The following is a 57671-nucleotide window of genomic DNA, read 5'->3' on the forward strand; positions in this document are numbered from 1 at the left end:
ATTTCCTCATATGAATGTTTATGAAAATATTGCTTTTGGGCTTAAAATAAAAAAACTTTCTAAAGCTGAAATTGATAGCAAGGTAAAAAATATTCTTAAACTTGTTTCTTTAGAAGGCTTTGAAAAGAGAAATATCGAATCCCTAAGTGGTGGACAGCAGCAAAGAATTGCTATAGCAAGAGCTCTCGTTAATGAGCCAAAGGTATTGCTTCTTGATGAACCTCTTGGAGCATTAGACTTAAAACTTAGAAAAGAAATGCAATTAGAATTAAAGAAAATTCAAAAAAGACTTGGAATTACTTTTATTTTTGTAACCCATGATCAAGAAGAAGCTTTAACTATGTCAGATAAAATAGTTGTTATGAATAAAGGTAAAATACAACAAATGGGCACTCCAGAAGATATTTATAATGAACCTGCTAATGCTTTTGTTGCTGGATTTATTGGTGAAAGCAACATATTTGACGGTATTATGCTGGAAGATTATAAAGTTAAATTTTCTAACAAAATATTTGAATGTGTTGATAAAGGCTTTTCTCAAAACGAGAATGTTGATATCGTAATAAGACCTGAGGATATTAAAATTGTTTCAGCTGATAAAGGTATGTTAAAAGGAATTGTTAAATCAGTTATTTTTAAAGGTGTTCATTATGAAATTGAAGTTGAAGAAGGAAATAATAAATGGATATTACACAATACAAAATCTGCAGAAGTAGATTCCATTATTGGACTAGATATTTATCCTGAAGATATCCATATAATGAGAAAGGCTGCTGAAAATGAGTAAAATAAAGAAAAATAAAACTAACTTTTTAGCATATCCTTTTATCATTTGGAGCACAATCTTTATTGTAGTACCTTTATTAATAGTTTTATTCTTTGCCTTTACAATCAAAAATCCTAATGGCAACTATGTGTTTTCCTTTGAAAACTTTAATAAACTATTTAACGCTGAATACATGAAGGTTTTTCAAAGAAGTTTATGGTTAGCCTTTTTATCAACAATTTGGTGTTTAATTTTAGGATATCCTGTAGCATATTTTATTTCTAAAATGAAACCTTCTAAAGGAAGTATAATGATAATGTTATTTATAGTTCCTATGTGGATGAATTTCTTACTTAGAACTTATGCTTGGATGCCCATCCTTGGTAAAAATGGTTTTATAAATAATATCCTTGGTTTCTTTAATTTAGGACCTTATCAATTTTTATATAATGACGGTACTGTTATTTTAGGTATGATTTATAATTTCTTACCTTTTATGATACTACCAATATATACTGTCCTAACAAAAATGGATAATAATCTTCTAAACGCTGCAGCAGATCTAGGAGCAAATAGATTTCAAGTATTTCAAAAAATTGTCCTTCCCCTTAGTATGCCAGGGGTAATATCAGGAATAACAATGGTATTTATGCCTGCTGTTTCAACCTTTGTTATTTCAAGATTATTAGGCGGTGGACAATATACCCTTCTAGGTAACTTAATAGAACAACAATTTACAAATGTAGGAAATTGGAACTTCGGTTCTGCCATATCAGTATTTATGATGATAATAATATTAATATCCATGGCTATAATGAGTAAATTTGATAGCGCCGATTCAAAAGAAGGGGGAGGGCAATTATGGTAAAAAAATTAGAAAATTTCATAAAAAGATTTTATCTTTTATTGATATTTATTTTCTTATATACTCCGATAGTTTCGCTGATGGTTTTCTCCTTTAACGAATCAAAAACCATGGGTAAATGGACTGGTTTTACTTTGAAATGGTACAAAGAATTATTTGATAACAGTCGAATAATGGAAGCATTATTTTATACAGTACTAATTGCTATAATTTCTTCAATAATTGCTACAATAATAGGTACTTTTGCTGCAATTGGAATTAATAAAATGAAAGGTTCTAAAAAAACCCTTTTATTAAATATAAATTATCTACCAGTTTTAAACCCTGATATAGTAACAGGAATATCTTTAATGAGTTTATTTATATTTATTAGACCATTAATAAATGTAGAATTTGGTTTTGCTACAATGCTTCTAGCTCATATAACTTTTGATATACCTTATGTTGTATTAGCAGTATTACCAAAGCTAAGACAATTACCTGATAATATTGAAGAAGCTGCTTTAGATTTAGGCGCTACTCCAGGTTATACTTTAAGAAAAATAATATTACCACAAATAAAACCAGGAATTATTTCAGGTATGCTTATTGCCTTTACTATGTCTATTGATGATTTTGTTATTAGTTTCTTCACTACTGGTCCAGGAGTTACTAATCTTTCTATAGAAATCTACTCCATGGCTAGAAGAGGTATTAAGCCAGAAATTAATGCATTATCTACGTTAATGTTTATTACTGTTTTATGTCTTCTATTAATTGCAAATAGAAAAGAATTTATAACAAGAGGTGATAAAATTGAAAAAAATTAAACAAGTTGTTGCACTATGTACATCATTACTACTACTATCATCATCTTTAGTATCATGCTCATCTAAAGGTAATGGAAATAATAAAGAGGAAAGAGTTTTAAATGTATTTAATTATGGAGATTATATCGATGAGGATCTTATAGACAAATTTGAAAAAGAAACTGGAATAAAAGTTATTTATGATACTTATGAAACAAATGAAATAATGTATCAAAAAGTAAAAAGTAATCCAGGAGCATATGATATATTATTCCCATCTGACTATATGATAGAAAAAATGATTAAAGAAGATATGCTGGAAAAACTAGATTTTAATAACATTCCTAACTATGAATATATTGGTGAGCAATATAAAAATTTAGTTTATGACCCAAATAATGAGTATTCTGTTCCATATATGTGGGGAACTATTGGTATAATATACAATGCTGATAATATTAAAGATAATATTGATAGCTGGAATAATCTTTGGAATGAAAAATACTCTGGAGATATCTTAATGTTTGATTCTATCAGAGATACTCTTGCAATTTCATTAGCAAGAAAAGGATATTCTATTAACTCTACAAATCCAAAAGAAATAGAAGAAGCTGCTAATGAATTAATCAAACAAAAACCTTTAGTTCAAGCTTATGTTATGGATGAAGTAAAAGAAAAAATGGTTAATGGTGAAGCTAACTTTGCAACTGTTTATTCTGGCGATGCAATATATATTCAACAAGATGCACCTGATATCAACTTTAAATACGTTGTTCCTAAAGAAGGTTCTAATATTTGGTTTGATGCTATGGTTATTCCAAAAGGTGCTGTAAATAAAGATGAAGCTGAAGAATTTATAAATTTCTTAAGCAATCCTGAGAACGCAAAACAAAATGTTGAATATATAGGATACTCTACTCCAAATGTAGCTGCTTACGAACTATTAGATAAAGAAATTCAAAATAACGAAACAGCATATCCTTCAGAAGAACTTCTTAAAAAATGTGAAATATATAGAGACTTAGGTGAAAATATTAAACTTTATGATGATGCATGGCTAAATGTAAAAATGAAATAAATTACAAAGGGAACTTTATGTAAACTACTAAGTTATACAAAGTTCCCTTTTGGATTCTCATTCAATTTAGTTAATAAATTTTATCGACTAAATTATCTACTATCACCTATTACTTTTTAATTATTATTAAACCATAATTCAATTTCATTCATAGCACTTTCCATGCTATCAGAAGCATGCACACAATTTTCTCTTATACTAGTGCCAAATAATTTCCTTATTGTGCCTTCTTCTGCCTTTGTAGGATCAGTGCTTCCATTAATTTTTCTAATTCTTTCAATAGCATTTTCTCCTTCTAAAACCATTGCACATAATGGTCCTTTAGTAATAAATTCTATTAAAGGTTCATAAAAACTTTTTCCTATATGATCTTTATAATGTTTAGCTGCAAAACTTCTACTTATAGTTTCCATTTTTAATTTTACAACCTTTAATCCATTTTCCTCATACATATTAATAATTTTTCCTACTAAGTTTCTTTCCACCGCATCTGGTTTAATTAGTACTAATGACCTCTCCATAATTCTCCTCCCGTTTATTAAATTTTGTTATATATTATTTTTCCCTCAATTATATTATATATGATATAATTTTTTTATAAAGAGTTAGGGAGGTATTTTATGGTTAGATTTCATATTTTAGCACAAGGTAGAGTTCAAGGAGTAGGCTTTAGATTCTTTTGCCAAATGAATGCAACATCCCTAGGCTTAACAGGATGGGTAAAAAACTTATATAATGGTGATGTTGAAATGGAAGTTCAAGGTGATTTGGATAAGATTAATAAATTTATTGATCTTGTTAAGGAAGGTAATAGATTTATACGTGTAGATAATTTAAATGTTAAAGAAATTGATATAAAAGATAAAGAGAAGAAATTTACAGCAAAATATTAAAAGATTGTGAAGCAATCTTTTAGTTTACAGTTTATAAGGTGCAGTTCTCAGTTAAGTAAGAAACTACTACGTAGTTTCTAAAATTATATTTCTATAATCTCTTTTGGAGATTATAAATATTATAATTCAGCTTAAGCTGAATTATTTCCTAAACTGTACACTGTGAACTGTACACTGCACACTAATAAAGATTGCTTCACAATCTTTTATAATTGTTCATCTATTTCATATAGTTTATACTCTTCAATTATTCCTATTAATATATCTGCATATATTAATTCTCCATTTTCGTCTGTTACAGTTGCATAACCTGCTCTTTCTAAAGCTTCTGCTTGACCTATATAATCATTACTATCAAATAAACCATTTTCAGAATATCTAGAATTTTCATATAAAAATCTTCCATGATCTTTAATTGAAGCTTTATAGCTATCATATGTTCTAAAGTTAGCAGTAATTTTATCTTGATAATTTTCCATAGTTTCAAAAGTAACTACTTCTCCAGTATAACTTTCATCAGCCTTTATTCCAAATAAATTATGATATTCCTTTGCCAATGTTGATTCCCCAAAATCAGATTCTACTACTGCTTGCGCAATTGTTATAGAGGGCAGTATTCCATACTTTTTATAATTCTCTAATGCACCCTCTTTAACCATTTCTATAAACTCTATTTTTGAAGAATAAGTTTCATTATTTCTACTTTTCGATAGAATATTGAAACTTATAATAAAACTTGCAGCAAACAATATTGATAATAGTATTAATTTATTTTTAAAATTTTTTCTTTTATTAAAGATTTTATAATTTTCTATCCCTCTATATGTTCCTAATCCCCTCATATTCCCCCTCACAATCCTATTAAAATATAACCGTATAAATCACTAATTTCATTGGAATAGTAATTTATACGGTATAATTAAAATATTTTTCTATTTATGAACTTAATTTATTAAATTTAATATTTCTAATGGATGACTAACAAAATAGTCTGGATTAGCTTCCTTTAATTTTTCTTTATTAATATAGCTATATTCAACTGCACAGGTTTTACAGCCCGCATTTTTTCCACATAAAATATCATAATTACTATCACCTACAATAATGGCTTCTTTAGGAGCAATTGAAAGTTCTAGACAAGCCTTTAAAGCTGGTTCTGCGTAAGGTTTATGTAATTCTGTTAATTCAGGAGTAACAATAACATCTATAAATTCAAGAATTCCTGCTATTTTCATTCCTCTTATTGCAATTTTTCCTCTTTTTGAAGTAACTATTGCTATCTTTATTCCTTTAGCTTTAAGCTGTGTTAATAACTCTTTTACACCATCAAAAGCAAAACACATTTTATCATGCATTTCTTCATTATTACTTCTATAATAATTTATTAAATCTTCTAAAATATCTTTATTAAATTTATCTATTTTTTTTAAATGATATTCAAAGGCATCCTTCAGAGGAATTCCAAAAAAGCTTACTATTTCATTTCTTTCTAAAATAATACCTAACTTGTCCTTAAAAGTCCTATCAAAAGAATTATATATTAACTCATTTGTATCTAATAATGTTCCATCTAAATCAAATAATACTGCTTTTATCATCTATTACTCCTATTTCTTCTTTATATTATAGCTGGGTAAGCATTTTTAATTCTATACACATTATAGAATTTTTTTCAATAAAACACAAGCTAAAGCACAATAACTTCCATATTATAATACATATTCCATGTTATACTAAATATATATATTAATAATATAGTAATAAATATTTATTAATTTTTTAAAGTATATTTTTTATAATATATAAAAAATATAAATTACTTTTTGGAGGTTAGACTATGAATTTCCAATTGTATGAATTGTTATTATTATTTTTCATATATTCTTTTTTAGGTTGGTGTTTAGAAGTTTCCTATGCAGCTATTAACACAGGTAAATTTGTTAATAGAGGCTTTTTATACGGAGTGATTTGTCCAATATACGGAATAGGAGCAGTAATTGTAATTATTTCTCTTACACCATTAATAAATAATATTTTAATTTTATTTTTAGGTTCAGTTTTCCTCACTAGCTTTTTAGAATTCATTACTGGTTTTATTTTAGAAAAAGTCTTTCAAAATAAATGGTGGGACTACTCCAATCTCCCTTTTAATATTAAAGGGTATATATGCCTCAGATTTTCTATTTATTGGGGAATTGGATGTGTATTTATTATGAAAATTATACAGCCTTTTATTTATACATTTATAAAAGCTCTTCCTATTATTCTAGGTAAGTTTATCATTACACTCATGATATTACTTATACTCATAGACATTATAGCTACAATAATAACAGTATTAAATCTTAATAAAAGATTAAAATTAATAGATGAAATTTCAAGAAATATTAAAAAACTTTCAGATGAGATTGGACAGACAATTTCAGACACAAGTTTAAAGGTTTCAGAAAAGATTTCTCCTATTAAAGAAGATTTAAATAACCGTAAATTAATACTTGATGAATTGAAAGTAAAATACAAAGAAATGTTTGAAAAAAATATACGTAGCCATAATAGAATATTAAAAGCCTTCCCAAGTTTAAGATCTAAAAAATACAACTTAATCTTAGAAAAGCTTAAAAATTACCATATAAAAAAATAAATATTTGGTGCAGATGGCGGGACTTGAACCCGCACGAGGATTCCCTCGTCACCCCCTCAAGATGATGCGTCTGCCATTCCGCCACATCTGCATATTTTGTATAATTTATTTTAAGATATTTTAATAAAACTTTCAAGAGAAATAATAATCCAATTTATCCTTTTATAAATTTAAAATAAGGAGATATATAATTATATTAATATATCTCCTTATTTTTAGATTTTAGAAGCTAAAATAACTAATTTTTAATCTATAAATTGTTAATTGATATAACAATTGATCCATATGGTCCTAAAAACGCCTTATTTCCTTCAATTCTATTTTCCTTAGAATTAGTTAAAAGAACTTTATCAATATTCTTTAATTCATCCCAATCAACAAAGGTACTTTTTTCATAGAAATTGCATAGCACAACAATTTTTTTATTGTCTTTTTCTCTTATATAAGCTAATACTTGTGGATGATCTTCTAAAACAGGTATAAACTTTCCTTCTGAAATTATGTCACTTTCTTCTCTTAGTTTTATAAGCTTTCTGTAATAATTTAAAATTGAATTTCCATTTCTATCTTCTAATTTAACATTTATTTCAGTATAATTTTTAGCTGCATTTATCCAAGGAGTTCCTTTTGTGAAGCCTCCATTCTTTTCACTATTCCATTGCATAGGTGTTCTTGAGGTATCTCTTGATCTATTATTTAATATATCTAATACTTCTTTTTCATCTACTCCATCTTTTAATAGGATCTCATATGCGTTTAAGGATTCAACATCCCTAAACTCTTCTATACTTTCAAAATTTGGATTCGTCATACCTATTTCTTCACCTTGATATATATAAGGAGTTCCTCTCATTAAATGAATTACTGTCCCTAACATTTTAGCAGATTCTTCCCTATAAACAGTATCATTTCCAAACCTTGATACTATTCTTGGTTGATCGTGATTACACCAAAATAATGCATTCCATCCATTTCCCTTTTCCATTTGAACTTGCCATGTAAATAGCAAATCTTTTAATGCTTTAAAATCAAAAGGCATTAGCTCCCACTTTTTATTATTCTTATAATCCACCTTTAAATGGTGAAAGTTAAATACCATATCTAATTCCTTATTATCAGGATTAGTATATTTAATACAATTTTCTATATTAGTGGATGACATTTCTCCAACAGTCATTATATTTTCATATTTTGAAAATACTTCTTTATTCATAAGATTTAAATACTCATGAATTCTAGGTCCATCTGTATAAAATCTTCTTCCATCTCTTGTTGCATCGCTATAATCATCATCTAAAAATCTTTGATCCTTCGATAATAAATTTACAACATCTAACCTAAAACCATCTACACCCATATCCAGCCAATATCTCATCATCTTAAATATTTCTTCCCTAACCCTTGGATTCTCCCAATTCAAATCAGCTTGAGTTACATCAAATAAATGTAAATAATATTTATTCAAACTCTCTACATATTCCCATGCTGATCCTCCAAATTTTGAACTCCAATTATTAGGTTTATCTCTCCAAATATAGAAATCATGATATGGATTATCTTCCCCTTTTAAAGCTTCTTTAAACCAATAATTCTCTGTTGATGTATGGTTAACAACCATATCCATTATTAGTTTCATACCTCTTTTATGAGTTTCATTTAAAAGCCTCTTAAAATCGTCAATGGTCCCAAACATTTCATCAATGTTATAGTAGTCAGCTATGTCATATCCATTATCATTCTGAGGTGACACATAAATAGGTGTTAGCCATATAACCTTTACCCCTAGACTATTTAGATAATCTAATTCTTCTATTATTCCTACTATATCTCCAATTCCATCTCCATTACTATCCTTAAAACTCTTTGGATAAATTTGATATACTACTGATGATTTCCACCAATTTTTCTTGTCCATAACTTCACCTCTTACAAATAATAGGTGGTTGCAGCGAAGCTACAACCACTTTAATTTAATTCATTGTTGCAGATTCTTTTGCTTCAACTAACTCTTGATAATCTTTTGAATATTTTTTATCAAATACAAATGTTAATGCTGCAGGAACGATTACTGCTACTAACATAGCAATTATAAATTGTACCCAATATTGAGGTTGAATTGCTAAGAAACCTGGTAATCCTCCTATACCGATTGAGTTAGCTAAAACTCCAGTAAGTATTGATACAACAGCTGCTGATGCTGATCCTATTAATGCTGCATAGAATGGATATTTATATTTTAAGTTAACACCAAACATTGCTGGTTCAGTAACTCCAAGCCATGCTGAAATACCAGCTGATGCTGCTACAGATTTAAGTTTTGCATTCTTTTTATAAATAATTAACATTGCAACCGCTGCTGAACCTTGAGCTATATTGCTTAGAGCTATTAGAGGCCATATCATTGTTCCTCCATTATTTGCGATAAGTTGTAAGTCTACAGCTATAAATGTATGATGTAATCCTGTAATAACTAATGGTGCATATAATAATCCAAAAATTATTGCTCCAAGTAATTTAATCGGTCCAGTTAATAAATAGTTAAATACAAGTGCTATATTATCTCCAAGTACTCTTGATACTGGTCCTATAACAATATAAGATAATAATAAAGTTACTAGTAATGCTACAAATGGTATAATAATCATTTTTAATACATCTGGTATATACTTACGTAATGAAAGTTCTAATTTGCTTAGTAAAATACCTGATAACATAGCTGGTATTACTTGTGCTTGATAACCAACCTTATCAATTGTAAATAGTCCAAAATCCCAGAATGGAACTGTTCCTTCTTGTACAGCTGCCGCATAACCGTAAGCATTTAAAAGTTGTGGTGATACTAAAGTAATACCTAAAACAATACCTAAAATTTCTGAACCACCAAACTTTTTAACTGTTGACCAAGTTATTGCGACTGGTAAGAAATGGAATATAGCTTCTCCTAATATCCATAAGAAACTATGAATTTCTGCTAATACTGGATATAGATCTGTAAGAGCTTGAGTTCCATCTCCAAAAACCTTCATATCTCCTATAATATTTCTAAATCCTAGTATTAAACCACCTGTTATAATTGCTGGTAATATTGGTACGAATATTTCAGCTAGTCCACTTATTATTCTTTGTAAAAGTGACATATTTTGTTGAGCTGCTTTTTTAGCCTCTTCTTTTGATACCCCTTTTACCCCTGATACTTTTACAAAATCATCAAAGAATGTTTTTACTTCATTACCAATGATAACTTGGAATTGTCCAGCATTTGTAAAAGTCCCCTTTACTGTTGGTAATTTTTCAATTTCTTTTACGTTTGCTTTTCCTTCATCTTTTAGTACAAACCTTAACCTAGTCACACAGTGACTTAAACTTGCAATATTTTCTTTTCCCCCTACAAGTTCTAATAGGTCTAAGGCTTCTTGTTTAAATTTACCCATTCTCCTCACCTCATATATAAAATTAATATTTTTGATTACGATTACATTATATCTTGTTTAAACATGCTTGTCAATAGTTGTTTAAACATGTTTTTTTTATTTTTTGCAGTTATTCAATTTTTATTTTTATTTTTAAGTGATATAATATACATAGATTATTTATCAAAGGAGAACTGTCATGCTATGAAACAAGTTAAATACACAGAAATATATGAATACTTAAAAAATAAAATTATATCAAATGACTATAAAGCTGGAGAAAAAATCCCTTCCGAAAATGAATTAACAGCATTATTTAATGTCAGTAGAAATACAGTAAGAAGGGCCATAGATAAACTTTCCTTTGAAGGCTTTGTAACAAGTGTTCATGGAAAAGGAGTATTTGTTATAGAAAAACATCAACTTAAATTCCTAGTTGGAGGGCTTCAAAGCTTTAGGGAAGCATCTGAAACAAATGAAGTTTTATATTTTACTAATTTACATACTTTCGAAGAAATAATAATAGATGAAAAACTTTCAAAAATTACAGGTTTTCCTTTAGGCTCTAAAGTTATTCACATTATTAGATCAAGAAATATAGACGGTGAAGAAACAATCCTTGATATTAACTATTTCCTAAAAGATGTTGTAAATGGGATTACAAAAGATATTGCTATACATTCCATTTATGATTACTTAGAAAATGATCTTTCATTAAAAATAGCTGGGGCACAAAAAATAGTTTCTGTTGAACCTGCATCTAAGCTAGATAAGAAATACTTAGAACTTAAAAAATATAATTTAGTAGCAATTATTAAAAACTATGTAAATTTAGATGATGGAACATTATTTGAATATACAGAATCTAGACATAGACCTGATAAATTTATTTTTTCTACATACGCAAAAAGACTATAATAAAAAAACAGACTGCCTAAGCAGTCTATTTTTTATTATGTTTTAATCTTTTTAAAGTATAATATATATCTTCTAAATCTTTGTCGCTTAAATCATCAATATTATCTAAATTATATTTTATTAAATCAATTGCATTTTCTCTATAACCTTTCTTTTGTTTTTTATAACCTTCTTTATTTATTATATATACAGCCATCGTACTTGTTGTAACACTGATAAAACCTACCCCTAATATCATTAATAAAATAGCTACAATTTTTCCTAAGGGACTTTCTATTAATACATCTCCATATCCAACAGTAGTAAAGGTTACAAAGCTCCACCAAATAGCATCTATAAAGGGCATTTCTTCTAAAAGCGAAATGACAACAGCTCCTAATACAATTATTATAGTTGTTAAAATTAATAAATAATTAAATTTATTTTCTTTTACCAAATATTTTATATTATTCTTAAACTTTAATATTAGTATAATCAAAATAATCAAATTAAAAATCAGATTTATATTGTGTCCTATAATAGTAAAATTTGATAAACTATCAATGTATTTAAGCGGAATTAATGATATTAAATCTACCTTATTATTTAATATAAATTGAAATTTATTTTTACTTCTAACTATTCTAAAGAAATAATCAGCAGAAAAAACAATACAAATTATCAAATTTATATATAATAAAGTCTCTTGCACAATGTAGGGCATAGTATACATTAATTTTATAATTATTATTATAGAATTCATTAAAGACAACAAACCAATAAAGGTTCTATGTAAATTAACTTTATTCACAACTATTCCTCTCTTAATATTGTTCTCTATATATTTTATAATTCTATTATTAATAAAATGATATAAGTAATGAAAAGTTAACTTACAATATCAATAGAAATTATATCAAGTTAAATTTCTGATATAAAAATACCGTATACTTAACATTGAATATACGGTATTTTACTTTATATTATTTTTCATTTAGTATTGAGAACTTATAAATAGTTTCTTTTGAATACTCTTCTCCTTTTCTTAATATAGAATATTTTGTAAATATATTATCTTCTCCAATTGGAGGATTTTGAGTTTCAATTGCAATAGCATCTCTTCTGTTAGGTTTTCTTCCACAATCTAATACCTTATCATCTGGGAAATTTAATGTATATAAAACTACAGACTTTTGATTTGTATATACATCCATTACTCTACCAGATTCTTTATGAACTAATCTTAATTTTAAATCACCTTCATTATTTAACATCCACGGATGATCATAACCTTGTCCAATTGCTAATTGCGGATCATCTCTATCTATATCTCTTCCAATTTTCTTTGCTATATTAAAATCAAAAGGAGTATTTTCTACATATAATAATCTTCCTGTAGGAACTTGATTATTATTTAATTCAATTAAAAAATCACTATTTACATATAGATAATGATTTAATATATCTTCTTTACAATTTCCACTTAAATTAAAATAAGAATGATTAGTTAAATTTACTAAAGTATCTTTATCACTTACCGCTTTATAAGTTATTTTAAACTCATTATTTTCATTTATAGTATATATTATATTAACTTTTAAATTTCCTGGATAACCCTCTTCTCCATCCTTACTAAAATAAGATAATAAAGCACTAACTTCATTTTCATTCTCATGAACTTCTACATTAAATATTTTAAAAGTAAATCCATTTGGTCCCCCGTGCCCTTGATTAACTCCATAATTTTTATTAAAGGTTAAAACTTCATCATTTAACTTCGTAGTTCCATTTGCAATCCTGCCTGCAGTTCTTCCAACTATTGCTCCATAATAAGATGGATTAGTAACATAAGTCTCTAAATCCTCATATTTTAAAACTACATTTTCAATATTACCTTTCTTATCAGGTACTAGTATATCCGTAATTACTCCTCCCAAATTTAAAAAATCAATTCCAAATCCCTTAGAATTTCTTAAACTAAAACTAATTATTTCACTATTTTCTCTCATATTTATAAAAACCTTTTCAATACACATAGCACTCTACCTTTCATTAACATTTATAATTTAAATATAATCTTTTTTCCTATTTAAAGTCAATAAAATAAATAAAAATAAAAGAGATTCCCTAACTTCCCTTAGGCAATCTCCTTAACTTATAAATATTATTAAATTATTTCATTTATATTTTAAGTCTTTTAATGAGGCTTTTTATATTTATAACTGATGCAACTGCCATGCATATTAAACAATCAATTAATATAAAGGAACCATTATATATAAAAGAATAGACTATCGGTGTCAAATTATAATCTGCAGCATAACTTCCCCAGAATATTACACCAGCAGTAAAGTTAAATACAAACATTCCAAAGAATCCTACTGCTATGGCAATAAATTTATTATTTTTAAAGAAACCAGATAATCCCACTGCCATGAAAGGAAGAATATAATCAAATATCACCTGAATAGGATGTAAAATATATGCAGGTCCAATAATGAAATTTAAAATACCATATAAAAAGCCTGTAAACATACCTATAATAGGACCATAAATTAATGAAATTAATATTATTGGAAGCATTCCCGCGATTGATGCACTTCCACCAAAAGGTAATTGAAATACCTTTATCATCTCTAAAACAACTGTCATAGCCAAAGTTATGGCAATATGAGCAATTAATCTTGAAGTGAATTCAACTTTTTTCACTTTAATAAACACAAAAAATATAATTAGCATACCTATTATTGTAGCTATGCTTGTCCAGTTGGACATAATTCCTTTAATATTTTCTAAAATTTCCATAAAAAATCCTCCTTCTACTGTGCTAAGGAGTAATATACCTTGATTATTAATAGAAAAAGCCGTGTTCGCGGGAACACGGCAAAATAAGCAATAAACATTTATTAACTTATTTATGGCTTCCCTACGATAGTATTATCTATATCAGGTATAAGGGTTAATGATTGAAAAATCATTTCTCAGCCGAAGCACCCCTAGCACATAATTATATTTTACTTTTACATAAGATATAATATCACATTTATTAATCTATTTCAAATGAATATTTTTATTGATTTTATATAAAAAACTCATAAACCATTAAAAAGTTTATGAGTTTTAAACTAAAGGAATTTTATTTTAAAAAGATTTTCCTGGAATAACAGCATCTATAATTCCAATAACTAAAGCTGCTAATAATGCTCCTATCATTGAAACTCTCATATTTGGAACTATGAATTGAGCAACATATATTATTATTGCTGATATTACAAATCCTTTTAATCCTCTTCCTAATGGAGAAATTTCATCTCCCATCATTCTTTCCACTAAATAATCAAGAACAGTAATTACAACTGCTGCAATTAAAAATGACCACAAACCATTTATGCTAAATCCTGGGGTAAAAAAAGATGCAATAGCTAAAATCACTGCTACCATTACAAGCCTTATTATCCATGACATTGCTCCACTTTCTACTTTATTATGTTCCATAAATATTCCTCCTATGTTTTTATAATTTAATGTTTTTAAACAATTATATTATTTGCATAAATGCAGAAAAATATTTATGTCTAATTTTTCTTAGTAATATTATTAGTTAATTTAACTATTAAATCGTGTACAAAATTTGAACCCCTGCTCACCAATATTCCTGTTAATATTATTCCAAGATAAGGTATTTTATTATTTATTTTTAATAATTCAAAAATATCTAAATCAGTAGAAATAGTTATAATTATCGAAATAACCAAAGCCCCTACCTTATCTACACATAACTTTCCATCTTGCCAAACCATTTTTAATGTTTCCCATATACTTTCTGCAAGCACAGAAATAATTATAATAATAAATAAATTTTGCATTTAAACTCTCCTTTATTTTTAGAATTTATTAAAATTTATTCAGAAAAGGCTGCTTAAATGCTAAACTTAATATTATTTTTATAAATAAAAAAAGCACCTCTTATTTTACATAAAAGGTGCTTTTATATAATTTCTATAATTAAATTTTCATTAAGCATATTAAGTCTTTTAAATTAATATATAATTAGGCAAATACTTGGGCGAGTTTCCCCTAAGTATAGCCCTTATAAACACATTGTTGCAAGCAAGCCGTAAGCGGAGTTCTGTATTAAGCAATCATCTATCTAGGCTTATTGTTACCAATAAGCTCAAGCGGCACACCCGGAGACGGAGCGGGCCACCCCATAATGTCTCCCTATTCGGCCTTGCTCCAGGTGGGGTTTACATAGCCATCATGTCACCATGATGCTGGTGAGCTCTTACCTCACCTTTCCACCCTTACCTTAATCATTAACTAAGAAAATATTTAACTAATGTTAAGGCGGTATATCTCTGTTGCACTATCCTTCAAGTCGCCTTGACTGGACGTTATCCAGCACCCTGCCCTATGGAGCTCCGACTTTCCTCTCCTAGATCAAGTCTAGCAGCGATTGCATGTCTTACTTGCAAAAAGTATCTTACCATAAATAATTATATTTTGCAAATGCAATTTTTAGTTTACAAAAATTGAAAAATAACAATTAGCATAATTAAAATAACCCAGGAATAAAAACTAATTCCTGAAAACAACAAGGTTAACACTATAAGAACAATTACACATATCTTTGCAGCTGTATTTTCCGATTTGCTTGTGCACTTACTTGTAATAATTCTTTTATTTATACCATGAACTAATTCTTTAAATGTATCTTGAAGAACTTTTGTCCAAGGACTCTTCTTCTTTCTATAATAATATTTACTCACAATAATCCCCATAACAAATACTACTCTTATTATTTATATTATAAATTTAAAGATATTATGTGAAAATTATAAAAATATATATGGATCTATAGATTTATTTGATATTAGCACTTCAACTTCACCAAAGTTTTCTTGTATTTCTTTCATGACTTCTTGGAACACTATCCATTCTGAAGAAAAATGACCTATATCAATAATTGAAATCCCCATTTCCTTATAATCGGAGGCATAATGATAAGTTGTATCCCCTGTTATGATGCAATCTGCTCCTTTGTTATGGGCAATGTAAAAAAATGATGAGCCGCTGCCATTTATTATTGCAATTTTTCTTATTTTTTCTTTTCCAATAACAACTTTTACTGCTTCTATATTCAATTTTTCTTTTATGTGACTTATTAATTCTTCTATCCTGATATCTTCCTCAAGGGTTACTAATCTTCCAAGCCCTTCTGATTTATCATTCCTAGAATTTTTATTTATCTCTAATAATTCACCCTTTTCAAAACCAAGAATTTTGACAATGGTTTCATTTAGTCCTCTTTCTGCTGAATCTAAATTAGTATGACTGGAATAAAGACTAATATCATTTTTTATTAATTCTATTATTTTTTTTCCTAATAAACTATCTGTTGTTATGCTACTTGGCTTTTTAAAAATAAGAGGATGGTGAGTTATTATCAAATCAATATTTTTTCTTTTTGCTTCTTCTATAACTTCTAAAGTACAATCTAAGGCTAATAATATCTTTTTTACTACTGCTTCTTTATTTCCCACCATTAATCCTACATTATCAAAATCTTCTTTTAAATTAGCTGGAGCAAAGTCCTCCATTATTTTAATAATATCTTTAACTTTTTTCATAAATCATCACCCTTATAAATAATTTATCATTTTTGAAATTAAATCTATCTTATTATTAATTGTTTCTTTTCTTATTTTAGCATTCTCTGTTTCTTCATTTATATAACCTAAAATTCGATTATAATTTTCTATCTTTAGCTTTAAATAATCTTTTAATAGTGGATGTTTTTCCATCAATAATTTAGGACTTACTTCATAATATATAGGATCTAATTGGGTGATTTCGCCTTTTTTTCTTTTCACCTTAAAAAGTTCATAATATATATTTTCATCTAAACAAAGATCTTCTTTAATTATTTCATAATTATTATTATATAAATATTCCCTTAAAACTTCTGGATTTTGAGCTGGTTGCAAAATAAGGTAATCTAATTCATTTACTTTATCTATACTATCTTCTAAAATATTTACTATTAAATTACCACCCATGCCAGCAATTATTATAATATTAGCTTCATTATTATTTAATGGTTTAAGTCCATTTCCTAATCTAAATTCTAATTTATCATCTGCTCCCTCTAGAATTGCATTCAACCTTGCCTTATCTAAAGGAAACTTATTTACATCTGTAGCAATAGCCTTTTGACAAAGATTATTTTTTACAGCATAAATAGGTATATAACCATGATCTGTTCCTATATCTGCTAAAACTCCTGTTGGGTCGATATTGTTTATAATAAGTTTTAATCTTTTGCTTAGTTCCATTTTTCTACTCCTTGCTAAATAAAATTAGCACCTTTTGGTGCTAATCTAAATAATCCTTTAATTTTTTACTTCTTGAAGGGTGTCTTAATTTTCTAAGAGCCTTTGCTTCAATTTGTCTTATTCTTTCTCTTGTTACATTAAACTCTTTTCCTACTTCTTCAAGAGTTCTTGCTCTACCATCATCTAGACCGAATCTTAATCTTAACACCTTTTCTTCTCTAGGTGTTAGAGTATCTAATACATTTATTAGTTGTTCCTTAAGCATTGTAAAAGCGGCAGCTTCTGCTGGTGCTAAGGCATCATCGTCTGGTATAAAATCTCCAAGATGCGAATCTTCTTCTTCACCAATTGGTGTTTCAAGAGATACTGGCTCTTGAGCTATTTTTTGAATTTCTCTTACCTTTTCAACTGGAAGTTCCATAATTTCAGCAATTTCTTCTGGATGAGGATCCCTTCCTAATTCTTGTAATAATTGACGTTGAATTCTAATTAATTTATTAATTGTTTCAACCATATGAACAGGGATTCTAATAGTTCTTGCTTGATCTGCAATTGCTCTTGTTATTGCTTGCCTTATCCACCATGTAGCATATGTAGAAAATTTAAAGCCTTTTCTATAATCAAACTTTTCTACTGCTTTTATAAGCCCCAAGTTTCCTTCTTGAATTAAATCTAAGAATAACATTCCCCTTCCAACATATCTTTTAGCTATACTAACTACTAGTCTAAGGTTTGCTTCTGCTAATTTCTTTTTAGCCTTTTCATCACCTTGTTCTATTCTTGTTGCTAATTCTATTTCCTCCTCTGAGGATAGTAAAGGAACTTTTCCTATTTCTTTTAAATACATTCTTACTGGATCATCTATTGCAATCCCTTCTGGAATACTTAAATCTAAATCTTCTTCCTCAATATTCTCTTCAGAAATTTCATCACCAATAATTTCTATTCCCATAGATTCTAATACTTCATAGATTTTTTCTATTTGTTCAGGAGTTAATTCTATATGATCAATTTCATCCATCATTTCCTTATATGTTATAGAACCCTTGTTCTTTGCTTTATCTAGTAGATTTTTAACTATTGCCATTTTACTATTTTTTGTTTCACTGTCTTTTTTACTGTCCTTAGCTTTTGTTTTTCCATCTACCATTTTTTTACCTCCTTCCGCTTTTACCACTTAATTCACACCTTTCTTAAGTTGATCATTTATCTTATTAATTTCCATTGCTATTCTTATTGTCTCCTCTATTTTTCCTTGTTTTTCAAAAGCTCTTTGCTGATTTTTTAAATTTTCTAAATCCCTATTTAATTTATAATTAATAATTTGTCTAATTAAATCTCTTATTAACTTTTTATTATTATTTCCAATTAGAATTTTTTCTTCCTTGATTTTAATAAGTTCTTCTAATATTTTTGCGTCAGTAAATTGGGTTTCTAAATAACTCATTATATTATTTATTTTTCCCTTTTTAGCTTCCTTAATGATAGAAAATATCTCTATATGTTCCGGCATAATAAACTCTTTATTGCTTATTTGCTTATTGATTTCGTCAAAATATTCATCTTCTAGAGATAATTTTAATAAAGCTCTTTCTGCTTTTAAAAATGGTGGTTCTACATATAATTTTGTTCCATTTTCTTCCTTATTATTCATAAAATTATTCTTACTAATATTTTTTGTCATTTCTTTTGATAATAAATCAAATAATGTCTGCTCTCTAATTCCTGTTTTTTCTGATATATTTTTTATATATATATCTTTTTCTAATGGATTTACATCAGCAAGTATTTCAGTTACTACTTTCCCATACTTAACCAAATCAGTATTATCGCCTAAATTTAATCCCTCTCCAGCCTTTCTTATTCGATAATCTATTAGACTTTCTGCATTTTTAACTAATTCTAAAAAAGCATCTTTTCCATTATTTCTAACAAATTCATCCGGATCTTTTCCATTAGGGATATTTAAAACTCTAACGTCAAAACCAACATCCCTAAGGATATTAAGTCCCCTTAATGTTGCTGTCTGTCCTGCAACATCTGCATCATAGGAAATAATAACTTTATCTGCATACCTTTTTAACAATCTTGCTTGATCATTAGTTAAAGCCGTTCCTAAAGATGCAACAACATTGGTAATTCCCTGTTGATGCAATGATATTAAATCCATATAACCTTCTACTATAATAAAATATCTTTCATGCATTTTACCTTTTAAGGCAAAGTTTAATCCATAAAGATTAGTTCCTTTTTGGAAAACAAGTGTTTCTGGAGAATTTAAGTACTTAGGTTTAGAATCATCTAATACCCTTCCACCAAAGCCTATAACTCTACCCCTATAATCAAAAACAGGAAATATAACCCTATTTCTAAATCTATCATATTTTTTTCCTGTTTTTACTGAAGCAGACACTAAACCAGCTTCATATAATAAATCTTCTTTAAAACCTAATTTTTTTAAATAATTAAGCAGACCATCCCAACTATCTCTAGCAAAACCTAACCCAAATTTTTTAATAGTTTCTTCTTTTATTCCTCTCTTTAAAAAATAATTTTTAGCTACATTTGAATTTTTTAAATTTGAATAAAAGAATCTAGCTGCTTCTACGTTGACCTTATAAAGTAGATTTCTTTTTTTAGCCTTAGGATCTTCATTTTTTCTATCAGTATCTATCTGTATATTTACTCTATCAGCTAAATACTTTACTGCATCAACATAGGGCAAATTTCTATTTTTCATAATAAATGTTATTACATTCCCTGCTTCTCCACAGCCAAAGCATTTATATATTTGTCTTTCTGGTGATACTGAAAATGAAGGCGTCTTTTCATTATGAAAAGGACATAACCCTGTAAAGTTTCGGCCAGATCTCTTTAATTTTACAGTTTCTGATATTACATCAACTATGTCATTGTATTCTTTAATCTTCTCTAGAATCTCTTCAGAAATCTGCAAGGAGATTCACCTCCTTACTATAATTTTCGTCAACTTTTATTATTTTCGACATTTTTTATAAAATTCCTTCTGAAATTTTAAAAATTATTTCTATATATTCCATCTTCTTTATTATTATTCTTTATAAAATTCGAAATTCCTCTTATTTTTTTATTTTAATTAGTATATAACTAATTTCGGCACAAAAATAGAATTAAATGTATTTAAACAGTAATCATCACTCATTCCAGCAATATAGTCTGCTACTGCTCTATTTACTCCTTCTTCCTCTGCTATTTTTCTATATATTCCTTTTAACTCATTTTCATGGGTACAGTAATATTCAATCAAATTTTCTAATATAAATTGCGCCTTATTTCTCTCTACTCTTAGAATATCCCCTAAGTAAATGTTTTTAAACATAAACTTCCTAAGTTCCATCATGGCTTCTAATACTTCATTACTAAACTTAATATCAACACAATTATTCTCAATAGATTTTATAGTATTATAAATAATATCATTTACTAAAGTGTCTATTCTTTCAGAATTAGTTTTTCCTAGAACTTTTACAATTTCTTTAGGAATATCATCTTCACTTAATAATCCTGCCCTTATAGAATCGTCTATATCATGATTTAAATAAGCAATCTTATCACTTATTCTAACTACTCTTCCTTCTAAAGTTTTTGATTTATTTTCTCCTTTTAAATTAAGCCCACTATGATTTAATATTCCATCTATTACTTCTTCTGTTAAATTTAATCCTTCACCATTTCTTTCTAGTTTTTCTACAACCCTTACACTTTGCTCACTGTGTCTAAAACCTCCATCAAGAAAGTTGTTTAAGACCTCTTCCCCACTATGAGCAAAAGCTACATGCCCTAAATCATGACCCAAAGCAATAGCTTCAATTAGCACCTCATTTAAACCAATTCCAGCTCCAATAGTCCTTGCAATTTGAGATACTTCTAAGGTATGAGTTAATCTTGTTCTATAATGATCTCCAAAGGCTTTAATATATACTTGAGTTTTATGCTTTAATCTTCTGAAGGATTTACTATGTATAATTCTATCTCTATCTACCATATAGCAGGTTCTAACACTATCTTCTTCTTCAAATTTTTTTCTTCCTTTACTGTAAGCACTAAACGCTGCTTCTTTTATCAATGTCAACCTTTCAAATCCTTCTATTTTATTCCTTACGTTCATATATCTCACCTCTATATTACTTATTCTATATTTTTCTCTAATTTCCTTTAATTAAACATATTTTTAAAATATATATTATTAATAGTATATTTTTCTTTTTACAATAATATCTTAATAATGAAGAATTTTTTAGGAGAGTATTATGAAAAATATATTAACTGAAACAAAAAATGGTTTACTTCCTTTAGATGAAATAAAAGAACAAATATTACCAAAATATAATCTTAAAAATGTCTCATTAACTAATATAAAATTCAAAGATACAGAAAAACAAAGGGCTGTATATAGAGTTGATCTTCACGAAAAATCTTACTGCTTAAAAAAAGTCTATTATGATGAAGAAAATCTTTTGTATGTATATTCAGCTTTGGAATGGTGCTTTAGAAATGGAATAAATGTTCCCAAACTGCTACCAACTGCAGATGGAAACAGATATATAAAATATAAAGATATGCTTTTCATTTTAACTCCTTGGCTTGATGGAGAAAAATGTGATTTTGACAACTTAAATCATATGTTAGTATCTTCAAAAACCCTTGGTAAATTACATAAAACTTCTGTAAACTTTTATCCTATTGAAGGAAGTTTTGAACGAGAAACTTTTGAAGATCTTTCCATAAGCATTTCTAAACATTTCAATCAACTTTTAAACAGTATAGATAAAGCTTATTTTTATAAAGATAGGTTTTCAAACTTATTTCTAAATAACTTAGATGAAAATCTTGAATTAGCTAAAATTTCTTTGGAAATATCTTCTTCAATTAATTCTTCAAATCTTTCTAGATCTTTATGTCATGGTGATTTTGTTAATAAAAATATATTAATTTCTGATAATGAAATATCACTTATTGATTTCGATAAATGTAGACTAGATTATTGCACAAAAGACCTGTCATATTTTTTAAGAAGATTACTTAAACGTGAAACCACCAACTGGCAAATAAATCTTACTTTAGACATTTTGAATAGTTACATGGAAGAAAACAACTTAACAGAAGATGACTTAAAATATATCATAGCATATATTGCCTTCCCACAAAAATTTTGGAAACTTTCAAGAGATTATTATAGAAATATAAAAAAGTGTAATAGAAATGCCTTTATACTTCTCCTTGAAAAAGCAATAAAAAGATCAGAAAATCAGTTAGATTTTATTTATAAGCTTATAAAATCTTTTAACAAGTATTACACTACAAGGATATAGTCAGTTGGGCCTGTGAAGATTAGAGCAATTTTCGACAAACTGAAAATCTAAATAATTAAATCCATAACTAAAACTTAAAAATCTAAACAAGTTTTGCTTAACACTAAAAAAATAGATGTTACACAAAATGCGTAACATCTATTTTTTATTTATTTTCTTGGATTTTTAACTTGTGCTTGTGCAGCAGCAAGTCTTGCAATTGGAACTCTAAATGGTGAACAAGATACATAATTAAGACCTACATTATGGAAGAATTCAACTGATGAAGGATCTCCACCGTGTTCTCCACAAACTCCTAATTTAATGTCTGGTCTAGTTGCTTTACCTTTTTCTACTGCAATCTTAACTAATTGTCCAACACCTGTTTGGTCAACCTTAGCAAATGGATCTTGTTCATATATATTTCTATCATAATAATGCTTTAAGAATTTAGCAGCATCATCTCTTGAGAAACCAAAGGTCATTTGAGTTAAGTCATTTGTACCAAAGGAGAAGAATTCTGCTTCTTTAGCAATTTCATCTGCAGTTAATGCAGCTCTAGGTATTTCTATCATTGTACCTACATGATATTCTAACTCAACACCTTTTTCTTCCATAACCTTCTTAGCAGTTTCAACAACTACATCCTTAACATATTTTAATTCCTTTACTTCTCCTACTAATGGGATCATTATTTCAGGAACTATGTTATATCCCTTATTCTTTTTAACTTCTATCGCAGCTTCTATAACAGCTCTAGTTTGCATTTCTGCTATTTCAGGATAAGAAACTGCAAGTCTACAACCTCTATGACCCATCATTGGATTGAATTCATGAAGATTTCTAACTGTTGCTTTTAATTCTTCAAAAGTTAATCCTAATTCCTCTGCTAATTCACGAATTTCCTCATCTGTATGAGGTAAGAATTCATGTAGAGGTGGATCTAAGAATCTTATAGTAGCAGGTCTTTCTTCTAATGCTTCATAAATTCCAATAAAGTCTTCTCTTTGCATTGGAAGAAGTTTTTCTAAAGCTTTTCTTCTATCTTCTTCATTTTTAGCTACTATCATTTCTCTTACTGCCATAATTCTATCTTCAGCAAAGAACATATGCTCAGTTCTGCAAAGACCTATACCTTCTGCTCCAAATTCTACAGCTTGCTTTGTATCTCTTGGAGTATCTGCATTAGTTCTAACCTTTAATTTTCTAATTTCATCTGCCCATCCCATAAATTTAGCAAAATGTCCTGATATTTCTGGAGCAACTGTAGCTATTTTTTCTCCATAAACATTTCCAGTTGAACCATCTATTGAAATATAATCATCAGCTGTATAAACCTTTCCAGCTACTTCTAAAGTTTTAGCTTCTTCATTAATTACTAATTCTCCACATCCAGCTACACAGCAAGTTCCCATTCCTCTAGCAACAACTGCAGCATGAGAAGTCATACCCCCTCTTACTGTTAATATACCTTCAGCAGCAATCATTCCTTCTATATCTTCTGGAGAAGTTTCAAGTCTTACTAAAACAACCTTTTCACCATTTTCCTTTCTTATTTTAGCTTCTTCAGCTGTAAATGCTATTTTTCCATAAGCTGCTCCTGGAGAAGCTGGTAAACCTTTTGCTATAGGAATAGCCTTCTTTAAATCTTCTGTCATGAATGTTGGGTGTAATAATGAATCTAATTGATTTGGTTCAACCTTTAATATTGCTTCTTCCTTAGTTAACATACCTTCTTCAACTAAGTCAACAGCAATCTTTAAAGCAGCTTGCGCTGTTCTCTTACCATTTCTTGTTTGTAAGAAGAATAACTTTCCTTCTTCAATAGTTATTTCCATGTCTTGCATGTCTTTATAATGTTGTTCTAACTTATGAACTATTTCAGTAAATTGCTTATAAATTTCAGGATTTTGTTCTTCTAATTTTGCAATTGGAAGTGGTGTTCTAATACCTGCAACAACATCTTCCCCTTGAGCATTCATTAGATACTCACCATATATTTTATTTTCTCCAGTTGCAGGGTTTCTTGAGAATACAACTCCTGTTCCTGAAGTTTCCCCTTTATTACCAAATACCATCTCTTGAACGTTTACAGCAGTACCCCATTCTCCTGGTATATCATTTAATCTTCTATATACTATTGCTCTCGGATTATTCCAAGATCTAAATACAGCAGTTATAGCTTCAATTAATTGATGTTTTGGATCTTGTGGGAAATCTTCTCCACGTTCTTTCTTATATGTTTCTTTATACCTAATAGTTACTTCTTTTAAATCCTCTGCTGTTAAATCAGAATCTAATTTTACTCCTCTACTTTCTTTTATTTCATCTAATATATTTTCAAATAATCTTTTTTCAATGCCCATAACTACGTCTGAAAACATTTGTATAAATCTTCTATAAGAATCATAAGCAAATCTTGGATTATTTGTTAGCTTAGCCATAGCTTCTACAGATTCATCATTTAATCCTAGATTTAATACAGTATCCATCATTCCAGGCATTGAAACTCTAGCTCCAGATCTTACTGAAACTAAAAGAGGATTTGTTAAACTTCCAAATTCTTTTCCTGTTATTTTTTCTAGTTCTGAAATTCTTTCGTAAATTTCTTCAATGATTTCTTCTGCTATTACTTGACCATCCTCGTAATACTTGTTGCAGGCTTCAGTTGTTACAGTAAAGCCTTGCGGTACTGGGATTCCTAACGAAATCATTTCTGCTAAATTTGCCCCTTTACCTCCTAGAAGATTCCTCATTGAGGCATTTCCTTCACTAAAAAGGTAAACATACTTCTTTTTCTTCATCTCAATACTCCTCCGTTTAATCAAATTGATATGATATATAGAAACAATACTATTGTATTGTAGCTACCCTATTAATACTACTTAAATTTAATAAACAAATTAATGTTCTTCTCCTAGCTTTACAAAAAGCTTTGTTATGTTAGTTTTTGAAACCTTACCTATAACTTTATACTGATTTCTCCCAGCATCTTCCTTTTCAATTTTTTCAACTATTGGAATGCTGTCAACTTCATGTTCAATTATTTTTTTTGCTAAGTCATAAGCTTTATCTTCTGCAAATCCACAAATAATATTGGGCATTCTAGTCATAATCACCCCTACTGGAACCTTATGTATATCAGTCCCCCCTATTGCTATTTTAAGAAAATCCTTTCTTGAAATAGCTCCTACTAATGCCCCATTATTTTCTACAAAAAGTGTTCCTACATCATTTAAAAATAAAAATACTATTGCATCATATACCATAGTTTCTTCGCTAACCGTTATTGGCTTTGACATTATCTCTTTTGCTAAAACTTTTGAAACCTTGTCTATAACTTCAAAATTTTTTTGTTCTCCCAAATATACGTAGCCAACCTTTGGTTTAGCATCTAAAATACCTAACATAGTCAAAATCGCTAAATCAGCTCTTAAGGCAGCCCTTGTTACTCCAAGCTTTTCAGCTAATTCTTCACTAGTAACTGGCTGTCCAATTTTTACTATATTAACGATTTCTTCTTGTCTATGTGATAATTTCAAACTTATCCCTCTTTCTTTAATGCAAAGAGAATATTCAGATAATTTCGATTAATCTGATATTACTATTATAGCATTTTATTACAACTTTACTATATTTATTTTTATATTTTTTTTATTAAATTATCTGAATATTCTCTATTACATAAGCTTTTTTTCATAATTGCTCTGTTTATCTTTCTTTTTCTAATTATTGCTCTTCCTTTTCATCTTCATCAAAATTCACACTATAACTAAAAACATTATCTTCTAAAGTTTCTTCATCTTTTTTTATATTACTCATAACATCATCTTTTAAATCAACAACCTTATCCTTTACTTTAGACGCTACACTAGTTGCTGTATCCTTAATATCTTCCATAGTCTTAGTAATATACTTATTAACTATTTCAACTGTTCCATCTTCCTTAGTAATTTCTATAGTTATTTTGGTTACTACTGCTGCAATAACAACAAAGGCTAAAATTGGTGGAATTAATATTCCTATTACTCCTGCAGCTATACCTGCATTTACAGGGACATCAACAATTTCCTTGCCATCTTTAGTTACTCTAATTCTAGTTACATTTCCTTTATTAATTAGTTCCTTAAACCAATTTTTTAGATCTTCAATAGTTTCATATTTTTCTTCCTTACTTTTTAATTTTGCAGCCTTTTTTTGATTTTCTATATAGATTATTGCATCTACAACATCTTCATTGCTTAATTCTAATGCCTCTTTAGCTTCAGCATAGCTTACTCCTGTTCTTTCTATTACTTGATCAACTTTTTCTAATGTTATTGACATAATATCACTCCTTTATATAATTTAACATTTCTAAACTTTTTGGTTTTCTTGTATAGTTTGATGATATTATATAGTTTGTAATTTTATAAATATCTTTTTTTGTATCTTCATTAATATTAAGTCTATATAATTTATCCATTGAAGTTTTTAAAAGAAATTTAATAGAATTATATGCAGGTTTGGAAATATAAATTCCTTGATGTCTTTCACATTCCTCACAAACTCCACCATAATATGCTAAAGATATATAATTTGATACCGAAATTTTTTTATTACAAACAACACAATTATCTAACTTTAATCCATATCCTGTTGCTTTTAAAAGTTTTAATTCAAAAGATCTTAATAATATTTCATAATTTAATACATCAGTATTTAATAAATACATGCAAGTTATAAAATCTCTAAACAAACTGTAATTTATTTCTCCTTCTTCAATACAAATATCTATCAGTTCGCATAAATAAGATGAATATGTAAGTTTATCTAAATTCTCTAATAACCCTTGAAATGAATTGATAATTCTTCCTTCTTGTAGATTATATAAACTCTTACCTTTGAACAAAACAAATTCTCCATAACAGAATGGGAGTGTAATAGTAAAAAACCTATTTTTATTTTTCTTTGCCCCTTTTGCTATCGTTGTTATTTTGCCCAATTTATCTGTATATAACCATACTAATTTATCATTTTCTTTAAACTCTTTTGTCTTAATAATAACTCCTTTTATCTTATGCAACGACAGAAGTAACATCCCCCATCTATTTAAGTTTTTTGTAGCCTAAATCCTTTAAAAGAATCTGATTATCACGCCACTCTTTTCTTACCTTAACCCAAATCTTTAAGTTTACTTTAGCTCTTAAAAATCTTTCAATTTCATATCTTGCAGTTTCACCTATCTTTTTAAGAGATTGGCCATTTTTCCCTATTATTATTCCCTTATGAGAATCTTTCTCACAAATCATATCTGCTTCAATATGATATGTACCATTTTCTTTTTCTTTCATTTGAATAATATCAACTGCAATCCCATGAGGTATTTCATCTCTTAAATTTCTTAGTGCTTTTTCTCTTATAATTTCTGAAACTACAAATCTTTCTTGCACATCTGTTATCATATCATCTGGATAGTACTTAGGACCTTCAGGCATATTTTCAATCATTAGCTTGACTAATTTATCTACATTCTTATTTTTAAGAGCTGATATAGGAATAATTTCCTTAAAATTCATCTCTTCTGAATACATTTGTAAAGTTTTCGCAACTCTATCTTGTGTATATTCATCAATTTTATTTACAACTAAAAATACAGGAATCTTTGAATTTTTTAATGTTTCTAAAATAAATTGATCTCCTTTTCCTATTTTTTCATCCGGATTAATTAAAAATAAGATTAAATCTACATCCTTAATAGAATCCTTAGCAGAGTTTACCATATACTCTCCTAATTTATGTTTTGGCTTATGTATTCCTGGTGTATCTACAAAAACCAATTGATAATCTTCTCCTGTTAATATTGTTTGAATATTATTTCTTGTGGTTTGTGGTTTATTTGAAACTATCGATAACTTTTCTCCCATTATTTGATTTAATAATGTTGATTTACCTACATTAGGTCTTCCTACTATCGTTACAAATCCTGATTTAAACATTTGTCCTCCTTAGTTCTCTAAATCTTTTTTTGTAAATGCTCCTGGCATAACTTCACCAAAAGTTTTTACTATATAATCTTCTTTATTTTTTATTAAAATTATTGGAGTATTTTCATCTTCAACAAATTCACTAATTACTTGTCTGCAAATTCCACAAGGAGTTGTATAAGTTCTTATATCTCCTACTATTGCAATAGCCTTTATTATTCTATTTCCTTCTGAAATTCCTTTGAAAATTGCTGTTCTTTCTGCACAATTTGTTGCGCCAAAGGATGCATTTTCTATATTACATCCTGTATAAATATTATCATCTTCAAATAATACTGCAGCACCTACTTTAAATTTTGAATATGGTACATAGGCTTTTTCTCTTGATTCTAAAGCTTTTTCAATAAGGCGCTTAAAATCCATAACATTTCCTCCACTTACAGTTATTGTACCTTTTATTATATCATTTCTTATATAAAATTAAACTAGTTCAAAATAAATAAATTCCTTTTATCAAATTTTAAATATGATAAAAATTAATAATGTTAATAAAGTTCCAAAAATTGCTCCTATAATAACTTCAAAAATAGAATGTACATTTGAATCTACCCTGCTTTGAGCTGTAATAAGAGCCATTAAATAACTTAAAACTATGCATATAGCTTCTTCTGTTATTAAGGATATAGCTGTAGCTAGCGAAAATGCTAAAGCACTATGTCCACTAGGCATTCCGCCTCTTAAAGGAGTTCCTTCTCCAAATATAGCTTTTATTATAAGAGTTACTATTGTTACTATTGCTAATGCTATAAAAATAGTATAAGGCTCTGAATGCTTAATTTTAAATATAACTCTATAAGATATTTGGGTTATTTTATCCCAAAACATTATATACCCAACAATGATGGCATTGATAGCTGTAATTAAAACCGCCCCTGCAGCGGCATTTTTTGCTATTTTAGCTAAGGGATGATAGTGATTCATGCTCATATCTATAGTTGCTTCTATAGCTGTATTAATAATTTCTGCTGCTAAAACTAAAGTAATAGTAAGTAATAATACTAAAAATTCTACCTTAGATAAATCAACAAAAAAGCATATAGTTAATATTATTAATGAAGCTAATAAATGAAATCTCATATTCCTTTGAGTTCTCACTGTATCTATAATTCCCTCTATAGCATAATTAAAACTTTCAACTATCTTTCTTATTTTCATATTTTCCTCTCATTATTTTTATCTTCTTATTTCTAATTTATTCAATATTTCCTCTTCTCTTTGCCTCATCTTAATCTTATCTTCTTCTACCATATGATCATAACCTAATAAATGTAATATTGAGTGTAAAACTAAATAATTTACTTCCCTTTCATAGGAATGTCCATACTCCTTACTTTGTTCTAAAGCTTTTTCTAAAGACAAAACCATATCTCCAAGTACTAATTCATCTCCATCTTTATAGATTTCATCAAAATCATAACCTAAATAAATATCTTTAAATACCTTTCCTTCTTCATATTCTAGCATCGGAAAAGAAAGTACATCTGTTACCTTATCTATTTTTCTAGCTTCATTATTAATCTTTCTTATTTCTTCATTATCAACAAAAAGAAGTGAAATTTGATATTCTCCTGTTACACCTTCTTCTCTTAAAGCAAAATCACAAACTCTTTCTATTTTATCTATAAATTCTTCTGTTATTTCTAATTTCTTTTGTCTATTTTCTGTATATAACATACGAGCCTCCCAATCTTTTTTAATATATATAAATTCCTCTAAATAAAAAGTAAAAGTAATAATATAAATTAAGAATTAAAATTTTAGTTTTAATTTTAATTCTTAATTTAATATATTTATTTCTTTTTCTCTGTTGGGTATTCTATTCTTTGATGATACATGCCATCAAAGGATTTTAGAAAACTCCTTTTAATAATTTCTATATCTTTTAAGGTTAAATCACAATTAATTAGTTGATTAGATTTTATTTTATCATTAATAATGTTATTTACCATTTCCTCAATTTTAGCTTTAGTTGGTTCACTAATTGATCTTACAGCAGCTTCTGCACTATCTGCTAACATTAATATCCCAGCCTCTTTTGTATGTGGTATAGGACCAGAATATCTAAATTCTTCCTCTTTTATATCCTCAGGATTATCTGCTGCTTCCTTTGCTTTATAGTAAAAATATTTAACTAAAGTTGTTCCATGATGCTCAACTATCATGTCTTGAATAACCTGAGGAATTTTATACTCTTTTGCTAACTCTATTCCATCTTTTGGATGTGATAAAATTATTAATGCACTTAAATTAGGTGTAATTTTATCATGAGGATTATCTCTTCCAATTTGATTTTCCCCAAAAAAGAAAGGTCTCTTTGTTTTTCCTATATCATGATAATAAGCTCCAACCCTTGCAATTACAGGATTTCCTCCTACTGCTTCTGCAGCAGATTCAGCAATATTCGCAACCATCATACTATGGTGATAAGTACCAGGGGCCTCCATCAATAATTTCTTCATAAGCGGCTGGTTAGGATTTGACAGTTCTAATAATTTTATATTTGTAACAACATCAAAAATTGATTCATAAAAAGGAAGTAATCCTAGAGCAAGTATTCCTGAAACAAAACAACCTATTGAAGTATACATTGTTTTTATTAATATCTCTTTCAAATTATTTGAATATAACATACTAGAAGCCATTGTAATCAAAGTAGATATTACTGTTATATATATTGTTGAATAAATAATGTCATTCCTTTGCTGAACTTTATTTAGAGCCAAAGTTGATATAATAACATTTACTATTGATATTAGTATTATGCCAACATCAAACCCTACAACTATAGCAACTAAAATAATATTTAACAAATTCATTACTAGAGAAGTTTTACTATTTATTAAAATTGCCATTAACATACTGCTGCATACAATAGGTATTAAATAAGGTGAAATCCCTTTTATTAATATAGATAGAATTATAAAAATAATATTAATAGAACTAATTAAAGTCAGCATTTTCTTGTTCTTTAACATTTCGCTATCTTCTTTTAACAAATATCTGTATTGTAAAAATAGAATAACAATGACTGCTACAGCTAAAGAAATAAAAATCTTTATCGAGCTTCTATTTATCCCATCATTAAGCATTCCCAATTGCTCTAGTAAATTAATTTGTTCTTGAGTTACTGGTTCGCCCTCCTTAATAATGGTTTGATTTTTCTTAATTATTTCTGGTTCAACATTTTTTTTAGCTTCTTCTATCTTTTCTTCAGTTTTCTCTTTGTCATAAAACATATTTGGCTTTATTTGACTATAGCATATTTCTCTTACTATCTCCTCTAAAGTTCTATCATAATTTTTTTCTGCTAATAAATTATCTATTATATTTCTAGATCTTTGTATATTATCATAATTATTTTCTTCAATATTATTTTTATACACTTCTTCTAAAGAACTAGAAATAAAATTATTAATCTCTGAAAGCTTCTCTTTATCTAAAGACAATAATATATTGTAATCTTCATCCCTTAATGTTATCCCATTAACCTTTTCTATATTTTTTAATTTATCTTCATCTTCACCGCTTTTATTAGAAGAAATACTTTTGTTTATATTTTCAAAAAGTATATTTACTTTTGATAAAGCTTCTATCCTCACTTCACTTTTTATTGTATATTGCTTATCTACTTTTGAAGCTGCTTCTTGCTGTTTTTCTAGAGTAGCAGCTTCATCTACTACATCTACTGGCGCCTTTATATCGGCATCCGCAATATCTCCAACTGCTAAATTATGTTTTTTTGGTGATACTACTATAAGCAAAAGAAAATATATTATAATAAATACAACACAATAAATTATTGGTATTTTATATTTTTCTTGAATATAATTTTTGTTTTTCTTCGTTTTTATCCACTTAAATTTATTTATGGACATGTCAATCACCTTCTAATCTTAATAGTTTTTTAGTAATCAACAGGATTATTATCAACTATATTTTGTTCAACCACAAAAATAACATTTACAATAACATTTCCATCTGCCTCATCTTTAGTCGTTACTATTTTATCTTTAATTTTTGCTTCCCGCGTTAAATTGTTATATAGAGATTCCTGCAACTGCTTAACTGCATTATCTATAGCTTCTTCTTTAGTCAACCTTACCGGAAATTCTTCCTTTTCATAATAATTAACTTTATTAAATATTTTTCCACTTTCCTCTATTTTATCATACTCTTTAAAACCTTTTATAGCTTTTTTAAGATAAATTTTCTTTCCGAACATTTCTAAATAGATATCACTATCCTTATTCCCATTTCTCTTAAGCTCAGTACCATCTATTTTGACAACCATGTTTTTTTCATAAAAGGTATTTGCCATTACTACACCATCCGGAACAACTTCATACGGGTTTTCTTCCTTGCCATTTATTCCTTCTATTAAGATATCTCCTGGTTTTACTAAATCTCCTATATGAACAGTAGACCTTCCAGAAAAAACATATACCCTACTTACTTCTCCCTCCATTTTAGAAACTAAATTTCCCTTTTTCTCTTCTATTATTTCTGGTGGATTAACTTTTTCTTCTATATTAACTTTTAATGTAGAGCCTTCGATTCTCACTCTTATCCAAAGTATACCAGAATTAATATCTTCTATCTTTTTCTCTAACTCTTTGACATCTATTTCTTTTTTCTTTATACCAGGGACGATGCCTAAATTATATAAATCTTGTCTTATTTCATAAGGTGATAAATTATTTCTTGTGTTAATTTCTATACTCCAAACGAAGGTTGAAAGATATAAGAGGATTATTAAAAAAATCCCAGCCCCTATGCATAAAAATATTTTATTTTTTAATCTAAATAATAAAAATAATATGCCTCTTTCACCAACTATCTTAACTTTTCCATTTAATCTTTTTATAATTCTCTTTAAATTATCATAGTCTTTATATTCTATTGTGACTCTTAAAGTTACTATATCTACTTTTTTAACATTCAATATGTTTATATTTTCATTCCATAATATGTTTAAAACTCTTTCGGGATTTAGTACTTTTATTTCAATTATTAACTTTCCAGTTTCAAATATTCCTCCAGCCATTTTACACCTCATATGATATAGAATTAAATTTACCACTAATAGTTATTGTGGATTCACCTATATATAATATTTCAAAATTATCACCTTCGATGGAAATTGGCTTTAATTTAGTATTTACTTTTATTATGTTTCTTTCAAAAAGTACTATCCCCTTATGATTTTCTATTGTAATTTCTTCTTGCCCAATTACACTTATCCTAGGCAGATCTAAAGCTATATCTTTTGATATATTCAACTTTTCAGCTATAATTTCTCTACCTTTATCAATTTTATTTTGCATAATTTAACCCCTCTTATATTTTTACTAATAGTAATTTATGATAAAGATATAGAGAAAATTACATCTTTAAATCTAATTAACAAAAAAGCAAAGAGGGTTATTTTAACTCTCTTTGCTTTTATTTATTTTACATATTAAATTCAAAAATACCAAGTTAAACTCAGATATATAATGTTATTCAACCTTTTATGTAGCTGCTTAAACAATTATAGTTTTTTATTTTAAAACTGCTGAGGAAGGTAACTTAGATAAATTTAATATTAAATTTAATCTATTTTCCCTTATAAAATCAAGTATAATTATATACTTATTTTAGGCTATAAACCAAAATTCCTCAGCTCTGGTGTATCAAAAAATAATACAACAAAGCTTATTGAATAAATAAGCCTCCAATAACAGCTATAAAATCAAATTGCTTTGATTTTTAAAATGAATTTACTATTTAAATTTTCTCTTTCTAGCAGCTTCTGACTTTTTCTTTCTTCTTACGCTTGGTTTTTCATAGTGTTCTCTTTTTCTAACTTCTGAAAGAACTCCAGCTCTTGCGCATTTTCTCTTAAATCTTCTTAATGCACTTTCAAGTGTTTCATTTTCTCCAACTTTTATTTCTGACATCTATTATCCCTCCCTCCGCTAGCTCAAATTAATCAATTTAACTCAGCTACGGGCTTAATAACACACGCTATATTATACAATAGGTAACTTCTAAAGTCAACTCTTAGTATAAAATTCCATTAACCTGGCGGCCACTTTAAATCTCTTTGACCTAATACATGGAAATGAAGATGATTTACAGTTTGCCCTCCATCTTTACCACAGTTATTAACTATTCTATAACCACCTTCACTTATACCTAAATCTTTTGCTAATTTACTTATAATTTCAAATATATGTGCAATAGTTTTAGAATTTTCACTATTTATTTCATTTGCACTTTGTATATGCTTTTTAGGTATAACTAAAAAATGAATTGGAGCAGCTTTATTTATATCATGAAAAGCTAATACTTCTTCATCCTCATAAATTTTACTGCTCGGAATTTCTCCATTAATTATTTTACAAAAAATGCAATCCATAACACCCCTCCTTTCTAAAATCGCCAAGTAATCTTTAAAATTATTAATCATTAATTACTAATTGTCCTTGTGCAACTTCACCAAGAGATTCTTTTATTTCTACATCTACAATTTTACCAATTATTTCTTCAAGTTGGCAAGGTACATGTACCTTTATGTAATTCGTTGTATATCCTTCGTAATAGCCTTCTTTTCCTTTTACAGAACTTTCTATAAGCACATCCATTTTTTGCCCTATAAAACTCTTTATAAATTCATCTTCATTTTTATTACTTAATTCTATAAGTATTTTGCTGCGTTTATCCTTTGTTATTCCATCTATTTGATTTTCCATTTTTTCAGCTTTTGTACCTTTTCTAGGACTGTATTTGAATACATGAGTTTTTGCAAGTTTAATATCCTTCAAAAATTCATATGTTTCATTAAATTCTTCTTCTGTTTCTCCTGGGAATCCTACAATAACATCAGTAGTTATTGATACCCCTGGTAATGTTCTTCTAAGCATTTCTACTGTTTCTTTATATTCTTCAGCCGTATATCTTCTGTTCATTCTCTTTAAGGTACTATTACATCCACTTTGAAGAGATAGATGGAAATGCGGACATAACTTTTTAAATTTCCTTATTTTTTCTATTACTTCTTCTGTAAAGAAAGCTGGTTCAATTGATCCTATTCTTATTCTCTCTATACCTTCCACTTTTTCTATTTCTTCTATAATATCTATTAAATTGATCTTTTCTTCTAGGTCTAAACCATAGGATGCTGTATGGATACCTGATAATATTACTTCCTTAAATCCATGATCTGCCAACTTATTTACTTCTTCAATTACTTGTTTTGGATCCTTTGAACATACTGAGCCTCTAGAATAAGGTATTATACAATAACTGCAAAATCTATTACATCCATCTTGTATCTTTAAGAAAGCTCTAGTTTTATCTTGATAATCTTCAATATTTAGAGCTTCAAATTTCTTATTTTTAAGTACACTTTCTACATGGACTTGTGGTTTACCTTCTTCTCTTGCCTTATTTACATAATAAACTACATCGCCCTTATTTCTTGTTCCTAATACAACATCTACTCCTGGTATAGCAGAAACTTCTTGAGGTGCCATTTGGGAATAACATCCTACAACAGCAACAACAGCATTTTCATTTAGTCTTCTTACTTTGTTTATAATTTGCCTTGATTTTTTATCTCCCATATTTGTAACAGTACAAGTATTTATAACATATACATCTGCTACTTCACTTTGATCAACAACCTCATAACCTTCTCTAATAAACTTTTCTGCCATAGCTTCTGATTCATATACGTTAACCCTACAACCTAATGTAGAAAATGCAACCTTCATTATCATTTTCCTCCTAAATCTCCTAATTCATAATTAACTAATGAAGCACATACAAATCCTGCTGTTTCTGTTCTTAAAATTCTTTTACCTAATGTTACTATATATGCTCCACTATCTTTTAATTTACTTATTTCTTCTTCCTCAAAGCCGCCTTCTGGACCAACTAATATTCCAATATCTGTTATATTTAAAATATTATCTTCTAATTCATTATTTAATTTTCTAAATAATGTCTTTATACCAAAATCCTCTGCATTTTCATAAGGCACAATTATTAAATCCATAGTTTTTAATTTATCAATAGCTTCCATAAAACTTATTGGAGATACTACCTTTGGTATTACTGTTCTTTTACTTTGTTTTGCTGCTTCTAAAGCTATCCTATTTAACCTGTCTAATTTTTTAAATTCACCCTTAAGCTTTATATCTACTCTTTCTGTTATAGTTGGAATAAATTCTATAATCCCTAATTCTGTGCCTTTTTGAACTATTAGGTCCATTTTCTGAGCTTTTGGTAAGCCTTGAAATAAATAAATCTTAATTCTACTTTCGTTATTAATTTTAAGTTTTTCATCTATAGATACAATAACTTCCTGTTTACTTATTGTTTCTATTGTAGATAAAAATTCTTCACCTTCACAATTGTTTAAAACTATTTTATCCCCTTCATTAAGCCTTAATACCTTATAAAGATGTTTTACATCATCACCTAAAATTTTTGCCTTGCTATCTATAAAATTTTCTTTAGGAGTAAAAAATTTATGCATTGTTCTAATCCCCTTAATCCTATATTAATTTAGCAACTATACAGTTCCATTCTCCATCTTTATTTATCTCTATAATCTCAAAACCTACAGATTTTAACTTTGAAACTACCATGTCGACTCTATCATGGATTATCCCAGATGTAATAAAATATCCATTTTCCTTTAAAACTCTTTTAACATCTTCTGTTAACACACATATTATTTCAGCTATTATGTTAGCCACAACAATATCTGCCTTAGCATCAATTACTTCTACTAAATTTCCTTCTAAAATTTCTATATTATCTAAATTATTAAATTCTACATTTTGCTTTGCCGAATCTACTGCAACTGGGTCTAAATCAACGCCTATTGCTTTTTTAGCTCCAAGCTTTGCTGCAGCTATAGCCAGTATTCCAGAACCACATCCCACATCAAATACAATACTATCTTCTTTTACATACTTTTCAAGAGCTTGCATACACATCTTAGTGGTTTCATGATCACCAGTTCCAAAAGCCATTCCAGGATCTAATTCTATTACTAACTCATCACCTTTAACTTCATAAGTTTCCCAAATTGGCTTTACTACAAGTCTTTCCCCTACTTTCGCTGGCTTATAATATTTCTTCCAGTTATTAGCCCAATCCTCTTCATACATTTTTTCACTTTCTACTTTTCCTAAACCAACATCTATTCCCATAGATTTTAATTCTTCTATTTTTTCTTCAACATAAGATATTACTTCATCAATATTATCTTCTTCAGCAAAATACGCCTTAACTACTGCATGTTCTCCCTTATGTTCTAAAATATTTATATCAGCAAAATCCCAGGTTAACAGTCCCTGTTCTCTTCCTAAAATATCTTGTGGATCCTCAATGGCTACCCCTTTACATTCTAATGAATAAAATATTCCCGAAATAGGTTCTAAAGCCTCACTATTAGTTAACACTCTAACTTCTATCCAAGTTCCTTCCATTAATAAATCAGTCCTTTCAAAGTTTCTTTGACTAATTAATTATTTTACACTTATTTTAACTAAATGACAATTAATAAATGAAAATGAATAATTTATGATAAACTAAAAAATAAAAAAGCGCTAAGCGCTTTTTTATTTGGCTGCTTTTGCAGCTTCTAAAACCTTACCATAACTTGGTTCATTAGTTATTTCTTCTAGATATTCAACAAAAGTTACTTTTCCTTGTGAATCAACAACAAAAGAATTTCTTGCTAATAAACCTAATTCTTTTACATAAGATCCTGTTGCTTCCCCAAAACTTCTATATTTATAATCTGATAAAGTTATTACATTTTTAATTCCCTCATTACCACACCATCTGCTTTGAGCAAATGGTAAATCCATTGAAATTGTATAGCAGGTAACACCATTTAACTTAGCTACCTCTTCATTAAATTTTTTAACTTCCATATTGCAAACTGGGGTATCTAAAGAGGGTACTGTTAAAAAGATTCTTACACCCTTGGTATCACTCAAGGTAAAATCTTTTAATTCATTTGTTGTTACAGTAAAATCACTAAAACTATCTCCAACATTTAAAATTTTACCAACTAAAGTCATTCCTTCTCCATTAAATTTTACATTCGCCATTTTATCTACTCCTTAAATATTAATTTTGTTCTATATTATTATTTCAAATTCTGCCACATATATACCTATCATACTTTTAAATATCTATTATCATTTTTATTTAATCTATAAATCTAATTTATATTACCGATATTTAAAATAAAAAATAACAGTTAAGCAGATTTTTAATTATATAAAAATCTACAAAACTGCTATTAAAACTTATATCATTTAAAGAGATTTTTTAATTTTCTTTTTGAACCAGTTTCTTCTGTAATTTTTTCTCCACAAGCTTCCATAAAGGCTTTCAAAGCTTCTTTTTGTTTTTCAGTTAAATTCTTAGGAATATCTACTATAACTTTAACATATTGATCTCCTCTACCTGAAGAATTTACCCTAGGAACCCCTTTACCTTTTAATCTAAATAAAGTTCCTGATTGAGTTCCAGCCGGAATCTTGTATTTAACATCTCCATCGACTGTTGGTACTGTAACTTCAACTCCTAAAGCTGCTTGCCCCATAGAAATATGGGTATCTATATAAATATCGCTGCCTTTTCTAGTAAACTTCTTAGAAGGAGCAACTTTTATTCTAATATAAAGATCTCCTGCTGGGCCTCCATTTTTACCATGTTCTCCCTGACCTCTAAGAGGCATTACATTCCCTGTATCCACACCAGCTGGTATATTAACAGATATTTTTCTATTTTTTCTTACACTACCTTTACCATGGCATGTAGAACAAGGTGTATCTATAACTTGCCCAGTACCGCCACAATGACTGCAAGTTGAAGTACTTACAAAACTTCCTAAAGGTGTCTGTCTTTGTACTCTTATTTGACCTGTTCCATGACATGTAGGACATGTTTTTGGTGAAGTACCAGCTTTTGCTCCCGATCCATTACAAGCATCGCAAGCTTCACTTCTATTAATTGATATTTCTTTTTCCACCCCAAAAACTGCTTCCTCAAAAGTTAAGTTTAATATATATTCTAAGTCATCACCTCTTTGCGGACCATTTCTTCTTCTGCTAGAAGCTCCTCCCCCAAAGAAGGTATCAAAAATATCTCCAAATCCACCTAAATCACTAAAGTCAAAACCGCCAAAACCACCGGCTCCAAATCCACTTCCATCAAAATCAACTGTTCCAAATTGATCATATCTTGCTTTCTTTTCTGGATCAGAAAGAACTTGATAAGCTTCATTTATTTCTTTAAACTTTGCTTCCGCTTCTTTATCTCCTTGATTTTTATCCGGATGATATTTTATAGCCAACTTTCTAAAGGCCCTTTTTATTTCATCTTCTGAAGCGCCTTTCTCTAAGCCTAATATTTGATAATAGTCCTTGTTTGCCATCTATTTCACCACCATTTATCTTTATTACTTTATTATGTCTCTTGCTGTAACCTAACTTCCTTTTCTGTAGACGGCAGTAACAGCCAACATAACACTAATTTATATTTTACTTAAGAAAAGGGAAGACGACAACTGCCTTCCCTCCTATTATATATACTAGTAAATTAAGTTACAACTATTTATCATCTTTCACTTCAAAGTCTGCATCAACTACATTATCATCAGTTGGTCCTTGTTGATGAGTTCCTGCACCACCCATATTTGGATCAGCACCTTGAGTTCCTGCTTGTTGATATATCTTTGATGATATTGCATAGAATGCTTGATTTAAATCTTCCATAGCTTTCTTAATAGCTTCTATATCTTCGCCATCTTTAACTTTATTTAACTCATCTAATTTACTTTCAATTGTTGCTTTATCTTCTGCTGAAACTTTATCACCAAGTTCATCTAAAGTCTTCTTAGTTTGATAAGCTACTTGATCTGCATTATTCTTAACTTCTATTTTTTCTTGTCTCTTCTTATCTTCTTCTGCAAATTTTTCTGCTTCTTTTACAGCTTTTTCTATTTCTTCTTCACTTAAGTTAGTTGATGCTGTAATTGTGATGTTAGCTTCTTTACCAGTACCCTTATCTAATGCAGAAACTTTTACTATACCATTAGCATCTATATCAAAAGTTACTTCGATTTGTGGAATTCCTCTTGGTGCAGGTGCAATTCCTGATAAAGTAAATCTACCTAAGGTTTTATTATCAGCTGCCATCTTTCTTTCACCTTGTACTACGTGAATTTCAACTGATGTTTGACCATCTGCAGCAGTTGAGAATATTTGACTCTTCTTTGTTGGAATTGTAGTATTTCTTTCTATTAATGGAGTAGCAACACCACCTAAAGTTTCAATTCCAAGTGTTAGCGGAGTAACGTCTAGTAATAATACATCTTTAACTTCTCCTGTTAAAACACCTGCTTGAATAGCAGCACCCATTGCTACGCATTCATCTGGGTTAACTCCCTTAGATGGTTCTTTTCCTGTAAAGTTCTTAACAGCTTCTTGAACTGCTGGAATTCTTGTAGAACCACCAACCAAAATAATCTTATCAATATCTCCAATTGAAAGTCCAGCATCACTTAGAGCTTTCTTCATTGGTTCAATTGATCTTTGAACTAAATCACTAGTAAGTTCATTAAACTTAGATCTAGTTAAATTCATATCTATATGTTTTGGACCAGTTGCATCTGCTGTTATAAATGGTAAGTTAATATTAGTTTGCATTGATGATGATAATTCAATTTTAGCTTTTTCAGCAGCTTCTTTTAATCTTTGAACTGCCATTTTATCATTTCTTAAATCAATTCCATGTTCAGCCTTAAATGTATCAGCAATATAATCCATTATCTTTTGGTCAAAATCATCTCCACCTAGGTGTGTATCTCCATTTGTTGCTAACACTTCAAATACTCCATCACCAAGTTCTAGAATAGATACGTCGAATGTACCACCACCTAAATCATAAACTAAGATTTTTTGGTTAGTATCCATTTTATCTAATCCATAGGCTAAAGATGCCGCTGTTGGCTCATTTATTATTCTTAAAACTTCAAGTCCTGCTATTTTACCAGCGTCTTTTGTTGCTTGTCTTTCTGAATCGTTAAAGTATGCTGGAACAGTAATTACAGCTTGAGTAACTTTTTCTCCTAAATATGCTTCTGCATCAGCTTTGATTTTTTGAAGAATCATTGCAGAAATTTCTTGTGGTGAATATTCTTTTCCATCTATGTTGACTTTATGGTTAGTTCCCATATGTCTCTTAATTGATATTATTGTTCTATCTGGATTAGTAATCGCTTGTCTTTTAGCTACTTGACCTACTAGTCTTTCTCCATTAGCTTGGAAAGATACAACTGATGGAGTTGTTCTAGAACCTTCTGAGTTTGTTATTACAACTGGTTCGCCACCTTCCATAACTGAAACACATGAATTTGTTGTTCCTAAATCTATTCCTATAATTTTTCCCATAATTTTTCCTCCTAAAATTTTAAAGATTTATGTTTTACAATATACTTAACTAATTAGCTACCTTTACAATAGTATATCTAATTATTTTTTCGCCTCTTTTATATCCTTTTTGGAATACTTCAGCAATTTCATTTTCTCCATAGTTTTCATCTTCTATATGCATAACTGCTTGATGAAAATTCGGATCAAACTTTCCACTGGCATCAATTTCCTCCACGCCTAATTTTTCAAAAGCAGTTTTAAATTGCTTTATTGTCATTTCAATTCCTTTTTTAAAGTCATCTAAATTTCCGTCAACAGTCATTGCTCTTTCTAAATTATCTAAAACAGGAACCATTTCTTTTAATACATCACTACATGCATCACTATAGATTCCTTCTTTTTCTTTAGTAGTTCTTCTTCTATAATTATCATATTCCGCTGAAACTCTGAGAAGTCTATCTTTTAATGCTTCCAACTCATTATTCAGTCTTTTGTTTTCATCTTTTAATTTTCTCATAGCTTCTAATTCGCTTTCTTTATCTTCATTATTTTCGTCTAAAGCCTCTTCTGCTTTCTCAGAAGTTTCATTTGTTTCTGTTTCTCCATTAGAATTTACTTCTTTATTATTTACTTCTTCATCTTTTTTAACTTCTTCAACTAAGTCTTCTAATGGCTTATTATTATCTTCCAAAACAACACCTCATCTCTTTTATTCTAATAGTTGATTTTTCAAGCTTTCATTTAGCTCAATCATTACCTTATTCATTATGGCTACGACCCTTGAATAATTTATTCTCTTAGGCCCTATTAATCCTATTGTTCCTATAGGTCTACCATTAAAATAATATTGTGCAGATATAACTGAACAATCTTTTGCTTCTGGAAAATTATTTTCTTCTCCAATTTTAATGGTTATACCATTTGAAGGCTCAATTAAGTCTACTAAATTTTCTTTATCATTTATTAAAGATATTATTTCTTTAGCTTTGTCTATGTTGTTATATTCTGGATAATTAAATATATTTGTTGCTCCTTCTACAAAAATTTCTTCCTTTTCTGATTCTTTTAAAGTTTCATATAAAGCTGGTAGAATTGCATTAAATAATTCATCATATCCAGATAATTCATTTTTAATTTTATTAATTACCTCTAAATTAATTTGTTCAATAGATAAATTTCTTAATCTTACATTTAATACTTCATTGATCATTTGAATAGTTTCTTTTCCTGGCATTTGGCTCAATCTAATAATTTGATTTTTAATAACACCATTATCTGCCACTATTACAGAAACCAAATTATGATTGTCAATTGGAAACAACTGAATTGACTTTATATAACTGCTTTTTACTGATGGAGCCTTAACGACTGTAGTTAAGTTAGTCAACTCTGATAATAAAGAACAAGCTTCTTTTACCACCTTATCAACTTCATGCATTGCAGATTTTAAAATATATTCCTTTATTCTAAGCTCTTCTTCCTTCGTTAAACTTCCAGTACCCATTAATTTATCTACATATAATCTGTATCCTTTATTAGAAGGTATTCTACCTGAAGAAGTATGTGGTTGTTCTAGTAAGCCCATTTCTTCTAAATCAGCCATTTCATTTCTAATTGTAGCAGAACCAACACCCAAATTATATTTTTTAGCTATTGTTCTTGATCCTACTGGCTCTCCAGTAAGTATATAGTCATTAATGATAGCCTGAAGTATTTTTATTTTTCTTTCATCAATAATAGTCATTCTATCACCTCTATCTGTTAGCACTCGTTCCGCCCGAGTGCTAATGACTACAATACAAATATAGTATTTCTTATATATTTTGTCAATTATATTAAGGTTTAGATTTTATATATTTTTCTTAAAAATTTAAAATTATATATATTTATCTCTAAATTGCTACAATTTTCTTATAATATCTTATCAGTTTAAAATAAAATCACTCATTACATAATTAGATAATTCAATTCCCTTTTCTGTAAGCCTTAAATAGCCTCCTTTTATTTCTAACAAATCTTTCTCTATATTTTTTTCAATTATTTTTTTATAAATATCCATAATATTAATATTAAATCTTCTTTTAAATTCTTCCATATTAATACCTTCTATTAATCTTAGTCCCATAAACATAAATTCTTCTATATTATCTTCCTTTGAATTATAATAAATTTCCTCAGTTACAGCTTCTTCAGCATTTACTTTTTCTATATATTTTTTAACATTTTCAATATTTTTTATTCTTTTTCCGTCTATAAAAGAAGCCGAAGAAGATCCCAAGCCAATGTACTCCTTACTTCTCCAATAAACCTTATTATGATAACACTCAAATCCATCCTTAGCATAATTTGATATTTCATATTGTTTATAACCATAAAAATTTAAAATCTCTTTTGTTATTTTATACATGTCTCTTTCCATTTCCTCTGAAGGAAGTATTAATTTATTTTTTTCATAAAGTTTATAAAAAGCTGTTCCCTCTTCAACTATTAAACTATATGCTGATATATGCTCTGGTTCCAAGGAAGCTATTTTCTCTAAGGAATCTTTCCAATCCTCTACAGTTTGAGAAGGTAATCCAAACATAAGATCAACATTTATATTATTAAAACCAACCTTTCTAGCTAATTTAAAATTTTCTTCAAAAACATTAAAAGTATGAATTCTTCCAATATCTTTTAATAACGAATTTTGAACCGCCTGTAATCCCATACTAATTCTATTTATTCCACAATTTTTCATTACAATTAGCTTTTCCTCATCTAAGGTTCCAGGATTAGCTTCCATTGTGAATTCAATATTTTCATCTAAATTAAGTTTATTAATTGTTATTAATAATTTTTCTAGTTGTTTAGAATTTAAATATGAAGGTGTCCCTCCTCCTACAAATATACTTTTTATATTATATGTAATGTTTTTATTTTCAATTTCCTTACATAAAGCATCTACATAATCCTCTTTTAAATAATCTATATTAGCATAAGAAGGGAAATCACAATAAAAACACTTCTGTTTACAAAAAGGAATATGTATATATAATGACATATTTTTCATATTAATATCTCTCTTTCATTATTAATTTATTATTTTTATTTAAAATATTATATCAATTGTTATTTTAAATATAAAGCCACACATATTCAGTTTGGAGTTTAAAGTTTGGAGTTTAAAGTTTGGAGTTTAAAGTTTGAAGTTTAAAGTTTGAAGTTTTATAGATAAATAAGTAACAATTAATAAGTAAATTAATAAAGCTGCTACAAATTTTGCAGCAGCCATTTATACCCAAAATATACACTGAATTGTTTTATAATTCTATAAGGTCTATATTTATAATATTATGAACAAGCAAATCTCTCTGAACTCTATCTATTTTCACATTAATTTTTTCATTTTCAAAATTTATATCAAATTTAGATCCTAATCCATATCTTGAAAGATAGGTTTCTAACTTATGCATTACCATAGATATAGGAATAATATCTCCATCTTTTCTTCTAATAGTTCCAGTAACTTGTCCTAATCTTCTTAAGACTTTTCCCTTTTTTCTTGTGTCTCTAAGTTTAGCTTCTAACATAATACCACCCTTTCAATAATCTTTGTTAGTTTATATATATTTAAGGGGGGTACTTTTAATTACAATTATTTTTTATGTAAATTTAATTTTCTAATTTAACAAGATTATCTTTTAAGAATAAAATAATCATATATTAATAATTATAGAGGAAGTAAATTGAGAAGTTTTAAAATTCTAACCTTTGATGGCGGAGGAATAAGAGGTGCTTTAAGCATTGAGATATTACATAGGATAGTTCTTAAATATCCTGATTTATTAAAAAAAGTAGATTTACTTTCAGGAACTTCCACTGGATCAATAATAGCTTCACTTTTGGCCAAAGGAGTTTCTGTTGATGAAATAAGAAATTTATATAATATTACAACAACAAGGAAAATCTTTTCTAATGCAAAAATTAACTTATTTAAAGCAAAATATAAAAGTATAAATTTAAATAATATATTATCCAATTATTTTGAGAATGATATGAAATTAAAAGATTTAAAACAAAAAATTTTAATTCCTTCTTTTAATATTAATAGCACTGATGATTTTACCTGGGAACCAGTATTTTTCAATAATTTTATTAAAGATGGCACAGAAAATATATCAGTAAAAGATGCTATTTTATCTAGTTCAGCAGCACCTGCTTATTTCCCATCTTACAAGCAATATATCGATGGAGGGGTTGTAGCTAATTCACCTTCAGCTGTTTCCCTGCTATTTGTATATAAAGCTTATAAGAAAGACTATAGTCTTAATAATATTAAAATTTTATCTATAGGTACTGGTAATATTCCAGAAAAAATAAATGGTAAAAATAAAAACTGGGGCCTTTTTCAATGGGCCTTTAATCCCTTTAATAAAATGAAGTCTCCAATTTTATCACTTCTTATGGACGGTATGGAAGATTTAAATAACATGTATTGCAAAGAATTATTGAAATCTAATTATTTTAGAATAAATCCTAAAATACCAAAATTTATTGATTTAGATGAATATAAATATATCCCCTACTTAAAATCTATTGCAAATTCTTATGATTTATCTAAAGCTTATAATTATATAGAAAAAGTTTATCTTAAATAAAAAAAATTTGAACTCTTTTATTGATCCTTTAATATAATATATTATTACCACCTTACTCTTTTTGTATCTAACAAGGGCCAAGATTATTATAATCTTGGCCCTTGTTAGTTTATTTATCTACCTTTAGAATAGACATAAATGCTTCTTGAGGAACTTCAACAGATCCAACCTGTCTCATTCTCTTCTTTCCCTCTTTTTGCTTTTCTAACAGTTTTTTCTTTCTAGTAATATCTCCACCATAACATTTAGCAAGAACGTCTTTTCTCATTGCCTTAATAGTTTCTCTTGCAATTATCTTTGATCCAATAGCTGCTTGGACTGGTACTTCAAATAATTGACGTGGAATTATTTCTTTTAATTTTTCTGCAATTGCTCTACCTTTTGCATAAGCCTTTTCCTTTGGAACAATCATAGATAAAGCATCTACTATATCTCCATTTAAAAGTATATCTAGTTTTACCAATTCTGTTCTGGTATATCCCTTTAATTCATAATCTAATGAAGCATAACCTCTTGTTCTAGATTTTAAAGTATCAAAAAAGTCATATACTATTTCATTTAGAGGAATATCATAATTTATTGAAACTCTAGTTTCCTCTAAATATTGCATGTCAATAAAAGTTCCTCTTCTTTCTTGACATAATTCCATTACTGCTCCAACATAATCCGATGGCGTAATAATACTAGCTCTTACAACTGGCTCCTCCATATATTCAATTTCTGTAGCTTCTGGAAGATTAGTTGGATTTGTAAGATCAATAATTTCTCCATTAGTTTTCTTTACTTTATAAATAACTGATGGAGCTGTAGTTATAATATCTAAATTAAATTCCCTTTCAATTCTTTCTTGAATTATTTCCATATGTAATAATCCTAGGAAACCGCATCTAAATCCAAAACCTAAAGCAACTGATGTTTCCGGTTCAAAATTTAAAGCAGCATCATTTATTTGTAACTTTTCAAGAGCATCTTTCAACTCCTGATATTTTGCTCCGTCAACTGGATAAATACCTGAATAAACCATAGGTATAGCTGGCTTATATCCTGGTAATGGTTCTTTTATAGGATTATCAGCATATGTAATTGTATCTCCAACTCTGGCATCTCTAACATTTTTTATAGAAGCTGCAATGTAACCAACATCACCAGCTCTTAACTCACTTGTTGCTAATGGTTTTGGAGTGAAAACTCCAACTTCTGTTACTTCATAAACTTTATTTGTAGCCATTAATTTTATCTTAGTTCCTGCCTTAACTACCCCATCAAAAATTCTTACATGAGATACTACCCCTTTATAGCTATCATAATAAGAATCAAATATTAAAGCCTTCAACGGAGCATTTTCATCACCATTTGGAGCTGGTATTTTATCTACTATTGCTTCTAACACATCATTTATATTTAGTCCTGTTTTGGCAGATATCATTGGAGCATCAGCAGCCTCTATTCCAATTATATCTTCTATTTCAGTCTTCACTTCTTCTGGCCTTGCTGACTGTAAATCTATTTTATTTATTACTGGAACTATTTCCAAATCATTATTTAAAGCTAAATAACAGTTCGCTAAAGTTTGAGCTTGAACACCTTGTGTTGCATCAACTATTAAAACTGCTCCTTCACAAGCTGCTAAACTTCTTGAAACTTCATATGTAAAATCTACGTGTCCAGGAGTATCAATCAAATTTAGGATATATTCCTCTCCATTTTCTTTTCTATAAATAAGTCGAGCTTCTGTAGACTTAATTGTTATTCCTCTTTCTCTTTCAATTTCCATATTATCTAGAGTCTGCTCTTCCATTTCTCTTTGGGTAAGAGTTCCTGTAGCTTCTAGTAGCCTGTCTGCTAGGGTTGATTTGCCATGATCTATATGGGCAACTATTGAAAAATTTCTAATATATTTTTGTCTGTTACTACTCATATTTTAACTATTAGCATTAATATAGCTAAATAGCCATTTCACCCCCATTATATTAAATCAAACTAAATTATATCACACCACACTAGATTACTGTCAATATAAATGTTAACTATCAAATCTTCTATTCTATTTCTTTTATAAATTCATCAACAATTTTATCTAAATCATCCTGTGTATTATTTTTATTATCCTCTGTATTATTTTTATCATTAATATTCAGTTTATCAATTATATTGTCAGCAAATGATGAAATTTTATTATATGCAAAATTAGCAGCTTCTTTAATTTTATTTAAAAATACATTATCATCATTAATATAAATTTCCTTATCAGCTATTTTTACAGTCATTTTATCCTCCTCTTCAGTTGGAATATATATTTTTATCTCTGCATCATCTTTAATAAATTCCTTGAAGTCATCTCCAAACTCATTACTAATAATTTCATAATTATTTTCTCCTTCACCTGTTGGTGACAAAGCCTTAGTATTGATGATATTTATTCTAATAAAGCCAACTAATACTATGCTAAAGAATATAATTATACCAGTTAATATTTTCTTATTAAACAAAAGGGCACCCCCTAGATTTTTTTTACTATCTAAAGGATGCTCATTTTTTAATTTTTTATTCAATTACTGACCATTTATATATTCAGCAACTATTCTGGCAATATATTTTGCAGATAGCTTTGCCTCTTGAGCTTCATTTACATTTGATCCAACTTCTATTAATATAAAATTATCACTTAAGCTATAATTTATAGCAGTAGCCCCTACTGGATAAATATAATTATTTCTCATTAATCCAGGAAATAAAGAGTTCGAAATATTTAATAACTTATTAGCCAATTCTAAATTAGCAGCATATCTATCACTGTTTTCTGCCAAAACAAACATTAGTCTAGCCAAATTTTGATTATTTAAGTTTATAGTTACTGCATCTTTATTAGTAACACTGTCCCTGTGCAAATCAATTATCAATTTAAAATCTCCATATTCTTGTAAATAACTATTTAAAGTTTCGTTCGATCTCTTATAGCTATCATTATAAGAAATGCTATGATTAGTTTTATCATGTATTACAGATATTCCATATCCTTCTTCTAATTCCTTAGCTAAAATTTCTCCAACTCCAACAACATTAAAATTACTATCTGTTGTTAGTTCTCCTACCTCTGCATAATTTTCTATTGCATGAGTGTGTAATATTAGTACTTCTGGTTTAGAATTATCTAAAAGCTTCTTTAAACTTTCATCATAGGCAGGACTAACTTTATTTAATTCTGCTAATTCTTCTTCACTTACTGTCGCAATACTTTCTTTTTTTAAAGAAAAAGGTTTTATATTCGCTATTGGTGAATCAGTAAAAAATTTCTGAAGACCATTATAAAATACTCCAAGTTCTTTTCCTATAATTTTATATGCACTTATTCCTTTTAATCCGATGCTTTCTAATATAACATTTTTCAAAGATATATCATCGTCATTAATATTATTTTCATCAAAAATTTGAACTTTTACAACAGGCATACTATAATTTAGTAAATTAATATGGGCAAACCTACTTAATTGATCATATTTATTTATCGTCCCCATAAATCTTATTAAGAATATTAATATTCCTAATATAAGAATTATATATCCTATGTCAAAACTGCCTTTTATATTTAGCTTTTTTCTTTTATGCTTGTTTGAAATTGTTTCTTTTAATGAATACAAATGTAACTCCCCCTTCTCTCTTTATATATATATTAGGAGAGTTACATAATTATTAATAATTTAATACTTTTTTATCTAGCCCATAAATGCATTTATTTCTTCCATATCTAAATTAGGCTGAATTGCCATATTAATTCCATTTGCTATAACCTTTGATAAAGAATCCATTATTACATCAACATCCTTTGGAGTAACCATTAAATCTCCAATGGATGGGTCTAATATTTCTCTTATTAAATTATTCTTTTCATTTCTATCTAATGATTTTAACATTTTATAAAAGTCTGTTCCTGCTTCTGATTTTTTTATAAGCTCATCTAAAAGTAAATCAAGAGTATCATTAGCAATGGTTGCTGCATGAACAACTGTAGGTACTCCAATACTTATTACTTTTACCCCTATAGAATCCTCATTTATTTTCATTCTATGATTTCCAACACCTGCCCCCGGTGCTATTCCAGTATCACTGATTTGTATAGTTCTATTTACACGTTCAAGTTTTCTTGAACCTAAAGCATCTATACAAATAACTATTTCAGGTTTTAATTTTTCAACAAGTGATCTTATTATTTCACCAGTTTCTATTCCTGTAACTCCTAGGACGCCAGGGGCAATGCATGAAACAGGTCTAACTGATTCATCAATTGCATCAGGCATTAGTTCCTTAATATGCCTTGTAACCATAATTTTTTCTGTAACCTTAGGACCTAGTGAATCTGGAGTTACCCTTCTATTTCCCAATCCAACTACTAAAGCCAGCTTATTATAAGGCACATCAATAAGATTGCTTAAAGCTTTATTAATTGCTTGAGAAACTTTATCCATAATTTCTGTTTCATAGTAAGTCATTTCTGGAAAATCTATTGTAATATAATTTCCTTTAGATTTCCCAAGTTCCTTACCTGCTTCATCGCTTTCAATAGTTACCGTTGTTATTTTTACCTCTTCATCTTGGTCTTCTTTTACTATTACTCCATCTAATTCTCTTTTATTTTCTTGCGTGTACATATCACGAGCTTCTATTGCTAAATCAGTTCTTATGCTAATCATTGAAATACCTCCCAAATCATTATCATTTTTTATTTTTCCACAATATATTAATTTAATACTTGAACTTATAAACTTTCAATGATATAATCTAGTATGTTAAAAAAGAACTCGAACGCAGATTTCCCCAAAGCTGCAAAGAGACCCTATAAAAGCATTAAGGGGGTGAAGTAGAATGGCAAATATTAAATCAGCAAAAAAAAGAATTAAAGTTACTGAAAAGAAAACTGCTCAAAACAGAATGATTAAATCAGCTGTTAAAACAGTTATTAAGAAATTTGAAGCTGCAGTTGCTACAAATAATGTAGAAGAAGCTAAAGCTCTTTTCCCACAAGTTGCTAAGTCTTTAGACATGGCTGCTCAAAAAGGAGTAATTCATAAGAATATGGTAGCTAGAAAGAAATCTAGATTAGCTGCAAAATTAAACGCTATGGCGTAATTAAATAAGAAGCCGATCCAATTGGATCGGCTATTATTTTACCATAAAAATGTTAAATAACATTAATTCTAACTCCATAGTTTTATCATTACTGCTAGATTTTAATGAAATTTCTGTTTTTAAACAAATATCTAAAATTTCTTTTAATTGATTAAATGAAAATTTATTACTTTGATTTACTAATTTTTCACAAATAAATGTAGGAAGTTTATATTTACTTGCAATGCTGCCAATATTATGACCTTTATTTTTCAATACTTTTATTTCATATAATCTTTTAAAATGATTTTCTATGTTTGTTATTATAAGCATATGTTGATCACTTTTAAATAATAATTCATCTAACAAATCTATTGCTCTTTCCGCTTTTCTCAGCGAAATCAAATCTATTAAATCAAAAATATCATCTTCACTAGATTTTAATACTAACTTATCTATATCCTTTTTAGTTATTTCTTTACCTTCTGTATAAGCTATTATTTTATCTGCTTCCCTATTTATAATGTCAAAATTATTTGGTACCTTTTCCGCGAAATATCTAGCTTCAATCTTCTTTATTTCTTTACCTCTTTTTTTAAAAACCTCTTCTACCTTCTTATAATATCTGTCTTTTTTTAATCTATCAAAATGAACAACCTTAGAAATTTTATCTAAAGAAACTAACTTTTTATTCTTTTTGGCTGTATCCCTTTTATCATTGAACAAATAATACATAATTAATATAGTGTAAGGCGGGATATCCTTTAAGTATTTTTCTATTTCCTTATATAATTTACTATTAGAACTATCTGTTTTCTCTTTTAAAAATTCAGCTCTATAGATAACAACTGCTTTTTTTTCTCCCATAAAAGGCATTGTTTCACAGGCATTTAAAATTTCATCATAATTTATATTAAGACCATCTAATCTAATATAATTTAAATCTTTCATTGATTTATCAACAACAGAATTAACTACTAAATTTACTCCTTCTTTAATTAATTCTTCATCTAAGCCACAAAAAATATAAGAGTTATTTATTTTACCTTTCTTAATTTCTTCTTCTAAAGCATCAAAATCTATCAACTTAACCTACCCTTCCTTAATAAACTGGCATAATTTTATCCTTAATTAGAACTATTTTGCTAAAGCTTCCATTCTTAAAATCTATTATATCATACGCCTCTACATTTTCATCTCTAGATACTTTTAATAAATATTTTTTATCATAACATTCTAAAAGCAGATTATTGTTGTATTTTTTAAGATTATACTTTTTTCCTATATTAACCCTATTAAAATACTTATATTTTTCCTTTGCCATAGTTATTAGTTCTATTTTTTCTGACTTTATATTATCATGTAAATAAAATAATTTTTTAGAAGTTTTATAGCTAATAGAAATTATACCTTCATGATAATATTCAATTTTAGGATAAGGTGAATAAAAAAGATTAAAAATATACAATAATGCTATAAAAAAAGGAAAAACAATTATTCTTCTCATATTTTTCTTATAAAAATAAGTAGTAATTAGAATTATAAAATAAAATTTAGCAATATATTCATTTAAATATATTATATTAGGTACTAAGCTATTCAATAAGTCTATTAAAAGATCAATAAGTCTAGTTATATAATAAGAAATAAATATTAAATAATTAAATAGAAGTTTCACCTTTAAAAATAAAAGTAGTAAGTTTCCTATAACAACTATAATATTCATAAAAGGAACTACTATTAAATTCCCTAATAAAAATCCTAATGAAAATTCCTTAAAAGCATATACTACTACCGGAAAAGTAAATATTTGAGATGAAATACAAATGGATATACTTTCTCTTATATATTTAGGAAACTTATAAAGCTTCTTATTTATTATCTTGTTAAATAATATTATTCCTAAGGTAGCCAAAAAACTTAATTGAAAACCTATATTAAATATACTATAGGGCTTAAATAATATGATTATTATTCCCCCTAAAGATAGACCAGCTAAAGGATTATAGTTCCTTTTAAAACTCATTGCAAAACTTGTTGTTAGCATCATTATATAAGATCTGACAGTAGCTAATGCTGCTCCAGTAAAAATAACATAGAAAACTGATAAAAACGCAGCAGCTTTTTCTCCCAAAAATTTCTTTATAATTGAATATACTATTGCCATATGTAGTCCTGAAACTGATAGGGCATGTAATATTCCAAGTTTTTTCATATCCATTTCATCACTATTATCTAAGTACTCTGTATATCCAAAAGATATTGAAGTAATTATAGCTGCCCTTCTATAACCCAATTTTGATCTTATATTATAAAAGATTTTTTCTCTTAAATTATAAACTTTACTAATCAAATCACTTTTTAAATGCTTATAGCTATCTACTTTATAACTTCCTAATACTCCCTTTTCTCTATCAATGTCTTTTTTAAAGCTTCCCTTAACCTTTATTCTATCACCAGATGAAATTTCTTTTATATTTCCAGATAAATATACAGTTCTTCCTTTTATTTTTCCAATTGCTCCATAAGAATTTAGACTCTCTATCCTTATCTCCTCATTCTTACTAAAATTAATATTATAATAATTATAACTATTTATTATTGGTACAAAGAAAAAAATCATAATTAAAAATGAAAATTTTATCCCTTTATAAAATATTAATAATATAAAAAAACAGCTAGCAACAATTACTGCTAGCCATTTGCTTTCATCATATAAAACATATGAATAACTTCCAAATATAAATGATAAAAAAATATACACTAAAATATTTATTCTATAATTATAATTCAAATGGCATCACCTCATTATAATTTTTACCATTTTCTTATAATTATTTCAGATATTAAAAATATAAATAATATTATTGCTAATATTATTAAATCCATTAGCTCATAAGTATATTGCTTTACAAAAATTAATATTCCAGTAGTTAATATAAAAAGTAACACAAAGAATATTATAAGTTTTAATCCTTTATAATCTCCTTTTTTAATAACAGAACAATTTATAATTGTATCAATAAATAACATTAAAGATATTAAAGAATAACTTAGAACTTCAATATTTTTAATTTTTAAATAAACTAAAATTAAAGGTAATAATGAAAACAAAATTCCTCTTAGTATTATTTTATTATCATTTGTTTTATATTTTCCATATATCATATTTACTAATATTATAGGTGTCAATAATAACATATTTAAAAATATTATAAAATAATATTCAATTATATAGTTCTTGTTTAAAAGTTGATTAAAACTAAAGAAGATTATCTCTGATAATAAAGTAATTACATATATTGCAGTTCCCCTGTCAATTGCTTCAAAAACATATTTACTTTCTTTTAAAAGGTTTAAAAATGCCTGAATTGAGCTATTATGAGTATAAATATCTCCTAGTTTTTTTAATATTTCAGATACTTTCCCTTTGAATATTCCAATTTTAGATAGATTAATTAAAGAAACCTCTGCTAAGCTTTCTCCTTCTATTGCAAAGTTATATCCATCTTCCTCATACAAAGTGACAAGATTATACTGCTGCTCCTGAGTTAATTGACAATATATTCTTGTCTTAGAAACCCTCTTTAAAAATTCTTCCTTTTCAAGCAATTCAAGTTCCTTTCCTAAAGTAACTTGTTCTTCAGAAGATATTAAATTTATTTTTTTACCTAATACCTGAGCTGCCATTTTATTATCATCAGTAAATATAATTGGTAGTACTCCTTTTTGTCTAAGTTCATTAATTTCATCAGGTATAGTATCTATTATAGGATTTTCCATAGCAATAATACCAGCAAAGACAAGGTTACTTTCAATATTTTCAGACTCTGATGGTTCATAATTAAAAGATCTATATGCAAAAGCCTCGGTAATAAGTCCTTCTTTTGAAAAATTAAGATCAACTAACTTTATTTTCATTATATCTTCTGAAGTTATTTCCTTTTCCACACCATTTAATAAAATGCTTGTACAAGCATTTAATACTGTGTCTAACTCACCTCTAACATTTGCCCTATAGCCATTTCTATTTTTATTTATAGTTGTTGTCATTTTTTTATTTATATCTTTTGGTATTTCAAAGATTCTTTTATTTTTACCTTCAATATTACTTTTATAAATAGATTTAGTAACTCCATATTTTAAATAAGCTATGTCAAATATATCTCCTTTAGCCCAATCATTATCAACATTATATTTAGCATTATTACAAAGTATTGATATATCTAAAATTCTTCTAATATTTATATCTCCAATATCTACATCATTAGCTAAATAAATTTGATCATTAGTATATATTTTATCTACATATAATTCATTTTTAGTAATTGTACCAAGCTTTTTTAAAAATAGTATTTTTATTTCCTTTAACAATCCAAATGAAGAATAATTCATTAATTCTATTCCGTAGTTAGTCATAAATTTATTTTTTATATATTTTTCGTAGTATATGATAATTAAAGGTATTAATATAGAAAGCATAGCAAAAAATGAGTTTGCCACTAAAGGTAATTTATTAACTAAACCTCCTGGAAAAATTTCGATTAGTATAATTTGTAATAGTACTAAACAAATTTGAGCTTTAAATAAAACATTATCAAATTTATCAATAATAACATTTTTTCTTCTTTTAAAGTTTTTTACTCTACTTAAAACTTTTCCTAATTGAGTATTATTACCAGTTTCTATTACAATTCCACTGCCTGATCCTTCTTTTATTACCGAACCTCTAAAAAGGATATTGTTTATTTCTCCAATAGAGTTAGGCTTTTCATGCATTTTTATTGAGTATTTATTTTTTAACAAATTGTCACCAGTAATATTTCTTTCATCAACTTTTAAATTTCTACTTTCTATAATCCTAATATCAGCACCAATAAAAGAATTTTTTCTAAAGTAAACAATATCACCTTTTACTAAGTTCTCAGCTTCTATAAGCCTTTCTACACCATTTCTTAATACTAAAACTTGGGAAGTATTTAACCTTTGCAAAAGTTCTATTTCTTTTTTGTTAGAAAAATCATTATATAATTTTAATCCAAAATAAAATAATAATATTATTAAAGAAATAATTCCTAATATATAAAACTTACTTAATATAAAAAAAATTATAAATAAAATATGAAAATATATATTTTTTCCTTTAAATAAATCAAAAAGAATCTGCAAATTACTTCTAGTATAAGGTAAATCAATTAAATTGTCTCCAAATAGAGTTTTTCTTTCATTAACCTGTTCTTCATTTAACCCGCTGTAAATATTACTTTCTAATATTTCTACTACTTTAGACCAGCTTTCACTATAATACTCTTTCATTCTACCCCTCCCCCAAAAAATAATTATACATTTTAATTTTACAATTATTATAATTAAATTTCCACAAAAAAAGCTGAAACATTGAAAATATAAATATATTTCAAATTTTCAATATTTCAGTTTTTATCAATTATA

Annotated in this window: 56 protein-coding genes, 1 tRNA gene, 1 other RNA gene and 1 riboswitch (1 of these 59 cut by a window edge); of the genes, 10 read left to right on the forward strand and 48 right to left on the reverse strand. The window is 27.8% G+C overall.

The annotated features are described in order from the left end of the window. The 4 genes in view from potA to BEN51_RS09180 are tightly spaced (each overlapping or abutting the next) and all read left to right on the forward strand, a layout consistent with a single transcriptional unit that may run on beyond the window. Positions 1–787, forward strand: the 3' portion of a protein-coding gene (gene potA, locus BEN51_RS09165; protein WP_119865768.1) for a spermidine/putrescine ABC transporter ATP-binding protein. The gene continues 263 nt to the left of window position 1, outside the view; the window shows 787 of its 1050 coding nt (coding positions 264–1050); its start codon lies off the left edge, out of view; the stop codon is at positions 785–787. Then, positions 780–1634: an ABC transporter permease gene (locus BEN51_RS09170; protein WP_119865769.1), complete on the forward strand. Its 855-nt coding sequence runs from the start codon at positions 780–782 to the stop codon at positions 1632–1634. Before potA ends, BEN51_RS09170 begins: the two co-directional genes overlap by 8 nt. Next, positions 1628–2440 carry an ABC transporter permease gene (locus BEN51_RS09175; protein WP_119865770.1) on the forward strand — a complete coding sequence of 271 codons (813 nt, stop codon included), beginning with the start codon at positions 1628–1630 and terminating at the stop codon, positions 2438–2440. The genes BEN51_RS09170 and BEN51_RS09175 overlap by 7 nt, the downstream gene beginning before the upstream one ends. After that, a complete protein-coding gene (locus tag BEN51_RS09180) occupies positions 2427–3497 on the forward strand; it encodes an ABC transporter substrate-binding protein (protein WP_119865771.1) in 1071 nt (356 codons plus the stop codon). Before BEN51_RS09175 ends, BEN51_RS09180 begins: the two co-directional genes overlap by 14 nt. A 116-nt stretch (positions 3498–3613) precedes the next feature. Here BEN51_RS09180 and ndk read toward each other — a convergent pair whose 3' ends face one another. Further along, a complete protein-coding gene (gene ndk, locus BEN51_RS09185; RefSeq protein ID WP_207652763.1) occupies positions 3614–4018 on the reverse strand; it encodes a nucleoside-diphosphate kinase in 405 nt (134 codons plus the stop codon). Between the two features lie 99 nt (positions 4019–4117). Between ndk and BEN51_RS09190 the strand changes: the two genes are divergently transcribed. Continuing rightward, positions 4118–4390, forward strand: a complete 273-nt coding sequence (locus BEN51_RS09190) for an acylphosphatase (RefSeq protein ID WP_119865773.1) — start codon at positions 4118–4120, stop codon at positions 4388–4390. 206 nt (positions 4391–4596) lie between these two features. On the opposite strand, the gene BEN51_RS09195 is transcribed toward BEN51_RS09190, so the two are convergent. Beyond that, entirely contained in the window at positions 4597–5232 is a 636-nt protein-coding gene (locus BEN51_RS09195; protein WP_119865774.1) for a glycoside hydrolase family 73 protein, read from the reverse strand. Positions 5233–5334: 102 nt separating this feature from the next. After that, positions 5335–5988, reverse strand: coding sequence for a pyrophosphatase PpaX (gene ppaX, locus BEN51_RS09200; protein ID WP_119865775.1), 654 nt, complete (start codon positions 5986–5988; stop codon positions 5335–5337). 239 nt (positions 5989–6227) lie between these two features. Between ppaX and BEN51_RS09205 the strand changes: the two genes are divergently transcribed. Further along, a complete protein-coding gene (locus BEN51_RS09205; RefSeq protein ID WP_119865776.1) occupies positions 6228–7031 on the forward strand; it encodes a putative ABC transporter permease in 804 nt (267 codons plus the stop codon). A 5-nt stretch (positions 7032–7036) separates the two neighbouring features. Here BEN51_RS09205 and BEN51_RS09210 read toward each other — a convergent pair. The 3 genes from BEN51_RS09210 to treP all read right to left on the reverse strand — a co-directional run bounded on the left by BEN51_RS09210 (position 7037) and on the right by treP (position 10462). After that, positions 7037–7122: transfer RNA gene (locus BEN51_RS09210), tRNA-Leu, on the reverse strand. 159 nt (positions 7123–7281) lie between these two features. After that, a complete protein-coding gene (treC, locus tag BEN51_RS09215) occupies positions 7282–8946 on the reverse strand; it encodes an alpha,alpha-phosphotrehalase (protein ID WP_119865777.1) in 1665 nt (554 codons plus the stop codon). A gap of 55 nt (positions 8947–9001) precedes the next feature. After that, complete coding sequence (gene treP, locus BEN51_RS09220) at positions 9002–10462, reverse strand: PTS system trehalose-specific EIIBC component (RefSeq protein WP_119865778.1); 1461 nt, start codon at positions 10460–10462, stop codon at positions 9002–9004. A 183-nt stretch (positions 10463–10645) separates the two neighbouring features. Between treP and treR the strand changes: the two genes are divergently transcribed. After that, positions 10646–11359 (forward strand): trehalose operon repressor, encoded by a 714-nt coding sequence (gene treR / locus BEN51_RS09225; protein WP_119865779.1) that lies wholly within the window; start codon positions 10646–10648, stop codon positions 11357–11359. 25 nt (positions 11360–11384) lie between these two features. On the opposite strand, the gene BEN51_RS09230 is transcribed toward treR, so the two are convergent. From BEN51_RS09230 to BEN51_RS09285, 12 genes are all read right to left on the reverse strand, one after another. Continuing rightward, positions 11385–12149, reverse strand: coding sequence for a potassium channel family protein (locus BEN51_RS09230; protein WP_119865780.1), 765 nt, complete (start codon positions 12147–12149; stop codon positions 11385–11387). A 172-nt stretch (positions 12150–12321) separates the two neighbouring features. Then, positions 12322–13374 carry an aldose epimerase family protein gene (locus BEN51_RS09235; protein WP_119865781.1) on the reverse strand — a complete coding sequence of 351 codons (1053 nt, stop codon included), beginning with the start codon at positions 13372–13374 and terminating at the stop codon, positions 12322–12324. Positions 13375–13519: 145 nt separating this feature from the next. Beyond that, on the reverse strand, positions 13520–14143 hold the full coding sequence (gene thiT / locus BEN51_RS09240) for an energy-coupled thiamine transporter ThiT (protein ID WP_119865782.1): 624 nt from the start codon (positions 14141–14143) through the stop codon (positions 13520–13522). 101 nt (positions 14144–14244) lie between these two features. Further along, positions 14245–14346: riboswitch (TPP riboswitch) on the reverse strand. Positions 14347–14479: 133 nt separating this feature from the next. Continuing rightward, positions 14480–14833, reverse strand: coding sequence for a phage holin family protein (locus BEN51_RS09245; protein WP_119865783.1), 354 nt, complete (start codon positions 14831–14833; stop codon positions 14480–14482). A gap of 80 nt (positions 14834–14913) precedes the next feature. Continuing rightward, positions 14914–15204: a hypothetical protein gene (locus tag BEN51_RS09250; protein ID WP_119865784.1), complete on the reverse strand. Its 291-nt coding sequence runs from the start codon at positions 15202–15204 to the stop codon at positions 14914–14916. Between the two features lie 237 nt (positions 15205–15441). Further along, positions 15442–15810: RNase P RNA component class A (rnpB, locus tag BEN51_RS09255), an RNA gene on the reverse strand. 51 nt (positions 15811–15861) lie between these two features. Beyond that, positions 15862–16107 (reverse strand): hypothetical protein, encoded by a 246-nt coding sequence (locus tag BEN51_RS09260; protein WP_119865785.1) that lies wholly within the window; start codon positions 16105–16107, stop codon positions 15862–15864. A 66-nt stretch (positions 16108–16173) separates the two neighbouring features. Beyond that, complete coding sequence (locus tag BEN51_RS09265) at positions 16174–16968, reverse strand: Nif3-like dinuclear metal center hexameric protein (RefSeq protein WP_119865786.1); 795 nt, start codon at positions 16966–16968, stop codon at positions 16174–16176. Positions 16969–16980: 12 nt separating this feature from the next. Beyond that, positions 16981–17673, reverse strand: a complete 693-nt coding sequence (locus BEN51_RS09270; protein WP_119865787.1) for a tRNA (adenine(22)-N(1))-methyltransferase — start codon at positions 17671–17673, stop codon at positions 16981–16983. Between the two features lie 40 nt (positions 17674–17713). Beyond that, positions 17714–18823, reverse strand: a complete 1110-nt coding sequence (rpoD, locus tag BEN51_RS09275; protein WP_119865788.1) for an RNA polymerase sigma factor RpoD — start codon at positions 18821–18823, stop codon at positions 17714–17716. Between the two features lie 27 nt (positions 18824–18850). Then, a complete protein-coding gene (gene dnaG / locus BEN51_RS09280; protein WP_119865789.1) occupies positions 18851–20629 on the reverse strand; it encodes a DNA primase in 1779 nt (592 codons plus the stop codon). Positions 20630–20788: 159 nt separating this feature from the next. Then, positions 20789–21820, reverse strand: coding sequence for a deoxyguanosinetriphosphate triphosphohydrolase (locus tag BEN51_RS09285; protein ID WP_119865790.1), 1032 nt, complete (start codon positions 21818–21820; stop codon positions 20789–20791). 142 nt (positions 21821–21962) lie between these two features. Here BEN51_RS09285 and BEN51_RS09290 point away from each other — a divergent pair, with 142 nt between their 5' ends. Further along, complete coding sequence (locus tag BEN51_RS09290; RefSeq protein ID WP_119865791.1) at positions 21963–23024, forward strand: CotS family spore coat protein; 1062 nt, start codon at positions 21963–21965, stop codon at positions 23022–23024. Positions 23025–23173: 149 nt separating this feature from the next. Here the strand turns inward: BEN51_RS09290 and ppdK are convergent, their stop codons facing one another. The 23 genes from ppdK to BEN51_RS09405 form a co-directional block, all read right to left on the reverse strand. After that, a complete protein-coding gene (gene ppdK, locus BEN51_RS09295) occupies positions 23174–25807 on the reverse strand; it encodes a pyruvate, phosphate dikinase (protein WP_119865792.1) in 2634 nt (877 codons plus the stop codon). A 99-nt stretch (positions 25808–25906) separates the two neighbouring features. Beyond that, positions 25907–26545, reverse strand: a complete 639-nt coding sequence (locus BEN51_RS09300) for a helix-turn-helix transcriptional regulator (RefSeq protein WP_119865793.1) — start codon at positions 26543–26545, stop codon at positions 25907–25909. A gap of 187 nt (positions 26546–26732) precedes the next feature. Continuing rightward, positions 26733–27329 carry a DUF4342 domain-containing protein gene (locus tag BEN51_RS09305; protein ID WP_418219549.1) on the reverse strand — a complete coding sequence of 199 codons (597 nt, stop codon included), beginning with the start codon at positions 27327–27329 and terminating at the stop codon, positions 26733–26735. Between the two features lie 4 nt (positions 27330–27333). After that, positions 27334–28083, reverse strand: coding sequence for a DNA repair protein RecO (gene recO, locus BEN51_RS09310; RefSeq protein ID WP_119865795.1), 750 nt, complete (start codon positions 28081–28083; stop codon positions 27334–27336). Between the two features lie 7 nt (positions 28084–28090). After that, positions 28091–28981: a GTPase Era gene (era, locus tag BEN51_RS09315; protein WP_119865796.1), complete on the reverse strand. Its 891-nt coding sequence runs from the start codon at positions 28979–28981 to the stop codon at positions 28091–28093. A gap of 9 nt (positions 28982–28990) precedes the next feature. Further along, complete coding sequence (locus BEN51_RS09320; RefSeq protein ID WP_119865797.1) at positions 28991–29392, reverse strand: cytidine deaminase; 402 nt, start codon at positions 29390–29392, stop codon at positions 28991–28993. 90 nt (positions 29393–29482) lie between these two features. Next, a complete protein-coding gene (locus tag BEN51_RS09325) occupies positions 29483–30184 on the reverse strand; it encodes a diacylglycerol kinase (protein ID WP_119865798.1) in 702 nt (233 codons plus the stop codon). An 18-nt stretch (positions 30185–30202) separates the two neighbouring features. After that, positions 30203–30703 carry an rRNA maturation RNase YbeY gene (gene ybeY, locus BEN51_RS09330; RefSeq protein ID WP_119865799.1) on the reverse strand — a complete coding sequence of 167 codons (501 nt, stop codon included), beginning with the start codon at positions 30701–30703 and terminating at the stop codon, positions 30203–30205. A gap of 116 nt (positions 30704–30819) precedes the next feature. Continuing rightward, on the reverse strand, positions 30820–32904 hold the full coding sequence (locus BEN51_RS09335; RefSeq protein ID WP_207652764.1) for an HD family phosphohydrolase: 2085 nt from the start codon (positions 32902–32904) through the stop codon (positions 30820–30822). Between the two features lie 29 nt (positions 32905–32933). Continuing rightward, positions 32934–34073, reverse strand: coding sequence for a sporulation protein YqfD (yqfD, locus tag BEN51_RS09340; RefSeq protein ID WP_119865800.1), 1140 nt, complete (start codon positions 34071–34073; stop codon positions 32934–32936). 1 nt (position 34074) lies between these two features. Beyond that, positions 34075–34353, reverse strand: a complete 279-nt coding sequence (gene yqfC, locus BEN51_RS09345) for a sporulation protein YqfC (protein ID WP_119865801.1) — start codon at positions 34351–34353, stop codon at positions 34075–34077. Between the two features lie 438 nt (positions 34354–34791). Then, complete coding sequence (gene rpsU, locus BEN51_RS09350) at positions 34792–34968, reverse strand: 30S ribosomal protein S21 (RefSeq protein WP_074364434.1); 177 nt, start codon at positions 34966–34968, stop codon at positions 34792–34794. A 119-nt stretch (positions 34969–35087) separates the two neighbouring features. After that, the gene (locus BEN51_RS09355) at positions 35088–35429 is read right to left on the reverse strand and encodes a histidine triad nucleotide-binding protein (RefSeq protein ID WP_119865802.1); all 342 of its coding nucleotides are present in this window, start codon (positions 35427–35429) and stop codon (positions 35088–35090) included. Between the two features lie 43 nt (positions 35430–35472). Continuing rightward, positions 35473–36786 (reverse strand): tRNA (N(6)-L-threonylcarbamoyladenosine(37)-C(2))-methylthiotransferase MtaB, encoded by a 1314-nt coding sequence (gene mtaB / locus BEN51_RS09360; RefSeq protein WP_119865803.1) that lies wholly within the window; start codon positions 36784–36786, stop codon positions 35473–35475. 2 nt (positions 36787–36788) lie between these two features. Continuing rightward, complete coding sequence (locus BEN51_RS09365; protein WP_119865804.1) at positions 36789–37553, reverse strand: RsmE family RNA methyltransferase; 765 nt, start codon at positions 37551–37553, stop codon at positions 36789–36791. Positions 37554–37572: 19 nt separating this feature from the next. Further along, positions 37573–38514, reverse strand: coding sequence for a 50S ribosomal protein L11 methyltransferase (prmA, locus tag BEN51_RS09370; RefSeq protein WP_119865805.1), 942 nt, complete (start codon positions 38512–38514; stop codon positions 37573–37575). A gap of 132 nt (positions 38515–38646) precedes the next feature. Continuing rightward, a complete protein-coding gene (tpx, locus tag BEN51_RS09375; RefSeq protein ID WP_119865806.1) occupies positions 38647–39144 on the reverse strand; it encodes a thiol peroxidase in 498 nt (165 codons plus the stop codon). Between the two features lie 206 nt (positions 39145–39350). Beyond that, positions 39351–40478 (reverse strand): molecular chaperone DnaJ, encoded by a 1128-nt coding sequence (dnaJ, locus tag BEN51_RS09380; protein WP_119865807.1) that lies wholly within the window; start codon positions 40476–40478, stop codon positions 39351–39353. A gap of 175 nt (positions 40479–40653) precedes the next feature. Further along, entirely contained in the window at positions 40654–42495 is a 1842-nt protein-coding gene (dnaK, locus tag BEN51_RS09385; protein ID WP_119865808.1) for a molecular chaperone DnaK, read from the reverse strand. Positions 42496–42544: 49 nt separating this feature from the next. Next, positions 42545–43168: a nucleotide exchange factor GrpE gene (grpE, locus tag BEN51_RS09390; protein ID WP_119865809.1), complete on the reverse strand. Its 624-nt coding sequence runs from the start codon at positions 43166–43168 to the stop codon at positions 42545–42547. 18 nt (positions 43169–43186) lie between these two features. Next, positions 43187–44221 carry a heat-inducible transcriptional repressor HrcA gene (hrcA, locus tag BEN51_RS09395; protein WP_119865810.1) on the reverse strand — a complete coding sequence of 345 codons (1035 nt, stop codon included), beginning with the start codon at positions 44219–44221 and terminating at the stop codon, positions 43187–43189. A 180-nt stretch (positions 44222–44401) separates the two neighbouring features. Next, on the reverse strand, positions 44402–45529 hold the full coding sequence (gene hemW, locus BEN51_RS09400; protein ID WP_119865811.1) for a radical SAM family heme chaperone HemW: 1128 nt from the start codon (positions 45527–45529) through the stop codon (positions 44402–44404). Positions 45530–45779: 250 nt separating this feature from the next. Further along, complete coding sequence (locus BEN51_RS09405) at positions 45780–46049, reverse strand: hypothetical protein (RefSeq protein ID WP_119865812.1); 270 nt, start codon at positions 46047–46049, stop codon at positions 45780–45782. 156 nt (positions 46050–46205) lie between these two features. Between BEN51_RS09405 and BEN51_RS09410 the strand changes: the two genes are divergently transcribed. Further along, a complete protein-coding gene (locus BEN51_RS09410) occupies positions 46206–47117 on the forward strand; it encodes a patatin-like phospholipase family protein (protein WP_164704101.1) in 912 nt (303 codons plus the stop codon). Between the two features lie 109 nt (positions 47118–47226). Here BEN51_RS09410 and lepA read toward each other — a convergent pair whose 3' ends face one another. The 4 genes from lepA to gpr form a co-directional block, all read right to left on the reverse strand. Continuing rightward, entirely contained in the window at positions 47227–49035 is a 1809-nt protein-coding gene (gene lepA / locus BEN51_RS09415; protein WP_119865814.1) for a translation elongation factor 4, read from the reverse strand. 121 nt (positions 49036–49156) lie between these two features. Beyond that, on the reverse strand, positions 49157–49606 hold the full coding sequence (locus BEN51_RS09420; protein ID WP_207652765.1) for a hypothetical protein: 450 nt from the start codon (positions 49604–49606) through the stop codon (positions 49157–49159). 63 nt (positions 49607–49669) lie between these two features. After that, the gene (locus BEN51_RS09425; RefSeq protein ID WP_119865815.1) at positions 49670–50755 is read right to left on the reverse strand and encodes a stage II sporulation protein P; all 1086 of its coding nucleotides are present in this window, start codon (positions 50753–50755) and stop codon (positions 49670–49672) included. Positions 50756–50830: 75 nt separating this feature from the next. Further along, positions 50831–51805: a GPR endopeptidase gene (gpr, locus tag BEN51_RS09430; protein WP_119865816.1), complete on the reverse strand. Its 975-nt coding sequence runs from the start codon at positions 51803–51805 to the stop codon at positions 50831–50833. Between the two features lie 172 nt (positions 51806–51977). On the opposite strand from gpr, the gene rpsT reads away from it, so the two are divergent. Continuing rightward, positions 51978–52241, forward strand: coding sequence for a 30S ribosomal protein S20 (gene rpsT / locus BEN51_RS09435; protein ID WP_119865817.1), 264 nt, complete (start codon positions 51978–51980; stop codon positions 52239–52241). 33 nt (positions 52242–52274) lie between these two features. On the opposite strand, the gene holA is transcribed toward rpsT, so the two are convergent. The 3 genes from holA to BEN51_RS09450 are packed head-to-tail and all read right to left on the reverse strand — an operon-like array spanning position 52275 to position 57536. Then, complete coding sequence (gene holA, locus BEN51_RS09440) at positions 52275–53306, reverse strand: DNA polymerase III subunit delta (protein WP_119865818.1); 1032 nt, start codon at positions 53304–53306, stop codon at positions 52275–52277. Positions 53307–53322: 16 nt separating this feature from the next. Then, entirely contained in the window at positions 53323–55014 is a 1692-nt protein-coding gene (locus tag BEN51_RS09445; RefSeq protein WP_119865819.1) for a ComEC/Rec2 family competence protein, read from the reverse strand. Between the two features lie 23 nt (positions 55015–55037). Then, positions 55038–57536: a P-type ATPase actuator domain-containing protein gene (locus tag BEN51_RS09450; protein ID WP_119865820.1), complete on the reverse strand. Its 2499-nt coding sequence runs from the start codon at positions 57534–57536 to the stop codon at positions 55038–55040. Positions 57537–57671: the final 135 nt, after the last annotated feature.

Origin of the sequence: Clostridium isatidis (assembly GCF_002285495.1) — a bacterium.
Classification (GTDB): domain Bacteria; phylum Bacillota; class Clostridia; order Clostridiales; family Clostridiaceae; genus Clostridium; species Clostridium isatidis.

Coding starts and splice junctions, on each gene's coding strand:
- hrcA (WP_119865810.1), bottom strand. CDS start 44,221: ATGACTATTATTGATGAAAGAAAAATAAAAATACTTCAGGCTATCATT.
- treP (WP_119865778.1), bottom strand. CDS start 10,462: ATGGGTAAATTTAAACAAGAAGCCTTAGACCTATTAGAACTTGTAGGG.
- BEN51_RS09450 (WP_119865820.1), bottom strand. CDS start 57,536: ATGAAAGAGTATTATAGTGAAAGCTGGTCTAAAGTAGTAGAAATATTA.
- BEN51_RS09325 (WP_119865798.1), bottom strand. CDS start 30,184: ATGAAAATAAGAAAGATAGTTGAAAGTTTTAATTATGCTATAGAGGGA.
- yqfC (WP_119865801.1), bottom strand. CDS start 34,353: ATGCAAAATAAAATTGATAAAGGTAGAGAAATTATAGCTGAAAAGTTG.
- BEN51_RS09250 (WP_119865784.1), bottom strand. CDS start 15,204: ATGCAAAATTTATTTATTATTATAATTATTTCTGTGCTTGCAGAAAGT.
- thiT (WP_119865782.1), bottom strand. CDS start 14,143: ATGGAAATTTTAGAAAATATTAAAGGAATTATGTCCAACTGGACAAGC.
- BEN51_RS09285 (WP_119865790.1), bottom strand. CDS start 21,820: ATGAACGTAAGGAATAAAATAGAAGGATTTGAAAGGTTGACATTGATA.
- mtaB (WP_119865803.1), bottom strand. CDS start 36,786: ATGAAGGTTGCATTTTCTACATTAGGTTGTAGGGTTAACGTATATGAA.
- ybeY (WP_119865799.1), bottom strand. CDS start 30,703: ATGTTATATACAGAAAATAGACAAAAGAAATTAGAAATAACAGAAGAA.
- BEN51_RS09235 (WP_119865781.1), bottom strand. CDS start 13,374: ATGTGTATTGAAAAGGTTTTTATAAATATGAGAGAAAATAGTGAAATA.
- rpsU (WP_074364434.1), bottom strand. CDS start 34,968: ATGTCAGAAATAAAAGTTGGAGAAAATGAAACACTTGAAAGTGCATTA.
- rpsT (WP_119865817.1), top strand. CDS start 51,978: ATGGCAAATATTAAATCAGCAAAAAAAAGAATTAAAGTTACTGAAAAG.
- BEN51_RS09290 (WP_119865791.1), top strand. CDS start 21,963: ATGAAAAATATATTAACTGAAACAAAAAATGGTTTACTTCCTTTAGAT.
- recO (WP_119865795.1), bottom strand. CDS start 28,083: ATGTTACTTCTGTCGTTGCATAAGATAAAAGGAGTTATTATTAAGACA.
- BEN51_RS09205 (WP_119865776.1), top strand. CDS start 6,228: ATGAATTTCCAATTGTATGAATTGTTATTATTATTTTTCATATATTCT.
- BEN51_RS09190 (WP_119865773.1), top strand. CDS start 4,118: ATGGTTAGATTTCATATTTTAGCACAAGGTAGAGTTCAAGGAGTAGGC.
- BEN51_RS09195 (WP_119865774.1), bottom strand. CDS start 5,232: ATGAGGGGATTAGGAACATATAGAGGGATAGAAAATTATAAAATCTTT.
- BEN51_RS09320 (WP_119865797.1), bottom strand. CDS start 29,392: ATGGATTTTAAGCGCCTTATTGAAAAAGCTTTAGAATCAAGAGAAAAA.
- era (WP_119865796.1), bottom strand. CDS start 28,981: ATGTTTAAATCAGGATTTGTAACGATAGTAGGAAGACCTAATGTAGGT.
- tpx (WP_119865806.1), bottom strand. CDS start 39,144: ATGGCGAATGTAAAATTTAATGGAGAAGGAATGACTTTAGTTGGTAAA.
- BEN51_RS09245 (WP_119865783.1), bottom strand. CDS start 14,833: ATGGAACATAATAAAGTAGAAAGTGGAGCAATGTCATGGATAATAAGG.
- BEN51_RS09365 (WP_119865804.1), bottom strand. CDS start 37,553: ATGCATAAATTTTTTACTCCTAAAGAAAATTTTATAGATAGCAAGGCA.
- BEN51_RS09335 (WP_207652764.1), bottom strand. CDS start 32,904: ATGTCCATAAATAAATTTAAGTGGATAAAAACGAAGAAAAACAAAAAT.
- hemW (WP_119865811.1), bottom strand. CDS start 45,529: ATGAAAAATATGTCATTATATATACATATTCCTTTTTGTAAACAGAAG.
- ppaX (WP_119865775.1), bottom strand. CDS start 5,988: ATGATAAAAGCAGTATTATTTGATTTAGATGGAACATTATTAGATACA.
- ppdK (WP_119865792.1), bottom strand. CDS start 25,807: ATGAAGAAAAAGAAGTATGTTTACCTTTTTAGTGAAGGAAATGCCTCA.
- BEN51_RS09355 (WP_119865802.1), bottom strand. CDS start 35,429: ATGGATTGCATTTTTTGTAAAATAATTAATGGAGAAATTCCGAGCAGT.
- dnaK (WP_119865808.1), bottom strand. CDS start 42,495: ATGGGAAAAATTATAGGAATAGATTTAGGAACAACAAATTCATGTGTT.
- BEN51_RS09175 (WP_119865770.1), top strand. CDS start 1,628: ATGGTAAAAAAATTAGAAAATTTCATAAAAAGATTTTATCTTTTATTG.
- treC (WP_119865777.1), bottom strand. CDS start 8,946: ATGGACAAGAAAAATTGGTGGAAATCATCAGTAGTATATCAAATTTAT.
- BEN51_RS09265 (WP_119865786.1), bottom strand. CDS start 16,968: ATGAAAAAAGTTAAAGATATTATTAAAATAATGGAGGACTTTGCTCCA.
- BEN51_RS09270 (WP_119865787.1), bottom strand. CDS start 17,673: ATGGAACTAAGCAAAAGATTAAAACTTATTATAAACAATATCGACCCA.
- yqfD (WP_119865800.1), bottom strand. CDS start 34,073: ATGGCTGGAGGAATATTTGAAACTGGAAAGTTAATAATTGAAATAAAA.
- gpr (WP_119865816.1), bottom strand. CDS start 51,805: ATGATTAGCATAAGAACTGATTTAGCAATAGAAGCTCGTGATATGTAC.
- BEN51_RS09170 (WP_119865769.1), top strand. CDS start 780: ATGAGTAAAATAAAGAAAAATAAAACTAACTTTTTAGCATATCCTTTT.
- dnaJ (WP_119865807.1), bottom strand. CDS start 40,478: ATGGCAAACAAGGACTATTATCAAATATTAGGCTTAGAGAAAGGCGCT.
- treR (WP_119865779.1), top strand. CDS start 10,646: ATGAAACAAGTTAAATACACAGAAATATATGAATACTTAAAAAATAAA.
- BEN51_RS09405 (WP_119865812.1), bottom strand. CDS start 46,049: ATGTTAGAAGCTAAACTTAGAGACACAAGAAAAAAGGGAAAAGTCTTA.
- prmA (WP_119865805.1), bottom strand. CDS start 38,514: ATGGAAGGAACTTGGATAGAAGTTAGAGTGTTAACTAATAGTGAGGCT.
- lepA (WP_119865814.1), bottom strand. CDS start 49,035: ATGAGTAGTAACAGACAAAAATATATTAGAAATTTTTCAATAGTTGCC.
- BEN51_RS09305 (WP_418219549.1), bottom strand. CDS start 27,329: ATGTCAATAACATTAGAAAAAGTTGATCAAGTAATAGAAAGAACAGGA.
- rpoD (WP_119865788.1), bottom strand. CDS start 18,823: ATGGTAGATGGAAAAACAAAAGCTAAGGACAGTAAAAAAGACAGTGAA.
- ndk (WP_207652763.1), bottom strand. CDS start 4,018: ATGGAGAGGTCATTAGTACTAATTAAACCAGATGCGGTGGAAAGAAAC.